Below are 56,133 nucleotides of genomic sequence, written 5' to 3'. Positions count from 1 at the left end.
GACGCGCGGAAGACGTACTCAACGACCGCGCGCTTCGTTTGACGAGGGCAAGACGCACGCGTTCGCGCATTGGCGCGTCGGCATCGCCGAAAACATGCGTCTTGCCCGCGATCACCGCGCCGACCGGCACACCATCCAGATAGAGCACGCGGTTGCCCGCCAGCGCCGGCACTTTGTCGCCCGGAAGCAGCGTTCCGGCGAGGTTCAGCGGATCTACCGCGCTCAACGCGACGAACGCGCCCTCCTTCGGCCGCCTGCGCATCTCGCGCAAAAGCGGCACGGCCTCGGGCAGCGCGAACTGCTCGCCCGCGAGTCCCGCCACGAAACGCCCGCCACGTATTTCGCCGCGCGCTTCCAGCCGGTGATAGACGCGCAGCAGCTCGCGCCACGGCGGCAGCCATTGCGCCTCGCGTTCGAGCAGCCGCCAGAACACGACGCCGTAGCGCCGAAGCAGCGCCAGCGCGACGTGCTCCGCATCGCCGCCGTCATGATCGCGGCTCGCGCGACGCAGCAGCGCCCAGCGGCCTGCATCGTCCATTCCGCCGATGAAAAGCCCGCCGCCCGGCCTGCGCGTTCGCCGCGATATCGCGTTGCGCTTGGCGGCGGGCGTGAGCAGCGCGCGCAGGCCCGCGAAGCTGTCGGCGTTTACGAGGCCGAGCGCGACGAGTTCGCCGAGCGCGTCCTCCAGTTCGGTGCGCAGCATGCGCGTGTCGGCGAGCAGTTCGTCGAAGAACATCGCGCCGTGCGCCGACAGAGCATCGAAGACTCGCTCGGCACGCGACGACAGCGCGGGCGCTTCGTCCGGGCGCATCAGCGCATTCCACGCCGCGAGCGCGCGTCGCGGCAGCAGCACGATCGGCGTGCCGCGCACGGGACCGCCCGCTGCGCGCATGCGTCCCGCCGGACGCGACCACGTGATCTTCCCGGCGCGGCAGATTTCGTCGAGCCAGATGCCGGAATAATCCGCGATGCGCGCGGGCAGAATCTCGTCCTCCCACGCGACGGCAGGCGCCTCGAAGCCTTCGAGTTGTTCGAGCACGGCGAGCAACGCGTCGCGACCCTCGCCACGCGCATCGGGCGCGACGCGCTGCCACTCGAACAGGAAGCGCATGAAGTCCTGCCGCTCGACCGGCTCGATTTCGCGACGCAGCCGCCGCACCGTATAGCGATGAATGCGCGCGAGCAGATGGCGCTCGCACCACTGTTCATCGATGCCGGATGTGCCCGATGCATTCGGCATGAAGTGGCCGCGCATCACATAGCCTTCCGATTCGAGGCGCGTCAACGCGACCGCGACGGACGACGCCGGCAGCGCCAGCGGCCGCGCGATCTCCGCCAAGGTCAGCGGGCCGAAGCCCGACAGCCGCGCGCGCACGATCTCCACGAGCGCGTCGTCGGCGGTCCACGCCGCGTCGAAGCCGGGCGGCGGCGTCAGGCGCGGGTGCATCGGCGCGCGTTCGTAGACGGCGCGCAGCAACGACAGGCGCTCGACGGGCGTCCACAAGCCGTCGTGCTCGGCAATCTGCAGGCGCGTCGCGCGGCCGGCGCGGGCCAGCGCGTCGAGCCATGCAGGCCAGCCGTCGCTCGCGGCCGCTTCGGCGTCCGTCACCGCGGCGAGGCTCGTCAGCGCCTCGTGCATTTCGTCGGCGCTCGTCACGGTGGGCCACGCTTCTGCCCGCACGCTCGCGATGGCGTCGGCATCGAGCGCGCCGAGATCGTCCGTCGAGTGCGGATCGGTCCAGCGACGCGCGAGCACTGCCTGCGTGCGGCGTTCTTCGAGCGGGGCGTCGTCGAGGAAGGCATACGGCCGCGCTGACAGAATCTCGGCGGCGAGCGGCGATGGCGCAGGCAAGTCGCGCGTGACGAGCCGCACGTCGCCCGCCTCCATGCGTCGCAGGAGCGCGAGCCACGCGTCGCTGTCCATTGCATCGTGCATACAATCGTCGATGGTCTGCTGGACGAGCGGATGCGCCGGCACGTCGCGCTCGCCGACGACGTTTTCCGCGCACGCGACCTGATCCGGAAACACGGCCGCGAGCAGATCCTCGCTTTTCATCCGCTGCAATTGCGGCGCGACCTTGCGCCCGCCCGCGTAACGCGGCAGCGCGAGCGCGTTGGTCGCGTTCCACCGCCAGCGCACGCCGAAAAGCGGCGCGTCGAGCAGCGCCTGAATCAGCACATGCTCGGCGGTGGCCGATTTCAGATAGCGCCACACGTCGTCGAGCATGAAGCTATGGCTGCCGGTCAGCGACAGCACGATCGCGTCCTCGGTCGCCGCCGCCTGAAGCTCGAAGTTGAACGTGCGGCAGAACCGCTTGCGCAGGGCGAGTCCCCACGCGCGATTCACGCGGCTGCCGAACGGCGCGTGAATGACGAGTTGCGTGCCACCGGATTCGTCGAAGAACCGCTCCATGACGAGCGTGTCCTGCGTCGGCAGAACGGAAAGCGCCGCGCGCGAGCGGGCCAGATACTCGACGATTTGCCGCGCCGCTTCCGTGCCGATGCCCGTTTCGTCGGCAAGCCAGCGGAGCGTGGCATCGACGCGCGTCTCGGCATCTTGCATCTTGCATGCTGCATCCGGCGTGCAAGAGACCGCGCGCGCGTTCTCGCCGGATGCAAGGCGCGCATCGACGTCCGCGCGCAATCGCGAGATGGCGAACGAAAGCTCATCGCTGCGGCCCGGCGCTTCACCGAGCCAGAACGGAATGTTCGGCGGTTGGCCGTTCGCGTTCTCGACGCGCACGCGCCCGCCTTCGACGCGCAAGATGCGGTACGACGTATTGCCGAGCTGGAAGATGTCGCCGGCAAGGCTTTCGACGGCGAAGTCCTCGTTGACCGTGCCGACCTGCAAGCCTTGCGGCTCGAGCAACACGGCGAAATCCGCGTTATCGGGAATCGCCCCGCCCGACGTCACGGCGGTGAGCTTGCCGCCGCGCCGCGCGCGCAGCGTGCGGCTGACCGCATCGCGGTGCACGTAAGCGGCGCGCACGCCTTGGCGCCCCGTGTAGCCTTCGGCCAGCGTGCGCAGAACGGCGTCGTAGCGCGAGCGGTCCAGCGTCGCGTACGGATACGCGCGGCGGATACGATCGAAGAGCGCATCCTCGCCCCACTCGCGGCACGCGACCTCGGCGGTGATCTGCTGCGCGAGCACGTCGAGCGGCGCGCGAGGAACCGTGAGGGCGTCGAGCTCGCCGCGCCGCACGCAGTCGACGAGCGCGGCGCATTCGATGAGGTCATCGCGCGAAGTCGGAAAAAGCCGTCCTTTCGGCACGCCGCCGACATGGTGCCCCGAGCGCCCGACGCGCTGCAGAAATGCGCCGATGGAGCCGGGCGAACCGATTTGGCATACAAGATCCACATCGCCGATATCGATGCCCAGTTCCAGCGAAGCGGTGGCGATCAGCACGCGCAATTCACCGCGCTTCAGACGCTGTTCCGCGTCGAGCCGATGCTCCCGCGCAAGGCTGCCGTGATGCGCCGCGACGGCCTCCTTGCCGAGCCGGTCCGTCAGATGCCGCGCCGCGCGCTCGGCCATGCGCCGCGTATTCACGAAAACGAGCGTCGTGCGATGCTGCGCCGACAGTTCCGCGAGCCGGTCGTAGACGCGCTCCCACATGTCGTTGGACATGATTGCTTCGAGCGGCATCGGCGGCAGTTCCAGCGCGAGATCGCGTGCGCGCGCGTGCCCCACGTCGACGATGTCGCATAAACGGCCTTCCCCCGCGAGAAACTTCGCGACGAGCTCGATGGGCTTCTGAGTCGCCGAGAGCCCGACGCGCACGGGCGGCGCCGCGCCGCGCTCCTCGCACAGCGCGTCGAGCCGCTCCAGGCTCAGGCTCAGATGCGATCCGCGCTTGCCGCCCGCCACGGCGTGTATTTCGTCGACAATCACGGTGCGCGTGGTCGACAACATGCCGCGACCGGAGTCGGAGGAAAGGAGCACGTAGAGCGATTCCGGCGTCGTCACGAGGATATGCGGCGGGCGCTTCTTCACCGCGTTCCGCTCCTGCTGCGTCGTGTCGCCCGTGCGCACGGCAGCGCGGATCTCCGGCGCGGCCGCGCCCATCTCCCGCAACTCGCGCGCGATGCCGGCGAGCGGCTCTTCGAGGTTCACCCGGATGTCGTTCGACAGAGCCTTCAGCGGCGAGACATAGACGACGCGCGTCTCGTCCGGCAACACGCCGCCGCCCGCGATGCCGTCGCGCACGAGCTCATCGAGCGCGGCGAGAAAGGCGGTGAGCGTCTTTCCCGAACCGGTGGGCGCCGCGACGAGCGTGGAGCGGCGGGCATGAATGAGCGGCCACGCGCGCGCCTGCGCGGCGGTGGGCGCCGCGAAGTGCGCGCGGAACCAGTTGACGACAGCGGGATGAAAGCCCGCAAGGGCGTCGTCGGGCGATGTGGAGTCGGCGGTCATCGAGACATTTTAGGGGTGGTTCCGAAACCGCGTTTTTTGCATCCTGCATGCCGTTTTCGGACAGATCCCATGCGACCGGGCGTCAATTGCGACCATCCTACGGCCGTCCCGGCTCGCCTCCCGCCGCTTCTCCTTCTTTTGCATATTGCATTCATGATCGTCATCAGCCTGCTTTCCGACCACGCGCCCGGCGCGCTCGCCAATCATCGCCGGTATGCTCGCACCCACGGTTACCGGCACGTTGAGATCGACATGTCGGAACTGTCCGGCAGCAGCGCGCATGTGCTGTGGATGTTCAAGTACGAAACGCTGCTGCAATGGCTGAACCAGGCCGAACCCGGCGCCATCATCATGCTGTTGACGCAGAACGCCGCGATCATCGGCGCACTGCCGTTGGCCGAGTTGCTCGAAGGCCGCGACTGGCTTCTCACCTGCGAGGACGCGCCGCATCCGCAGACCGATATTCAGATATGGCGCAACACCGAAGACGTTCGCCGCAAGCTCTACAGGCTCGTGACGCACTGCCGGTTCAGCGTCGAGCTTCCCGCGGAAGAAGGCATGCTGCTGCAAGCTTTCGAGTCAGTGCACGGCCGAAGCATGATCGGTGGAGTCCATGTGACCTTGCCCGCTGCGGCGTCGCTTCAAAGCGTGTGGGCGACATGGCCCGCTTTCTCGCTATGCATCCGCGAAGAGCCGCAGCATCGGCGGTTTCGCACGGCGCTGTTCGCGCATATCAATGCATGCATGGCGCGGGGCCTGCCGTTCCTGTCCTTCCTGGGCGGCGAAACGGACGAAACGTGCGCACAGAGCGTTTATCAGCCCGGCCAGCCGATTGCCGTGGTCACGCTCTATACGCCGAATGTCGCTCGCTATGGGCGCATGGCAGAGGCTAATTTCAGGCGCTACTGCGCGCGTCATGGCTATACGCTGTATGTTCACCGTGAGATTCCGGCGCATCTGAACGACGGCAAGACAGCCGGCAACTGGCTCAAGCCCGCTCTCTTGCGCGAATATCTGCCGCATCACGAATGGGTCTTCTGGGTCGATGCCGACGTGCTGTTCAACGACATGAATCGCACGCTCGAATCCATCATGCAAGGACAGGACGCGCTATTCGCCCGCGACGTCGGCATCTGGAGGTTCAACTCGGGCATCATGGGCTTTCGTCGCACGCAAGCCAACTACGACGCGTTCCATCACATTCTGCACGACTGCTCGCAACTCGACGACAAATCGAGTGTCTATGCGAATAAGGGCGATCAGTACTTCTTCATTCGCGAATACGAACGGCATGCGGACTTCGACGCGACGCGCATTGCGTCGTTCATCTCGTGGAATACGCCGTGGATCTACCGGCGTCCCGACAGCTTCATGGTGCATTACATCGGCATGTGGGAAGACAACAAAGCCTTGCTGATGGATTACGATCTCGCGCAGTCCGCCATGTAATGAGCCGCGTCTGCGGTTCTGTCAAAACTTCGTCGCGAGAACACAAGTATGATGTTGCGCGACGCTTCCACATTCTTTTCGCTTCTCAGGGGCGCGCTCTCGATACGCCCCTGAAATCCACTGCGTTCCCTCACAGGACCCCGACCTAGCCGAATCACTCGCATCAAGCCGCAAGCCGACGCTCGACCCGAACTTTCACCGCAAGGAGAAGCAATTGAACGACGACGTCCAAGGCAAGACCGCGACGCACACCCCGCTCGCTCCCGACGTGCTGCGTAATATCGACGCCTATTGGCGCGCCTGCAATTACCTCTCGGTCGGCATGATCTACCTGCGCGCCAATCCGTTGCTGCGCGAACCGCTCAAGCCCGAACACATCAAGCGACGTCTGCTCGGCCATTGGGGCTCCGACCCCGGCCAATCATTCGTATGGGTGCATCTGAACCGCCTCATCAAGCGCGACGATCTCAACGTCATGTTCGTCTCCGGACCCGGCCACGGCGCGCCCGCGACGCTCGCGAACTCGTATCTCGAAGGACATTACTCGGAGATCTATCCGGACCGAAGCCCTGACGAGCGCGGCATGTTGCGGCTTTTCCGCGCCTTCTCGTCGCCGGGCGGCATCGGCTCGCATTGCACGCCCGAAACGCCGGGCTCTATTCACGAAGGCGGCGAACTCGGCTACAGCCTGTCGCATTCTTTCGGCGCGGCCTTCGACAATCCCGACTTGATCGTTGCGACGATGGTGGGCGATGGCGAAGCGGAAACCGGTCCGCTCGCGACCTCGTGGCATTCGAACAAGTTTCTCAATCCCGCGACCGACGGCGCGGTGCTGCCGATTCTCCATTTGAACGGCTATAAGATCGCCAATCCGACCATCCTCGCGCGCATACCGCACGACGAACTGGAAGCATTGTTCAAGGGCTATGGCTATGCGCCGTATTTCGTCGAAGGCGATGAACCCGAGACGATGCATCAGTTGATGGCCGCGACGCTGGAACGCTGCATCGACGACATTCGCGCGATACAGCAGCGCGCCCGCGAAAATCCTGCCGATGTGACGCGTCCCCGCTGGCCGATGATCGTGCTGCGCTCGCCGAAAGGCTGGACAGGTCCGAAGGAGGTGAATGGTCACAAGGTCGAAGGCTTCTGGCGTTCGCATCAGGTGCCCGTGCTCGACCCGGCGACGAACTACAAGAGTCTTTCTGTGCTCGAAGACTGGATGCGAAGCTACAAGCCGGAAGAACTCTTTGATGAAGACGGACGCCTTGTCGAGTGCCTGCGCGAACTCGCGCCGGTGGGCGGCCGGCGTATCAGCGCAAATCCGCACGCAAACGGCGGCTTGCTGCGGCAAGCGCTCGATATGCCGGATATCCGCGATTACGCCTTCGAAGTCGAGAGCGCCGCGAGCGTCTATCATTCGCCGACGATGGTCCTCGCAACCTTTCTGCGCGATGTGATCCGTCGCAACATGCAGAGCTTCCGTCTCTTCGGCCCCGATGAAACGGCAAGCAACAAGCTCGACGGCGTGTATGAAGCATCCGGCAAACGCTGGCTCGCGCAGATCAAGCCCGAAGACGCCGACGGCAGCGCGCTCGCGACAGATGGCCGCGTGATGGAGATGCTTTCCGAGCACACGCTTGAAGGCTGGTTCGAAGGCTACGTATTGACGGGCCGTCACGGCCTTTTCGCGACGTACGAAGCGTTCGTGCATGTCATCGATTCGATGTTCAATCAGCACGCGAAATGGCTGGAGAAGGCAAAGAAGGAGCTCTCGTGGCGCGCGCCTGTGCCGTCCATCAATCTGCTCATCACGTCGCTCGTCTGGCGTCAGGACCATAACGGCTTCACGCATCAAGACCCGGGCTTTCTCGACGTCGTCACCAACAAGAGCCCGGAGGTCGTGCGTATCTATCTGCCGCCGGATGCGAACTGCCTCTTGAGCGTGGCGGATCATTGCCTGCGATCGCACGACTATGTGAACGTGATCGTCGCGGACAAGCAGCCGCACTTGCAGTACCTGAACATGCAGGACGCGATGGTGCATTGCGCGAAAGGCATCGGCATATGGGACTGGGCATCGACCGATCAGAATCACGAGCCGGATGTGGTCGTTGCATCAGCAGGCGATATCGCGACCATGGAAGCCCTCGCCGCCGTCGAGATTCTCAAGACGCAATGCCCTGATTTGAAGATCCGCTTCGTCAATGTGGTGGATCTGTTCAGGCTCATGCCCGACACCGATCATCCGCACGGCCTGTCCAATCGCGATTTCGATTCGCTCTTTACTCGCGACAAGCCGGTGATCTTCAACTTCCATTCGTATGCGTCGCTCGTGCACAAGCTCACGTACAACCGCACGAATCACGACAACATGCACGTGCACGGGTACCGCGAACGCGGCAACATCAATACGCCGTTCGAGCTCGCCATCATCAACGGTGTCGATCGCTACAGCCTCGCTATCGATGTGATCGACCGCGTGCCGGGTCTTTCGAGCACGGCGGCGCATACGAAGGAAATGCTCAAGAATCAGATCATCGAGAGCATTCGCTATGCGCATGAGGAAGGCATCGATCGGGACGAGATCCGCGAATGGACGTGGAAGGGTTGATGCGATGACACAAGGCATCGTGGTGTTGAATAGCGGCTCGTCGTCGCTGAAGTTCGGCGTCTTCGTGCCACGCGGTAACGACGAACAGGCATGGCTCACGGGCAGCGCGAGAGGCATCGGGCGCGAGGATGGGTCGCTTTCCATGCGCTCGGCGGATGGCAGCATCGATATCTCGCAGGATCACCTGATGGAGTCGCAGCACGACGCGTTGCAACGCGTCGCCGATGCCCTTCGCGAGCACTTGCACGAGCCGCTTGCGGCAGTGGGGCATCGCGTCGTGCACGGCGGCCCGCGTGTGCTCGCGCATTGCGAACTGACGCCGGAGGTGAAGAAGCGCCTCAGCGAAGCGGTTGCGTTCGCGCCGCTGCATCTGCCGCAGTCGCTCGCATTGATCGACGAAGCGCAACGCATCTTCTCCGGCATGCCGCATTTTGCATGCTTCGATACGGTGTTCCATCGCACTATGCCGGAACGCGCGACGCGCTTCGCGTTACCGCATGATTATGCGCAACGCGGCGTCGTGCGTTATGGCTTTCACGGGCTGTCGTATGAATACATCGTGAACGCGCTGGGCGACGCCGTGCCCTCGCGCGTCGTGATCGCTCATCTCGGGTCCGGCGCGAGTCTCTGCGCGCTGAAAGACGGCCGTTCCGTCGATACGTCGATGGGCATGACGCCGACAGGCGGCATCCCGATGGCGACGCGCAGCGGCGATCTCGACCCGGGCGTGCTGATTCATCTGCTGCGCAACGAATCGCTCGACGCCGACGCGCTGGAAGCGCTCGTCAATCGTTCGAGCGGCCTCAAGGCGCTGTCGAATTCCGACGACGACATGCAGACCCTTCTCGCCCGCCGCGATCAGGGCGATGCAGACGCGACGCTCGCGATCGACGTGTTCTGTGACGCCATCCGCAAGACGATCGGCGCGTATGCGGCCGTGCTCGGCGGGCTCGATCTGATCGTGTTCAGCGGCGGCATTGGCGAGCATAGCGAGGCGATCCGCGCGCAGATACTCGAAGGGCTGGCGTTCCTGAATGCGCCGCATCGCGTCGTGCCTACCGATGAGGAAACGCAGATCGCCCGCCATTGCCGACGCTTGCTTGCCGGCTGACTCGGTGCTGATCGCATGCTGCGCGCTGCATCTTGCATGCAGCATGCAAGACGCAAAACGCCCGGCGGCAGTGATGCTCGCCGGGCGCTCGCCGTATCGATCGAGCCTTAACGCGAACTTGCAGCAGCATGGTCTCGCTGCCGCAAGGCCTCCGGCAAGCCGAACAGCAACAACAGCGCACAGACGACGCTCATCGCGCCGATTGCATACAGCGCGGGCGTCGTGCTGCCGGTGACATCGCGAATACGGCCGACCATCACCGGGCTCACGATTCCGCCCAGCTGCCCGAGCGTGTTGATGAGCGCGATGCCGCCCGCCGCGCCGGCGCCCGTCAGCAGCTTCGGCGGCAATGCCCAGAATGCGGGAATCGAAGCGATGACGCCCGCGCCCATCACGCCGAGCGCGACGATCAAGAACGTCGTCTGCTTGTCGAATGCGCCTGCCGCGAAGAAACCCGCCGCCGCCATCAAGAGCAGCGCGCAGACGAACTTGCGGCGCTCGCCGGATGTGTCGGACATGCGCCCCACGACGACCATGCACACCGCTCCGCAGATATAGGGAACCGCCGTCAACAGGCCGATGATCGTCGGATTATGCGTACCCGCCGCGCGGATCAGATGCGGCGCCCAGAAGTTGAGGCCGTATGACGCGATCTGGATCAGAAAGTAGATGAGGCCGAGCATTAGAAAGCCAGGTGTCCGGATTGCGCCGAAGAGCGAATGACCGGTCGTCGTTGCCTGACTTTGCGTCGCGATCTGGCTCTTGAGCGTGCTCTTCTCCGCGCTGGTGAGCCACGCGGCATCGTCTATGCGGTCCTTCAGCACCTTGAGCACCAGCACGCCCAGCAGGACGCAAGGCAAGCCGCCTAGCAGGAAGAGCCAATGCCATCCCGCGATGCCGAGCACGCCGTTCACATGCCCGAGCACGAGGCCCGACAACGGCGCGCCGACGAGCCCCGAGAACGCGGATGCGAGAAACAGCAAGGACGTGATACGCCCGCGATAGCTCGCCGGAAACCACAAGGTCAGGTAGTACAGCACGCCGGGCGCGAAGCCGGCTTCCATTGCGCCGATGACGAAGCGCAGCGCATAGAACTGCCATTCAGTCTGCACGAAGACCATGAGCGCGGTCGCGATGCCCCACGAAATCATGATGCGCGCGATCCAGCGCCTCGCCCCGACCTTGTACAGCAGCAAATTGCTCGGCACCTCGAACAGGACGTAACCGATCACAAAGAGGCTTGCGCCGAGACCGTAGGCGGTATCGGAAAAGCCGAGCGTGCTTTGCAGCTGAAACTTCGCGAAGCTGATGTTGATGCGGTCGAAGAACGCGAACAGATAACACAGCATGATGAGCGGCATGAGCCGCCATGCCACTTTGCGAACGATGTCGCTCGTATTCTGCAATGCCTGCGGCTTGTCCGCGGCGGATACGCTTAGGTCGCTCATGATTGTCTCCTTGTTTGTCCGTCCGTGATCGGAATTGTTATCGGACAGGCTGCTTCAAATGGCTCGCACGTGATGGGGTACTCAATCGGGCACGGGATGCAGGTCGCAATTGCGCCCCGCCTTCGCCACTTGCCCCGGCACCTCATGGCCGACGAGCGCAGGCAGCGTGCGAGACAGCGCGATGAGTCTCTCCAGATCGATGCCCGTCGGAATGCCCATCTCGTCGCACATGTTCACGAGGTCTTCGGTGCAAATGTTGCCGGATGCGCCGGGCGCGAACGGGCAACCGCCCAGCCCGCCTAACGCGGCATCGAAGCGTCGCGCGCCGGCGTCGTATGCGGCCAGCACGTTGGCGAGGCCCAGACCGCGCGTGTTATGGAAGTGCAGCGTCAACGCGGCAGCCGGAACATGTTCGAGCACGCGCGATACGACGCGCTCGACCTGACGAGGATTCGCCATCCCCGTCGTATCCGCCAGCGTGATTCCCTCGATGCCCATCTCGCGATAGCTGCGGACAATGGACACGACGCGGTCTTCATCGATGCGGCCTTCGAAAGGACAGCCGAAAGCCGTGGCCACCGTGCCATTCAGACTTATATTCGTTGTCCCAACTATCTCCGCGAAGCCATCGAGCGATGCTTCGCAACTCATGCGCATGTTCGCGCGATTGTGCGTCTGGCTTGCCGACATCACGAGGTTCAGTTCATCGGCTCCTGCCGCGACCGCGCGCTGTGCGCCCTTCACGTTCGGCACCAGCGCGACGTACACCACGCCCGGGGCGCGTCGGATGCCGTGGAAGACCGCATCGCCGTCGCGCAGTGCGGGAATCGCCTTGGGCGAGACGAACGAGCCCGCCTCGATGCGCGTGAAGCCGCACGCGGACAGCCCGTCGATCAGCGCGATCTTGTCTGCGGTCTCGACCCATTTCGCTTCGATTTGCAAGCCGTCGCGCGGCGCGACTTCCTGCACGATCAACCGTTCGCTGTAATCGCGCGTCATTGGACGGCTCCTTTCGCGCGCAGCCGTTGCACGTCGCTTTCGTCGAAGCCGAGGGAAGCGAGCACGCTTTGCGTGTGCTCGCCGAGAGCCGGGCCCTGCCAGCGCACTTCGCCCGGTGAGTCGGAGAGCTTCGGCACGATGCCCGGCATCTTCACCGATACGCCGCCCGGCAAGCTCGCCTGCAACAGCATGTCGCGCGCCTGATAATGCGCGTCGCCGATGATGTCAGCGACCGAATAGATGCGGCCGGACGGCACGTCCGCGTCTTCGAGCGCGGCCAGCACGTCGTTCATCGCGTGATGCTGTGTCCACGCGCCGATCGCTTCATCGAGCATCGCGCTCTGGCGCACGCGGCCATCGTTATGAGCGAGCGCGGGATCGTCGGCGAGATCGGGGCGGCCGATGACGTTCATCAGGCGCTTGTAAATGGGATCGCTGTTGCCCGCGATCACCACGAAGCCACCGTCTTCCGTGCGGTACGTGTTCGACGGCGCGATGCCCGGCAGCGCACCGCCGCTTCGCTCGCGCACGTGTCCGAGCAAGTCGTATTCGGGAACCAGGCTTTCCATCAGGTTGAACACGCTTTCGACGAGCGATACATCGACGACCTGTCCGTCGCCCTGCCCCGTCTTCACGCGCAGCAGCGACATCAACGCGCCGATCACGCCATGAAGCGACGCGAGCGAATCGCCCAGGCTGATGCCGACGCGCGACGGCGTGCCGTCCGCGTCGCCGGTTGTATACCGAATGCCACCCATTGCCTCGCCGATCGCGCCGAAGCCCGGACGATCGCGGTATGGACCGGTTTGTCCATAGCCAGAGATGCGAACCATCGTGAGTTTCGGGTTTATTGCATGCAAAACGTCCCAGCCGAGCCCGAGTTTTTCGAGCGCGCCCGGCCGCATGTTTTCGATGACGATGTCCGCATCGGCTGCCAGACGCTTGATGACGTCCGCCCCGTCGGGCGACTTGAGATTCACGCAAACGGACTTCTTGTTGCGCGACTGGAGATACCACCAGAGCGACGTGCCCTCGTGAAGTTTTCGCCATTTGCGAAGAGGATCCCCGCCATTCGGCGCCTCGATTTTGATGACTTCCGCGCCGAACTCGGCCAGCATGCGTGCGGCAAACGGTGCGGCAATCAGCGTGCCGATCTCGATGACGCGAATGCCCGTAAGCGGTCCGCTCATGTTGCTTGTCTCCGTGAATGTATCGTTGAAGACAAGCTTATGGGCGGCGCACGCACCGCGTCCAACCGCATTTCGGCAAGCACCGTTCGTCAAACGCGAACGCTCGGCGCTCAGCGCTCAGCGATAAGCGATCAGCGCTGCGCGGCTTCTATCGAACGAAGATGGTCGTATAGCAGCCGGCTTACCGGGGAGAGCGCCGTCGCATCCCGCACGACGATGATGAGACTGCGCGCGGCCCACGCTTCGTCCAGCGGAACGGCGGCGAGTCCGAGTTGCCGCCCCATCGCCTCGAACACTGCGAGCGGCAAGACGCCGACGCCCATGCCCGCCTGCACCATACGGCACACGGCATCGAAGCCGGGCACGTGAATGCGCAGCCGCAGCGGCTTGCCCGCCTGCCGCGCGGCGAGGTGCGTGCGCGCGTTGATGGAACTGGCCGAATGCAGGCCGATGTGATCGAAGTCGAGCGTATCGGCGAAGGACACGCATTCGCGCATGGCGAGCGGATGATCGCCGGGCGTGACGATAATCAGCCGGTCATGTCGATAATGCGTGCTTTCGAGGCCGCGCGTATCGGCATCGCCCGAACAGATGCCGAGATCCACGAGGCTGTCCAGCACGCCATCCACGATGCCGCCGCTCGGCCGTTCTTCGAGATCGATCTTGATCTGTCCGTGCGCGGCGGAGAAGGCGCGCAAGTCTTCCGGCAAGAACTCCACGATGGCCGAGAGGTTCGCCATCATGCGCACGTAGCCGCGCACGCCGCTCGCGTGCTCGGCCAGTTCGATGCCGATGTTCTCGACATCGCGCAGCACGCGGCGGGCGTGATGCAGCAGCGTCTCGCCGGCGGGCGTCAGCGCCATGCCGCGCGCCTTGCGTTCGAAAAGCGCGGCGCCGACGGCCTGCTCCAGTTCCAGAAGCCGCTTGCTGGCCGCCGACACTGCGATGGCCTCGCGATCCGCCGCACGGGTGAGCGTGCCTTCCTCGAAGACCGCAACAAAGAGCTGGAGCGTCGTGAGGTCGAGACGCCGCAGCAGGTTCTTGAGCGCCATGACCGTTCAGCGCGCGTATTTGAAGGTTCCCTGCGCGCTCGCGATCATCACGCGATCGTCGACCCACGCCTCGCCGCGCGCAAAGTACACGGAGCGTCCCTTGCGCTCGAGAAAGCCTTTGGCCACGACCTTATCGCCGATGCCGCGATCGAGGTAATTGACCGTGAGCGAGAGCGTGAAGCCGTGAATGGGCGCGGATGCCGTCGTGAAGAGACCCGTGTAGCCGCAGGCGGCATCCAGCAGCGTGGCAATTGCGCCGCCCTGCAAGATGCGCTGGCGGTTGAGATGGCCCGCATGTATCGGCATCGTGAATTCCGCGTAGCCGTCGCGCCACGCGGTCAGTGTCGCGCCGAGTGCTTCGAGGAAAGGATTGTCGAGATCCAGATTCGCCAACTGTGCGCCTCCCTGCGTCAGAGCTTCTTCGTCGCGTCGACTCTTGAGCTTGGGAGGATTGTGCCATCGCAGGGCCGCGCCTGCGCGCGCCGGCCCCGGCAAGGACGACGCAGGTTCAGCGCAGACGAGGTTTGAGGTGAAGCGCGATGAGCGTCAGCGTGGCGAGCTTCGTCAGGCATTCGACGGTCGAAAGAATAGCGAGCCACGGCGCATGCCCGAACTCGCCGGGCAGTTCGGGCGCGATGGCGAGCACGCTCGTGACGCACACGAACAACAGCAGATAGCGCGCGAAGCGCCGCCCGCGCAGCGCAAGCCCCGCGATCAGCATCAGGAGCGCCTTGGCCGTCAGCACGGCGGCGATCTGTTGACCGCGGCTGTCGGCGTCGATTTCCCACGGCACTTCGAAGAGCGACCACGCGACCATCACGCACGTCGAGGCCGCGAGTGCCCGGCGCAGGCGGTCCGCGTCATTGCGCGCGTCGATGAACGAGCGTCCGCGCGCAGGCGAGTCGATGCGATGCGCACGGTCGTCGATTTCCGACGAAACAGTGGACAGGGAAGGCGGCAATCGTGGCTCGACTGCCGCGTGTTCATCGACGTGCATCATACGGCGCTCCAGTCGATACGCGTAGCAGACGCGCAAAGGCGCGGTCAGGCGTTTCATGCGGACAGATCCGCATGCGCCAGCGTAGGCGTTCAGAAAGAAAACGGATTCGAGCGACGCACTGTTTTCTTCTTGCGTCGGCGCAATGCTTTGTAACGATGGAATGTGGCGAACCGACCGCGACGACTGCGCGTCTTTTACGATACGCAAATCCGCCGTTCGGTGCGAATTGCCTTTGGCTATCGATATTCGCTGCGCGCCCATTCTCGAATGCCGAATTGCCGCGCAACGAATCGTAGTGCAAAACGCTTAGTTATATCCGCGAACCACGCAGGACTTTTGTTCCTCTTCTGTTTTTTCTCCCGCGAAACGGCCGCATACGTCGGCAACATATTCCGGTTCGGCGCACACCTGACTAGACCGGTGAGAAGCCGTTGCAGTCGAGTCGCCCGGTGCCTGCTGGTCGTCCATCCATTCTGCAAAATGCGCGTGTTGCGTATTGGATCGAGCATCCATCTTTTGCCTCCTGTTTACACTCGAATAATCGAGACATATTCAGCATGCGCTTCCTCGGGCCAACTGGCCCTAGTGGATTTCATCGATAGACGCGAGGAAAGACGGTGTCGATCATTTAAAGAGTGTCCGCTTAAAGCGTATTCGCGACGTACAAAACAACATTCCCTATACGACGTTTTTCTCCACGATCGGCCGGCCTTCCATGACACGCGCCCAACCGAGCGGCGCTAGATCGAGTGTCGTATAGCGGCCATTCAGGATTAGTTCGCTGACGCCGCGACCGGTTGCCGGGCCGTGCTGCAGGCCGTGTCCGCTAAAGCCGCTTGCAAAGATGCAATTGTCGATGGCCGGATGAGAGCCGATTATCGCGTTCTGATCCAGCACGTTGTATTCGTAATAGCCGGACCAGCAGCGCTCGACCCGCAACGCCTCGAACTGCGGCACGCGATGCGCGAGCGTCGGCCAGATCACGTCGTCGAAAAGGGCGTGGTCCACTTCGTCGAGCGGAAGGTCGTCGGGGTCGTTATCCGCCGATGGCGACGTCCCGCAGATATACGTGCGCCCTTCCGGACGGAAATAGACGCCGGTCGGGTCGATCAGAAGCGGACACGCGTCGAGCTTCGCCGGCGACGACACATTGAAGATGCTGCGCCGCCGCGCGTGTACCGGAAGGTCGATGCCGAGCATCGCCGCAATGGCACGCGACCAAGCGCCGGCCGCATTCACGACCATATCGCATGAGTACCCTTCGCCGTTCGATGCGCGCACGCGCGTCGCTCGCCGCCCTTCCCGTTCGATGCCGGTCACGTCCGCCGTCACGTAACGGGCGCCCAACGACTGCGCCTTGCGTCGCAACGCCTGCACGAGGCCGTAGCCATCGAACCAGCCCTCGCCACGCTCGCCGAATGCGCCCGCCGCCAAGTCGTCCGTATTGAGCCACGGAAAGCGCGCCCGCAATGCGGCGGGATCGAGCAGCGTGATGTCGGCGCCGAGCGCGCGTTGCATCGCGTGATTCTCGCGCAACGTGTCTTCGCCGCGCGGCGTCGCGAGAAAGAGATAACCGCCTTCGTGCAAATCGATGGACGGCCGCTCGCCGTTCACTTCGAGCCGCTCGCCGATGTCGCGCAGGAACTCGATGCCGAACAGCGACATGCGCACCGAAAGCGGCGTCGAGAACTGCTGGCGGATCGATGCCGCCGACAACGCAGAGGACGAGCGCGCGTAGGTCGGATCGCGCTCGATCACCGTGACCTGCACGCCCGGGTCCGATGCCCGCAAGAAATACGCGACCGAACTCCCGATCACGCCGCCACCGACGATCACTATCTGTTGAGCCACGCCGCCCCCGTCGCAGTCGTTTGCGTTGAATGCTTCAGCCGAGATTGAAGTCGATGCCCTGCGCGAGCGGCAATTCGGACGAGTAGTTGATCGTGTTGGTCGCGCGGCGCATGTAGGCCTTCCACGCGTCCGAGCCCGATTCGCGTCCGCCGCCCGTTTCCTTTTCGCCGCCGAACGCACCGCCGATTTCCGCGCCGCTCGGCCCGATGTTCACGTTCGCGATGCCGCAGTCGCTGCCCGACGCGGACAGGAAACGCTCGGCTTCGCGCAGGTCCGTGGTGAACGCGCACGACGACAAGCCGTGCACGGCCGCGTTGTTCAGCGCGATGGCTTCGTCGAAATCGCGGTAGCGCATCACGTACAAAATCGGCGCGAACGTTTCCTTTAGGACGACTTCGGTTTGCGCGGGCATCTCGACGAGCGCGGGACGCACGTAGTAGCCGTTCTCGCAGCCTTCGACCGTCACGCGCTCGCCGCCGAAGACCTTGCCGCCCTCGCCCTTCGCCTGTTCCAGCGCGTCCTGCATGCGCGCGAACGACTGCACGTCGATGAGCGGTCCCATCAACACGCCGTCGTTCAACGGATTGCCGATCGGCACTTTCGCGTACAGGTCTTTGAGACGCGCGACGGTTTCATCGTAGATGCTGTCATGCACGAAGAGACGCCGCAGCGACGTGCACCGCTGGCCCGCCGTGCCGACCGCCGAGAAGAGGATGCCGCGCAGCGCGAGATCGCGATTGGCCGTCTGCGAGACGATGCCCGCGTTATTGCCGCCGAGTTCGAGAATGGAGCGGCCGAAGCGGCGCGCGACTTCGACGCCCACCGCGCGGCCCATCTCCGTGCTGCCCGTCGCGCTGACGATATCCGAGCGCTTGTCCGCGACGAGCTGCGTGCCGATGTCACGGTCGCCGATCACGACTGCTGCGAGTCCCGGCGGCGCGCTGCCGAATTCGTCGAGCGCTTCGCGAAAGATGCGATCCACGGCGAGCGCGGTCAGCGGCGTTTTCTCCGACGGCTTCCACACGACCGCATTGCCGCACACGAGCGCGAGCGCCGCGTTCCACGACCAGACCGCGACCGGAAAATTGAACGCGGAAATGATGGTGCACACGCCGAACGGATGCCACGTCTCCGCCATGCGATGCCCCGGTCTTTCCGATGCGATCGTCAGGCCGTAAAGCTGCCGCGACAGGCCGACGGCGAAATCGCAGATATCGATCATCTCCTGCACTTCGCCGAGTCCTTCCTGCAGGATCTTGCCCGCTTCCAGCGAGACGAGCCGCCCGAGCGCGGTCTTCTTCTCGCGCAAGCGATTGCCGAGCAGCCGCACGAGTTCGCCGCGCCGCGGCGCGGGCACGTTGCGCCAGTGAGCGAACGCAGTGCGCGCCTGGGCGAGCGTGGCGTCGACCTCGGCGGCGGTGTGGCGCTTCACGCGCCCGATGACCTGCCCCGTGATCGGCGACGTGACGGCGAGATCGCCGTCCTCGACGAGCCCTGCGATGCCGAGGTCGGAAAGAATCGATTGAGCGTCCACGGTGGAATCCTCTCGTACTGCTGCGTTGAACGGTGCGCCGACGTGTTTCTGATCAGAAACTTCGCGCGGTTGCGAGAGACTATACGCGCGGATGCCTCGCGTCACAATGCCGCCAATATACGGGTTCTCCCGAGGCGCGCAGGCTCGACGGCGGCGCCGTCGACGATCGCGTCGATGTTATTATCGGAAACAAAATTTCCTCGCATCGTGATGACGACCCTACCGACCCGCCAAGCCCCCGAGCAGTCCGCAGCCGATCTCGGCCGCCGCGTCAGACAGGCGCGCGTGGCGCAGGACATGACGCTGGAGACGGCGAGCCGCTTGTGCGGCGTGTCGCGCTCGGCGCTTTCCAAGATCGAGAACGGGCTGATGTCGCCCACTTTCGACGTGCTCCAGAAGATCGTGCGCGGCTTGCGCATCGATCTGGGCGAACTGTTCGGCAACACGAGCGCGCCGAGCGCGAGCGGAAGGCGCGCGCTCACGCGCCGCAATCAGGGCCAGCGCCACGCGTATCGCGGCTATCAGATGGAACTGCTCGCCACCGAGCTCGCGCACAAGGCGATGCTGCCGTTTCGCATCCGCATCTCCGCGCACACGCTCGACGCCTTCGACGATTGGGGCCGTCACGAAGGCGAAGAGTTTCTGTATGTGATCAGCGGCAGCGTCTGCCTGTACTCGGAACTCTACGCGCCTACGCATCTGAACGCCGGCGACAGCATCTACTTCGACAGCCGTACCGGGCACGCGGCAATCTCCACGAGCGAAGAGGACGCCGAAGTACTGTGGATGGCCACCGGAGGCGGCGTGCCCGCGGTCCCGGCGTCCGCACCGGACGCTCAGTGAGACGCGACAGGCTTATCTCGCAGTTGAAGCCGCATCGGCATGGCGCTCGGCACCATCGTGAAGGCGCAGACTTCGTGGATGTTCGCCGGATCGGTCGCGAGCCGCGCGACGAAGTTCGCCATCAGCATCGACGCGACGAGCCGCATTTCCACCGACGCCAGATGCCGCCCCGGACACACGCGCGGCCCCGCGCCGAATTGCATCCAGGCGCGGGGTTCATGCGTCGGCGCGTCCGAGTCTCCATCTCGCCGACGATCGCGCAGCCACCGCTGCGGGTCGTAGCGCGCGGCGTCGGCGAAATGGCGCGCGTCCAGCATGGCCGGGCGATTCAGCATGAACATCTTGGTGCCCGCCGGCAAGCGCACGCCGGACAACTGCACGTCCTCCAGCGGTTCGAACGACAAATACGGCGCGACCGGATGCAGGCGGCTCGCCTCGGTGCAGACGGCTTCGCACGAATCGAGCGCGCGCATCGCGTCGTAGGTCGGGCACACGGGCGCGTCCCCGAGCGCGTGACGAGCATCGGCGGCCACGCGCGCCTGGAGCGCATCGTCGGTTCCGAGAAACAGCAGCGCCCAGGCAATCGACGTCGCCGTCGTGTCTTCGCCCGCCACCAGTAGCGTCATCACGTTGGCTGCAACGTCGTCGTCGGTGATGTCGGCGCCCGGCGCGTCGCGCAGGACCAGCATCGCTTCGAGCAGATTGCGCGGCTCCTCCTGTGGCTGCATGCGTTCGCGCGCACGGGCCATGAGCGCGCGAATATAGCGATGCACTTCGGCCATCGCGTGTTCGAAGCGGCGGTCGCGCGGCATCTTCAGATAGCGCCAAAACTTAGCGGAGGCGCAGCGGCTCAACCGTTAGTTGCTTCTAAAGGTGGACTTCATTGAAGCCGTTTTCAATCTCCACTACAGTTCGCCATCCACGCTTTTTTACATCGGCCCGCGCGCTCCCCCGCGCGTCCAACGGAGAGACCCGACGCATGGCGCCCGACACATCCTTTTCCGCATCGCTCGATGCGGGCCTGAGCGGCGCGACCCGCGTGTATTTCATCGTCGGCGATCCGATCGCGCAGGTGCGCTCGCCCTCCGGCGTCACGGCGGCGATGCGCGCGGCCGGCCGCGACGCGATCGTCGTTCCCGCGCACGTCGCGCCGGCCGATCTCGACGCCTTCTTCGCCGGCGTGACGCCGATGCAGAACGTCGACGGCATCATCATCACGGTGCCGCACAAGTTCAGCGCCGCGCGGTACTGCCGCACGCTCACCGACGAGTCGACGTTCCTGGGCGCGACCAACATGCTCCGACGCAATGCCGACGGTACGTGGCACGGCGGCATGTCCGACGGCGTCGGCATGGTTGCCGCGCTCGCGGACGCAGGCTGCGAGCCGGCTGGCAAGCGCGCGTTGTTGATCGGCGCGGGCGGCGCAGGCTCGGCCATCGGTCACGCGCTGATCGAGGCCGGCGTGGCGTCGCTCGCCATCCGAGATTTCGATGCCGAGCGCACCGGCGCGCTCGTCTCGCGGCTCGCATCGCTGGGACGCGGCGCGGTGAGCATCGCCGATGACGGCGACGCGCCGACACACGACATCGTCGTGAACGCGTCGCCAGCCGGCATGCGGGCAGGCGATCCGCTGCCCTTCGACGTATCGCGCCTCCCCGCGACGACATTCGTCGGCGATGTCGTCACCAAGCCGCCCATCACGCCGTTCATCGAAGCCGCCCGAGCTCGCGGCTGTCCGACCGTCACGGGCACGCAGATGTTCGGCCGCGTCTGCGACGCCATCGTGGACTTCCTGCTGCGCGATTGAATCGGCGGCTGGCGGAATCGGAGGAGTCTGGTTCAAATAGGCACGGCGCTGCTGCACCATACCGCGGCGCGCGCGCCTCCCTCAGCCGCGCATGCCGGCTGCCGTCGATACATCGGCTCGCCGCCCTTTTCGGGCGGCATTTTTTTGTCCGATGCTTCGCGGCTCTTGCGGCACAGACGCTCGACGTCGAACCGGGGGTTTTCAGAAGCTCAATGAAGGCTGCAATGAAATCGTATCAACGCATCGTCAAATGCCCGGCGCTGGCTGGCGTCGTCGTCGCATGCGCGCTGCTTGCGGCGTGCGCAAGCGGTCCGGGCGCATCCGGCGCCCTTCCCGCCGACGCCCGGCTCGCCAACGGACGCATCGCGGACAAGCAGTACCTGACCACGGTCGCCACCGGCGCGGCGGCGTCTTCGGGGCCGGCGGTGAGCGTCGGCGGCGGCGGCGTGGGCGGCAGCGGCTGGAGCGGCATCGGCGCGGGCGCTGGACTGAGCTTCGATCTGACGAGCCTCTTCGACAAGGCGCCGGAGCAGACCGCGAAGGTGTATCGCTACGGCGTGCAGACCCGCGACGGCGCGAAGCGGGAAATCGACAGCACGCTCGACGTGCAACCGGGCGCATGCGTCACGACGATCGATTCGGCGCAGCCCGGCTATCCGCGTCTGATGCCGTCGAATGAGTGCTGATTCGCTTCGAACGCATCCGGCTTCGGCGACGGACACCGCTAGAACAGCGCGGATCGCGATAATCCCGCCAACGCGAAACGCAGTGCTTCGAAATGCCGGTTGAGTCGGCCATGCGGCCTTGCGATACTCACCTGCATCCCGTTGTCTCCTCACGCGTCCGTTCCCCCGTTCGGGACAGTCTCGCAACGGACGCGCTCTCGCCGCCTACCCCGGGCGGCTTTTTTTGCCCGGCGCAATGAAAACGGGCGGCGTTCACCGAACGCCGCCCGCTTGTGTCGACGCCGTTTCCGGCGACGCTTATTGCTTATTGAGTACTCGCGTCTTGCCACGAGTACGTGGGAAGCGCGCTGACCGGCGAGCCGATCTGGAAAGTGATATCGCGATGCGAGGTCAGCACGATATCGCGCGGATCGCCCAGATAACGCCGCGAGTCGCCGTTGTCGTTGATATAGACCACGACGTTGCCCTGAATACCCGCAACGTTCGTCGTCGTGAGCGGCTGGCCCCAGATGTCGAACAACTGCCCGAGCGTGTAGGTCTTCACGTTCGGCGTTTCGATATGGACGATGCCGGTCTGGTCATGCGTGTGCATCTCGTAGTTGCAGCTTCCCGGAATGCCGATCTGCTTCGGGAATCGCAGCCACTGACCATCCTTGATGATGGCGACGTGCGCGTGGACGTGGAACGTCTCCGCCATGCCCGCGGCGCAAGTGATGCCATCGATGGTCGTGCCCGTCGCCGTGCCGCCGATCCCCCACGCATCCGTATCGCCGACGACGCCGCCATAAACCAGCGTGACCGGATTGTTGTTGAACGCCGGCGGATCGATCCACGTGTAGGTCGGAATCTGCGCGGGCGGCGTGCCGATGGCAAGCGTCACTTCCCCGTGCTGCGGCAGGACGAGACCGGCGAGATCGCCCGTGTACTGTTGAAGCGCGCCGCCCGTGTTCACCCATGCGGTGACCGGCCCGGTGATGCCCGCCACGTTCGTCGAGGAAAGCGGCTGCCCCCACACGGCGAAGAACTGGCCGAGCGTGTACGACGCATTGCTCGTTTCATCCATGCGGATCTTGCCGGTGTTGTCGTCGGTATGCACCGGATAGACGCAGCCGGTCTGCAACGCCATGGTCGGCGCGACGGTGCCGATATTCGCGGGCAACGCCAGCTGTTTGCCGTTCTGATAGATGGACAGGTGCGAGTAGCTGTACGTATTGCCCGCGACCGTGCAGTTGAGGCTGCTCACCTGCTGGCCCGTGCCGCCGCTCGCGGTCGAGCCGCTCGCCCATTGCGCCGCGCCGAGCGCCGTGCCATCAAGGACTTGCGTCGCGGCGGCGAGCGTCGGGGTGGTGCTGGTCGAACCGCCGCCCGACGATGAGGTTCCGCCCGAACTCGTCGTCGTGGTCGTGCCCGCTCCGTTCGAAGTCGTTTCGCCGCCACCGCCGCCGCCGCAACCGGCAAGTAAAACCAACGCGGCCGCCGAAGCGAGGGCGCTAATCCAATGAGTATGTTTTCCTTCCATGTCTCAACTCCGCCTATCGTTAAATGAATTCGTTGCGGCATGCGTTTTCAGGCGCACAACGCTCCGCGATGACATGCGCATGCATGCCTTCTGCGTGAATCGAGCAAACAAAACGTCGCGCACGACATAAGACCGGGCGAAACGGGTGTTTCGCTCGGAGGCGCTGGTCTCATGCGCGCAAGTTTTGCCTATATGGCTTTTGCATGCGGTCGAATTAGCCCGACGCAAGCACTGGCCACAGAATCACGCCCTGACGGGCGCTGTTTTGTAATGGCTCAAAGATTCTGAGCAATGGAGAAACGTGCACCTGCGAATGGATAAATCGCTGGTGGAACGAAGCGTAACGTTCAAGGCTAATTGCCGCAAGTGTATTTGTCGGGCTATTAAACGTTCGTGGTTTATCGCGCGGCTATTAGTCATTCAAATGACGAGACAAAACGAATCCGGAAGACAAAACAAAGTATTAATCCGCAATGTCGCGGACAACGCTAATTGACACTCACTGGCGCCGCGTGAAAGCATCCACGCGCATTGCCTCATGCAACCGCGCCGCTCTCTACCGGAGTGCTCACATGATCTTTCACGCGTCCATTCCCGCCCGCGACCCGAAGCACGTCGCGCACGTGCTCGCCGAACTATGGGACGGCTTCGCCGCGCCCTTCTCGCCGTTTCCCGATGCATGGATGGCCGTTGCGGGCGACGAGCGCGGCAGCATCATCGAGGTCTATCCGAGCGATCGCGTGATCACGCCCGGCGGCGGACACGAAACCAGCGTGAGCTACGGCGCGGGCACGGTCGAGCGGCCGCAGTACAGCGCGTTCCATATGGCTATCGCGACGCAGCGCAGCGCCGCCGACGTGCTGGCGATCGGCGAGCGCGAGGGCTGGCGCGCCGTGCGTTGCACGCGCGGCGACCATTTCTTCGACGTGATCGAGTTATGGATCGAGAACGCCACGATGCTCGAATTCCTCACGCCCGAGATGCAGGCCGAGTACCTGGCGTTCGCTACGCCCGAGAACTTCAGGGCGATGGCGGCAGCGGCTGCCGCCTGATCTTCAGCGGGCAGCGGCGGGCGCGTTACCGGTCACGCGAATGGCGGGAAAGCGGTCGGTCGGTTTCGCGATTTCGTCTTGCGACGCCACGATCTCCAGTTCGTAGCGGCCCGCCTCGTAGGTGGCCTTCACCACGGCGTTGACGGCCGCGAGCGTGTGTTCGAGCGCGTTGCGCAGCGAATCGCCGAGCAGCGTGCGCGCGACGAACACCGCGCTCGTGAGATCGCCCACGCCGACCGGCTGCCGCGCGAACGGATACAGCGGCCGCTGGGCGAACCATGCCTCGTTCGCGCTGACGGCGAGCATGTTGAACGTATCGGCGCGGCTGTTGCGATCCAGCAGATGCTTGACGAGCACGACGCGCGGCCCCCGCGCGATGACTTCGCGGCAGGCATCGACGGCTTCCTCGACGGTCTCGATGGTCCGCCCGGTGAGCTTCTGAAGCTCGTTGTGATTGGGCATGATCGCATCGGCGACTTCGGGCATCGTCGTGACGAGGAAATCCTCGATGCCGGGCGCGACCGTGCAGCCGCCCTCCACGCCCATCACCGGATCGCAGAAGTAGAGCGCGCGCGGATTCACGGCCTTCACCATCTTGACGATCTCGACGACCGCGCGGCCCTGCTCCGTCGCGCCGAGATAGCCGGAGAGCACCGCGTTGCAGCGCGCGAGCACGCCGATCGCGCCGATGCCTTCGATCACGCTTTGCAATTCCTCGGCATCCACCACGCCGCCGGTCCAGCGGCCGTATTGCGTGTGATTGGAGAACTGCACCGTGTTGAGCGGCCAGACGTTGACGCCGAGCCGCCGCATGGGAAACACCGCCGCGCTGTTGCCCGCATGCCCGAACACGACGTGCGACTGGATACTCAGGACATTGTTCATGTTGTCATTTCCGGGCTTGCAAGGAGGCTGTGAGACGGCGGTGAAAGTCGATCCGGCGGGCCATTGTGTATTGTGCCGCGCCAACGCCCCGCGCGGCATCGCGTGCTCGTTATAAATTGCGGCGCCGCATTTTGTCCAGTCGCGCGCATGCAACAGCGCCGCCGCGTCACACCCCGCACTTCGCGATACGCGCTCTGGCATATGCCTTGCTCAGTGCGCTCGACGACCAATGCCTGCCGGCAACAAAAATTCGAACGCCAGCCCCGCAGGATTCGAACGCGCGCCGATAATGCTACGAACATCAACGCGCGCACCGTCCGACGCAGCGGCCGCCAACCCTCGAGGATCGAAGCACCGCCTAGCATCCACACGACATCAACAGACGCAGGTCAAAATCAGGAGCCGACATGGAGACGCCGTCAAAGAATCGCACCGACTTGCAGAAGTCCACGCTCGCAATCGTCCTCGCCGGCGGTCGCGGCACGCGTCTCGGGCCGCTCACGGACAAGCGGGTCAAACCCGCCGTCCACTTCGGCGGCAAATACCGCATCATCGACTTCGCGCTGTCCAATTGCCTCAATTCGGGCATTCGCCGCATCGCGGTGGTCACGCAGTACAAGGCGCATTCGCTGTTGCGCCATCTTCAGCGCGGCTGGGGTTTCCTGCGCGGCGAGTTCAACGAATTCATCGACATCTGGCCGGCGCAGCAGCGCGTCGATTCGAGCTGGTATCGCGGCACGGCCGACGCCGTGTTCCAGAACCTCGACATCATCCGGTCGATCGCGCCGGAATTCATCATCGTGCTCGCGGGCGATCACGTCTACAAGATGGACTACACGCGCATGGTGCTCGACCACGTCGAGAGCGGCGCGGACTGCACGGTCGGCTGCATCGAAGTGCCGCGCATGGAAGCGACGGCCTTCGGCGTGATGCACGTCGACGAGAACCGCCGCGTCACTGCGTTCCTGGAGAAGCCCGCCGATCCGCCCGCCATGCCGGGCAAGCCCGACATCGCGCTCGCGAGCATGGGCATCTATGTGTTCAGCGCGAAGTATCTGTATCAACTGCTCGAAGAGAACATCGCCGCGTCGAGCACGGACCACGATTTCGGCAAGGACATCATTCCGCGCGTCGTGACGAGCGGCCGGGCGATTGCGCATCCGTTCGGCATGTCCTGCGTCACCTCCGACAACGATCCGAACGCGCCCGCCTACTGGCGCGATGTCGGCACCGTCGACGCCTACTGGGCCGCGAATCTCGATCTCGCGTCGACGATTCCGCAACTCGATCTCTACGATCGCAAGTGGCCGATCTGGACCAATCAGGAGCAGCTGCCGCCCGGCAAGTTCGTGCGCGACCTGAACGGCCAGCAAGGCGCGATCACGAATTTGCTGGTCTGCGGCGGCTGCGTGATTTCCGGCTCGCAGGTGTCGAAGTCGGTGTTTTCGTCGGCAGTGCGCGTGCACTCGTTCTGTAACATCAATGAGGCAGTCTTGTTGCCTCAGGTGACGGTAGGCCCGAGTTGCCGCTTGCAGCGCGTGGTGATCGACCGCGGCTGCACGGTGCCCGAGGGTCTCGTGATCGGCGAGGATCCCGAAGAAGACGCCGCGCGGTTCTTCCGCACCGAGTCGGGCGTCACGCTCGTCACGCGCGACGCGCTCGCGCGGCTCGCCGAGCGCTGATCGCAAGTCCAGGCCGGACCGGGGGCGGGCGCGCCGCTCGCCCGATAACGCAGTCAACCATAATCGACGGGAGCGCCGATGACCGTATGCGTGCTGCATGTCGCAGCAGAGATGTTTCCGCTTCTGAAAACCGGCGGCCTCGCCGATGTGGTCGGCGCGCTTCCGCCCGCGCAATCGCAACTCGGCGCGGACGTGCGCGTCGTGCTGCCCGGCTTTCCGGCCGTGATCGCCGGGCTCTCCGATATCCAGCCGGTGACGAGTCTCGGCGCGGCGTTCGGCGTCGGCGACGTGCGCCTCGAACGCGGCGTGTTGCAGCCGCACGGCGTCGTGGTGTATGTGGTGCGCGCCGATCAGTTTTATGATCGGCCGGGCAATCCGTATCTGGACGCGTCGCACAAGCCGTACGCCGACAGCGACCGCCGCTTCTCGCTGCTCGGCTGGAGCGCCGCGCGTATCGCGACGGGTGCCGATCCCGCGTGGCGGCCGCATATCGTCCATGCGCACGACTGGCACGCGGGCCTCGCGCCCGCGTATCTGCGCGCGCTCGAGCGTGGCGGCGCGCCGCGCGTCCCGACCGTCATGACTGTGCACAACCTGGCGTATCAGGGCGTCTTTCCCGCGTCGCAGTTCGGCGCGCTGCAATTGCCGGCCGATTTCTTCGCGGTGGAAGGCGTCGAGTTCTACGGCCAGACTTCGTTCCTCAAAGCCGGCCTGTACTACGCGGATCGCATCACGACTGTCAGCCCGACCTACGCCCGCGAAATCCAGACGCAAGCGCAGGGCGCGGGCCTGCACGGCCTGCTGCAAACGCGCACGCACGACATCAGCGGCATTCTGAACGGCGTCGACTATGCGATCTGGAGCCCCGCTATCGACGACGCGATCGCCACCCGCTATACCGCCGCCAAGCCCGCCGGCAAGAGCAAGTGCAAGACGGCGCTACAGGAGCGCATGGGACTGAAACGCGACGACGACGCCCTGCTCTTCGGCGTCGTCAGCCGGCTCACCGAGCAGAAAGGCATCGATCTGCTGCTGTCGGCGGTGCCCGAGATCGTGCAGCGCGGCGGGCAGCTCGTCGTGCTCGGCACCGGCGACCCGGCGCTCGAAACCGGCCTCAAGAACGCCGCGGCCGCGCATCCGGGCGCGGTGGCGGTCGAGCTGGGCTTCGACGAAACGCTCTCGCATTCGATCATCGCGGGCAGCGACGTCGTGATGGTGCCGTCGCGCTTCGAACCTTGCGGGCTCACGCAGTTGTACGCGCTCGCCTACGGCTCGTTGCCGCTTGTGCATTGCGTGGGCGGCCTCGCGGATACGGTCGTCGATTGCTCGCTCGAAAATCTCGCCGACGACACGGCCACCGGCTTCGTCTTCGACCGATTCCAGCGCGCGGGCATGGTCGCGTCGATTCGCCGTGCATTTGCGCTGAAGGCGCGGCGCACCGAGTGGAAGACGGTCGTCAAGCGCGCGATGACGCAGAACTTCGGCTGGGAGACGGCGGCGCAACGTTACGCCGAGGTCTACCGGCAACTGCTCGGCGCGTGAGAATGCGTCGCATGTCGGGCGCGCACCTTGCTGCGGCTTCACATCGGATCAACCGACATCAGGAAGCCTCATGCAAAAAGCCCTCGCAGGCCAGATCGCACTCGTGACCGGCGGCAGCTCCGGCATCGGCGCGGGCGTCGCGAAGGCGCTGGCGGACGCCGGCGCGCACGTCGCCATCAACTATCACTCGCACGCGGAGCCGGCTGAAAAGCTGGCCGACGAGATCGCGGCGCTCGGCGGCGAGGCGTTCGCCGTCGGCGCGGACGTGTCAGACGAGAAAGCCGTCGACGAGATGTTCGACGCCGTCGTGAAGCGCTACGGCACGGTGGATATCGTCGTCGCGAATTCCGGATTGCAGCAGGACGCGAAATTCGTCGATATGACGCTCGACGAGTGGCGCAAGGTCATCGACACGAATCTGACGGGGCAATTCCTGACGGCGCAGCGCGCGGTGCGCGAGTTTCTGCGGCGCGGGCCGCGGCCGGTGTCGAAGGCGCTCGGCAAGATCATCTGCATGAGTTCGGTGCACGAAGTGATTCCGTGGGCGGGACATGTGAACTACGCTTCGTCCAAGGGCGGCATTCAGATGCTGATGAAGTCGCTCGCGCAGGAAGTCGCGCCGCAGCGCATTCGCGTCAATTCGATCGCGCCGGGCGCGATCCGCACGCCGATCAACCAGGACGCGTGGGATTCGAAGGAAGCGCTCGACCGCCTGCTGACGCTCGTGCCGTACGGACGGATCGGCGAGGTCGACGACATCGGCCGCGCCGCCGTGTGGCTCGCGTCCGATGACAGCGATTACGTCGTCGGCACGACGCTTTTCGTCGATGGCGGCATGACGCTGTATCCGGGTTTCGCCGACAACGGCTGATTCGCCTATGGACTCTGTGAAAGTGGACGTCGCCGTGATCGGCGCGGGCACGGCCGGCATGGCCGCGTTTCGCGCGGCGCGCGATGCGGGCGCGAAGGCGGTGCTGATCGAAAGCGGCGAACTCGGAACGACGTGCGCGCGCGTCGGCTGCATGCCGTCGAAGCTGCTGCTCGCCGCCGCGAACGGCCTGCACGACGCCCGCTCGCTCGCGGCGCGCGGCATCGAAGGCACGCATGCGCTCGATGCCGACTCGGCGCGCGTCATGGATTACGTGCGCCGGGAGCGCGATCATTTCGTGCGCGGCATCGTCGAGGAAATCGACGCGTTCCCGGACGGGTCACTGCTGCGCGGACAGGCGCGCTTCGAAGCGCCGGGGCGACTTCTCGTCGGCGACAGCACGCGGGTCGAGGCGAAAAGCATCGTCATCGCGACGGGCGCGGCGGCGAGCGTGCCCGACGAGCTCGAAGTCTTCGGCGACAAGCTCATCACGAGCGACGATCTCTTCGAACTGCGCACGCTCCCCAGACGCATGGCCGTGTTCGGCACCGGGCCGCTCTCGCTGGAACTGGGACAGGCGCTCGCGAGACTGTCGGTGGAAGTCTTCATGTTCGGCAACAACGGCAGCGTCGCGGCGCTGTCCGACACGCCGGTGCGCGACGCGCTCACGGCCGCGCTCGCCGACGAGTTCTATCTCGATCCGGACGGCGACATCGAACACATGTCGCTGGAAGACGGCCGCCCGACGCTGCGCTTCAAGTCACGCGACGGCGCCACGCGCACCGAGCAGTTCGACCTCGTGCTCGCCGCCACGGGCCGCGCGCCGAATCTGAAGCCGCTCGCGCTGGAACACGCCGGCATCGAACTGAACGAAAAGGGCGTGCCGCGCTTCGACGAATCCACGATGCAGTGCGGCGACAGCGCGATCTTCCTTGCCGGCGACTGCGACGGCACGCGTCCGTGGCTGCAGGACGCCGCCGACGAAGGCAAGCTCGCCGGCGAAAACGCCGCGCGTTTCCCCGACGTGCAGCCGGTCAAGCGCAAGATTCCGTTCTCGATCGTGTTCTGCGAGCCGCAGGTGGTTGTCGTCGGCGCGTCGTACGAATCGCTCGACAAGCAAATGACGGTCACGGGCGCGGTGTCGTTCGAAACGCAGGGACGCAGCCGCGTCATGCGCCAGAACCGCGGCCTGCTGCACGTCTACGCCGACGCGAAAACCGGCCAACTGCGCGGCGCGCAAGGCTGCGGCCCGGCGCTGGAGCACGTCGGCCATTTGCTCGCCTGGGCGATCCAGCTCGAACTGACGCTCGACGACGCGCTGAAGCTGCCGTTCTATCACCCGGTTGTCGAGGAAGGCTTGCGCACCGCGCTGCGCGACGCCAGCGAGAAGTGGTACGCCGAACGCGCCGCCAAGCCGCCGAACCTCGCGAGCGCGGCGGGCTGCTAGCACGTCGCGCTTCGGGAGAAGACAAAGGCCGGCTGTCGAAACAGCCGGCCTTTGCTTTGTGACGACTAAAACTGCGCCGCGAATCAGCTTCCGCTCAACCCATATTGCAGCGCAAGGTCGAAGCCGAGCACGACCATCGAGCAGAACAGCCCGAGCAGCAGATTCGCCAGCCGGTGGCCGACATCTTTATGCCGCGTCAGCACGGCCCCCGCGAGGAACGCGATTTCCACGATAACCTGCATGGCGAACACGGCGATCATCAACGCGAACTCGTAGCCCATCGCATTGAAGTTCATGAAGTTGAAGCCGTTCACCGCGACCCAGGATCCCACTCGCCAGGCTTCGTATGCCAAAAGCAGCAACGGAAAGAAATAGCTGGCTACGTAAGTCGGCATCGTGGCATGCCGGAGTTCCATATTCAAATGACGTGTAACTTGCATCGCGTGCTCCTCATCTGATCGCCCGAAAGACCGGGCTCGTCGCCTGCATCGGAGGCGCGCGCGACACCGTTTCTCCTGGTGTGGAACTGAACGGCACACGCGCGTCGTGCTTTCAGAATAGGACATTTTTTTGGAAAGCGAATCATCGTAATCCCGATGACTCCGCCCAGTAAGCCAGAGCGCGATGTATTGTGCAGTGCAACTTAATAAAGCAGTTATTCCGGCGATCGGATTCGGCACGCACGTGCGTGCCGAATCCTCTCACTCATGCTTGCCGTATAGCTTGATAATGCCTGAAAAATCGAGTCCGCCGAGCCCTTGCTGACTCATCGATTGATAGAGTTGCTGCGCGATTGCGCCCATGAAAACAGGCTGCTTTGCGCCGCGCGCAGCATCCACCGCGAGGCCGAGATCCTTGAGCATCAGGTCCGCGCCGAAGCCGCCGCTATAACCGCGCGATGCCGGCGCTGTCTCGACAATACCCGGATAGGGATTACACGTATCCGAACTCCAGCAGCGCCCCGTCGAGGTGTTGATGATCGCAGCCAGCTTCGAAGGATCGATGCCCAGCGTTTCGCCGAGCTTCATCGCTTCGGCGACGCCAATCATCGAAATGCCGAGCAAGAGGTTGTTGCAGATCTTCGCGATCTGTCCGGTGCCCGTCTCGCCGCAGCGCACCATGTTCTTGCCCATGCCCGAGAGTACCGGCCGCAGCGTTTCGAAGAGCGCCTCGTCCGCGCCGACCATGAAGGTGAGCGTGCCCGCCTGTGCGCCGACCACGCCGCCCGAGACCGGCGCATCCGCGAACGGATTGCCGTGCGCGGCCGCGGCCTCTCCGATGAGCTTCGCGGTGGCCGGATCGATCGTGCTGCTGTCGATGAGCGGCACGCCCGCGCTCACGCCCGCCAGCACGCCGTCGTCGTTCAGATAGACGGCTTTGACGTGCGGCGCGGCGGGCAGCATCGTGATGACGACTTCCGCGCCTTCGGACGCAGCGCGCGGGGAATCCGCGAGCGTTGCGCCCGCCGCCTTGGCCGCGTCGAGCGCGGGCGGCGAGAGATCGAAAGCCGTCACCGCGTGACCCGCCTTCAGCAGATTCGCGGCCATCGGGCCACCCATGTGGCCTAGTCCGATAAAACCGATTCGCATCGCGTGTCTCCTTGTCGTTGTTATCGGAGCGAGATGGTCGTGTTGACGCCGTCGTTCACGGTGGCGTCGTCGAACCAGCGCGCCGTGACCGTCTTCGTCTGCGTGTAGAACTGCACGACCTGCTTGCCGTACGGCCCCAGATCACCGAGCTTCGAGCCGCGCGAACCAGTGAAGCTGAACGACGGCACCGGCACCGGAATCGGAATGTTGATGCCGACCTGTCCGATGTCGATCTCGCTCTGAAACTTGCGCGCCGCCGCCCCGCTCTGCGTGAAGAGACCGACGCCGTTGCCCATCGGATTGCGGTTGACGAGCGCGATGGCGTCGTCGAGCGTGGCCGCTTCCAGCACGCACAGCACCGGCCCGAAAATCTCCGTCTGGTAGATGGCCATGTCGGTGGTCACGTCCGAGAAAATGGTCGGGCCGATGAAGTTGCCGTTCTCGTAGCCGGTCACGGTGATATCGCGGCCGTCGAGCGCGAGCGTCGCGCCCTCTTCCACGCCTTTCGCGATCAAGCCGAGAATCCGCTCCTTCGCCGCGCGCGACACGACCGGCCCGAGGTCCGCGCCCGGCTCCGTGCCCGCGTTCACCTTCAGCGAGCGCGCGCGTTCGACGAGATCCGGCAGCCAGTCCTTCGACGCGCCCACGAGCACGACCACCGACGTCGCCATGCAACGCTGCCCCGCCGCGCCGAAGCCCGCGCCGGCCAGCGCGTTGAGCGTCTGCTCCTTGTTCGCGTCCGGGAGCACGACGGCGTGGTTCTTCGCGCCCATCATCGACTGGACGCGCTTGCCGTGCTGGCACGCGAGGTTGTAGACGTGCGTGCCGACCGCCGTCGAGCCGACGAACGACACCGCCTTGATATCCGGATGCGTGCAGAGCGCATCGACCACCTCTTTGCCGCCATGCACGACGTTGAGCACGCCCGGCGGCACGCCCGCTTCCATCGCCAGTTCGACCAGCTCCATCGTCGAGAGCGGGTCTTGTTCGGACGGCTTCAGCACGAAGGTGTTGCCGCAGACGATCGCCATCGGGAACATCCAGAGCGGGATCATCGCGGGGAAATTGAAGGGCGTGATGCCGGCGCAGACGCCAATCGGCTGGCGCAGCGTGTACGTGTCGACGCCGCCCGCGACGTTCTCCGCGAATTCGCCCATTTGCAGCGTGCCGATGCCGCACGCGTGTTCCACCACTTCGAGGCCGCGGAAGATATCGCCTTCCGCGTCCGCGAGCGTCTTGCCCTGCTCGGCCGTCAGCGTCTGCGCGATGCGCTTCATGTTCTGGCGAATCAGGTCCTGAAAGCGGAGCATGAGCCGCATGCGCGTGCCGAGCGGCGTCGTGCGCCACGTCTCGAACGCGTTCTGCGCGGCGGCGACGGCGGCGTTCACCTCGTCCGTCGTCGCGAACGGCACGCGGCCGACGACTTCCTGCGTCGCCGGATTGACGATGTCCCGCCATTCGCCCGTTTTCGATTCGACGAACTCGCCGTCGATCAGCAATTTGGCGGTACGCACGGACGCGCCGGGGCGCACACCCTGCGCCGGATGTTCAGCAACGATATTCACGGATGACTCCTCGATGGGAACGGTGCGAAGAAAGGAGCGAAGACGCGCGGGCGTGACGCGGACAGAGCGTCGAGGGGAAAGACATGTCGTCTCCGTTATAGGTCTCGGCCCGCTAATCGGCACTATTCGGCAGGCTCGTGCCTTTGAGTATAGTTATGCAAAAGTCCGCCCTGGCACTAGAAAAACACCCGACCGATATGCAAAAAGGCCCGAAGTTCGACGCCGCGAAACTGAACTGGGACGACCTGCGCTATTTCCTCGAAGTGGCGCGCACGCAGCGCGCGAGCGGCGCGGCCAAGCGCCTGGGCGTCGATTACACGACGGTCGCGCGGCGCGTGCGCGCGCTCGAAGACGCGCTCGGCACGCTGCTCTTCGACAAATCGCGCAGTGGCGGCTTTGTGCTGACCGCCGAGGGCCAGCGCCTGCTCGGTTTCGTCGACGCGATGGAAACCACGGTGCAGTCCGCCGCCGAGCAGATCGCCAACACGGGGCACGCGCTGTCGGGCCACGTGCGCGTCGGGTCGACGGAAGGCTTCGGCTGCTTCTTTCTCGCGCCGCATCTCGCGCGGTTTCAGGACGCGCATCCGAACATCTCCATCGACCTTCTGCCGGTGCCGCATTTCGTGAGCCTCTCGAAGCGAGAGGCGGATATCGCGGTGACGCTCGAACGCCCCGAGCAAGGCCAATACGTCTACACCAAGCTCTGCGACTATCGCCTGAAGCTCTACGCGACGCCCGGCTATCTCGACGCCCACGCGCCGATTCGCGCGAAAGACGATCTGCGCGCGCATCGCTTCGCAAGCTATATCGACGACCTCGCGTTCAGTCACGAACTGCTGTATCTGGAGCGCGCGGTGCCGGGCGCGGTGTCGCGCTGGCGCAGCACGAGCGCGATCGCGCAGTATCACGCCGCGTTGCAGGGACGCGCGCTCGCCATTCTGCCGTGCTTCATGGCGTCGCCGGACGCGCGGCTCGTGCCCGTGCTGCCGGAAGAGATCGTCGTGACGCGCGCGTTCTTCCTGTCGTGTCGCGAAGACTTGCGCCGGCTGAGGCGCATCACCGCCGTCTGGGACTACCTGCGCGCGGCCGCCGAGCTAAACCACGCGTTCCTCATGGGCGACGCGCCCGAGATCGGCTGGGTGGACATCAAGTCGTCCTGAACATACTTTCGAGATAGGTTCAACCTTTTTGACGTTGTTCGCGCGCCCAAGTGGTTTAATGGCCGCTTTCCGCCGATGCGTTCACGCATCGGCAATCGGCATCATCCGCCGGATTCGTATTAATTTGATTCGCCATCCCGACGAACTGTCGGCGCGCCGGGCACCATGCGGCATAATCGCCGGCCCGCTTTATCGCGTCGTCCGTCGCGGCGTTGCTATCTCCGTGAATCGATTGAGCCTTCTCCTAATTCAACCCCGTCCGGACGCGCGCGCCGGCTCACTGCACGCCGTTCGCTGATGTCGTTCGTCATCTGGTCAAGACGCTCCGTGTCGAGCCAGCGCGTGCGCTTCGTCGAAGCGCGCACGGCTCGCACCATCGCCGTCATCGGACTGATTGCGCTTCTGATCGCCGCGCTCGCGCTCGGCATCGCCATCGGCGCGACGTTCGCGCGTAGTCATCTCGGCGAAGAGCAGGCGTTCGTGTCGCGCCGTTCCTATGAAATCGAGCAGCTCGGGCGCATCGACGCCGACATCGGCGCGCTCGTGCCGCGCGTCGCGGCGCTCGCGGCTCAGGTCGGCGAGTTGCGCGATTTCGATAACCGGCTGAAGACCGCGCCCGGCGCGGGCACGGCCGCCGGCGTGCACGACGTGCCGCCGCTGCCCGACAGCGAAGGCGCCGCCAGCGCGCTCGACGGCGCGGGCGGTCCGGAACTGCCGCCGCGTCTTTGCAACGCCGAGCGCGCGCAGGACGGGACGCCTTCGCAGCGCCTCAAGAGCGCGCAGAAGGTCATCGGCTGCCTGAGCGACACGCTCTCGCAGTTGCAAGGCCAGGCGATTGCGCACTACACCGCGTACATGGCGTTTCCCGGCCGCGATCCCGCGCCCGGCTCGCACTTCGGCTCGCCTTACGGCAACCGCATCGATCCGTTCACCGGACACGTGAGCTTCCATCCGGGGCTCGATCTCGTCGCGCCGACCGGCACGCCGATTCTCGCGAGCGCGGGCGGGCGCGTCATTCAGGCGGGCGAGCGCAACGGCTACGGCAACGCGGTGGATATCCGCCACGGCAACGGCACGGTGACGCGCTACGGCCACGCGTCGCGCATTCTCGTGACCGAAGGCCAGTACGTGATGCCGGGCGACGAGATCGCCGAAGTCGGCTCGACGGGCCGCTCGACCGGGCCGCACCTGCACTTCGAAGTGATCGTGGGCGGCGCGCAGCTCAATCCGAAGCCTTATCTCATGCTCTTCAGGCAGAAACCCAATGCGCAAGGCTGATTCGAAGCGGGTCTCGCTGAAGCTGACCCAACATTCCTATGCGCTCACGCCCAAGCGCAGCACCGCGTATATCCCCGGCGTGATCGCGGCCATCTGCGCGATCGGCGCGCTCGTCGCGGCCGGCTACGCGCTCAAGACCTCGCACGAACAGGCGCGCAAGCTCGACGTGTTGTGCGCGCCGCCCGTGTCCGAGCAAAAGCTGCGCGAAGAACTGGCCCACGCGCAGTTCGCGCTGCAACAGCAGACGGCAGCGCGCGCCGCGCTCGAACAGCGCGCGATGCAAAGCGCCGCGCAGATAGAGCGGCTACAAACCGACCTCGCCTTTTTGAAGAAGCAACGCTGATTCATCCGGCCGACCGAGCACGCAATGGCGCGTGTTCGTCGGAAGCCACCCTTTACCGCATCGCAAGGAACCGCCATGTTCTCATCGAAGAAAGATTCGCAAGGCGTCAAGCCGGCCAAACTCTCCACCCTGATCGCGCAGAATGTCCACATCTCGGGCGACCTCGAATTCAGCGAAGGCCTGCGCATGGACGGTCAGGTGACCGGCAACGTGACCGGCCGCGCCGGCGACGAATCGCTGCTCGTCGTGAGCGATCAGGGCGCGATTCACGGCAACGTCAGCGCCTACGACGTCATCATCAACGGCCGCGTGGTCGGCGACGTGATGGTCGCGCATTTCGTCGAGCTCCAGTCGAACGCGCATGTGCACGGCAACATCTACTATCAGAAGCTGCGCATGGACGTCGGCGCGACGGTCGAAGGCAAGCTGACCAAGCTCGACGCGATGCAGTCGAACGTGGCCGCGCTGCCCGCCACCGAAGTCGTGCCGCAGCTCGACTACACGGCAAGCTGAACGCCGCGCGCGCGTGCAAATACAGGGCGCGTGGCGCGTCGCGATCCGCTAAGATTTCCACGAGGAAGTCCGCGCGCCCGCGCCTGTCTTGCATCCTGTGCATCTTGTGCACTTACAAAAGGCGGCGCGCGGCTGATTACATCCAGATAACAAGGGCGCCCCATGCTGGTCAATTGCGCGGCTTATCAGAACGGCCGAAAGCTCGCAGACGTACAGATCGACGACATCAATGCGTACCGGGACCTGCCCGACTCGTTCATCTGGGTCGCGTTGAAGGAGCCCGGTCCGGGCGAGCTCGCGCACATGGCGCATCAGTTCGGCCTGCATGAACTGGCCGTCGAGGACGCGCAACACGGGCATCAGCGGCCGAAGATCGAGGAGTACGGCGATTCGCTTTTCGCAGTGTTCCATACCGTCGAGTTCGACGAGGAAGGCGAACTGCTCGTCGGCGAGATCAACGTCTTTGTCGGGCGCAACTACGTGATCTCCGTGCGCAACCGCACCACGCAAGGGTTCCAGGAAGTGCGCAAACGCTGCGAGCGCGAGCCGCAGTTGCTCAAGCACGGCCCGGCGTTCGTGATGTACGCGCTGCTCGATGCCGTCGTCGATCGCTATTTCCCCGTGCTGGAATCACTCGGCAACGCGCTCGACGAAGTGGAGGAGCGCATCTTCGAGCGCAACGGTTCGGCTGCGTCGCGCGAGATCATCGAAGACCTGTACTCGCTCAAGCGCCGCATGACGCTCATGCAGCATCACACGGCGCCGCTGCTCGAAGCCGTAAGCAAGCTCTACGGCGGGCGGCCGCCCGGCGTATGCGCGGGCATGCAGGAATATTTCCGCGATGTCTACGACCACCTGCTGCGCATCGTGAAGACGATCGAAGGCCGCCGGGAAATGATCGTGACGGCCATTCAGGTGAACCTCGGCCTGATCGCGCTGGCGGAAAGCGAAGTCACGAAGCGCCTCGGCTCGTTCGCCGCCCTTTTCGCGGTCCCGACGATGATTGCCGGCATCTACGGCATGAACTTCCACCGGATACCGGAACTGGACTGGACGTATGGCTATCCGGCATGCATCGGCGCGATGTTGCTGGTCGATATCGTGCTCTTCTGGCGCTTCAAGAAGGCAGGTTGGTTATAATACGGGGTCGATGCGAAGTCATCGCAAGAACACAGCATCACTCGCCGGGTATCGCGCAAGGAACTTTTGCGCGGTTTCCTCTGTCTAAACGGATTCTGTCGCGACGCAGACTCAGTGCTTGGTCAGCAGCTTGTCTCAGTAGCTTGCTCAGTAGCTTGTATTTTCGCTTTCTGACCGCACCTGCCAGTCACAGCAGACCCATTCACCGCATCACACCGCACGTCGGCACTCGCGGCATCGCCCTGAATCTCGGTCGAAGCCTCGCAGGGAGCCGGCGTCGCCGTCCCGGTCATGCCGGCCAGGGCTTGCCGCTCGAAGGCGAGTTCCGTCGTTCCGGCCTATGCCGTCAAGCTCGCCACGAGCCTGAAAGCAAGACGCGGCGCGTTCGTCTTCGAGCGCGCCGGATCACGCCCGACTTCGCTTCCGACGCGTTGCAGCGGCGATGCGCTCTGCGCACCGTCGCCCGCCGACACTCGCGAAGGCCGTTGCGTGGCGTCGAGCGGCGCGGCACCCACTATTACTTGAACAGGAGCTCAAATGGCGAAAGAAGAACTGATCGAACTCGACGGTATCGTTGACGAAGTGCTTCCCGACAGCCGCTATCGCGTGACGCTGGACAATGGCGTCGTCGTCGGCGCGTATGCCTCGGGCCGCATGCGCAAGAACCACATCCGCATTCTGGCCGGCGACCGCGTGACGCTGGAGATGTCGGTGTATGACATGACGAAGGGCCGCATCAACTTCCGTCACAAAGACGAACGCGCAAGCGGCGGCGGTGCAGCCCGCGCGCCGATGCGCCGCCGTTAAACCAGCCATATCACGCTACACGCTACAACCCACGCGCCGACAAGAGCGCGTTGATTCCCACCGCGAAGCCGTCCTCGTCGTTCGTCGACGAGACGAGGCTCGCGCGTCGTTGCACCGCCTCCGACGCCTGTCCCATCGCAATCGACGTCCCCGCAATCTCGAACATCGCGATATCGTTGGTCATGTCGCCGAGCACGGCCACGCGCTCGAGCGGCACGTTCCGGCGCTTCGCCAGTTCGCGCACCGCGTCGCCCTTATTGGCGAGCAGATGCGTGATGTCGAGGTAATAGCTCTGCGAGCGCGCCGCGTTCGCGCGCCCTTCGAGTTGAGTCTGCAACTGCGCTTCCACGCGTTCGAGCAGCGGCGCGTCCGCCGTCGAACCGACGATCTTGTCGACGGCATCCAGATCCACATCGTCGAAACGCTGCACGAGCACGCCGTCATAGCCGACCGTGCGCCGTTCGCGCGGCACATACGCGCCGTCGGGATTGGTCAGATACCACACGTCGCCGACGAACACCCACGCATCCACGCCCGCCGACGCGAGCGCCTCCAGCGACGTCTGCACGGCATCGCGCGGCAGCTTGTGCGCGGCGAGCACTTCCCATGTGCCCGGCTGAACGAGATTGCCGCCGTTATACGACGCATACGGCATGTCTACGCCGAGCGTCTCCACGATATAGCGCATGCCCGCGCCCGGCCGGCTGCTCGCGACGGTGAACTCGACGCCCGCTTGCCGCAGCCGCCGCACCGCATCCTTCGCGGGCTCGCTGATCGACTTGTCGGTGTGAAGCAGCGTGCCGTCGCAGTCCGAGACGACGAGTTGGACGTGCGCGAGCGCCTCGAACGCGGCGGCGGCGTCGCCGCTTATGCTGTGCAAACCGAATTGGCCATTGGCATTCATGAAGGCGCTCCTTCGCGCTGGTTGAAGTCGGAGAGTTGGCGAGTCTCGCGAACCGAGCGCGGATGCCACAGCTTCGCGCCGCCCTCGATGCCCGCCGCGTTCGATACGACCGCCACGTTCGGCGGCAACTCGAAGTTCAGATGCGTGGCGTTGCCTCCGCCGATCCAGAGCTTGTCGAAATTGACGAGCGTGTCGAGAATGCCGAGCACCTTCTCGACGCGGCGGTTCCAGCGCTTGTTGCCGACCTTCTCGCGCGCGGCGTTGCCGATGTATTCGTCGTAGGTTCGGCTTTTCGACACCGGATGATGCGCCAGTTCCAGATGCGGCATCAGTTCGCCATCGCGAAAGAGCGCGGTCCCCGCGCCCGTGCCGAGCGTCAGCACGAACTCCAGACCACGACCTTCGATAGCCGCGAGTCCCTGCATTTCGGCATCGTTGATCATGCGCGCCGGCATGCCGCCGAGACGCTGGGCGATCATGTCCGCGAGCGGCACGCGCTGCCAGTATTCGTTGCCAAGATTCGGCGCGGTCAGCACGACGTTATCGCGCACCACGCCAGGAAAGCCGATCGAAATGTGCGTCGGCGGCTCCGCGAGAATCGGCTGTACCAGCGCGACAAGCGTATCGACGACCACGTCGGGCATCGCGGGCTTCGGCGTCGGCACGCGCACGCGCTCGCTCTTCATCTCGCCGTCTTCGGACAGCACCGCGGCCTTCAGCCCCGTCCCGCCGATGTCGATGGCGAGAATGCGGTCCGCCTTCGCCGCGCCCTTCGCGGTGCTCGCGCGCTTTCTTTGCTTCGTTCGAGTGTCCGTGCTCACGCTGGTCATCGTTGTTATCCAGATTTCAGTTCTTCTTGCGGTTGTCGGTCAGCGGCCGCCACGCGCGGCCGTCTTCGGCGAGCAGACGGTCCGCCTCCTCCGGGCCGGCGCTGCCCGCCGCGTAGCCATGCACCGGCAGTTCGCTCTCGGGATGCAGCACGCGATCCACCGCCGCCCACGCCGTCTCGATGCTGTCCGCGCGCTGAAACAGCGTTTCATCGCCGAGCATGCAGTCGTAGAGCAGCGTCTCATAGCCCACGTTCGCGCGCTCGGCGAAGAAGTCGCCGTAATCGAACGACGAGCGCACCGCGCCCATCTGCATGACCGGGCCCGGCACCTTGACGTTGAAGTCGAAGGTCGTGCCGTGCGCCGGGTCGATACGCAGCGTGTAGACGTTCGGCGTCAGCTCGTCGACGGGCGTGTCGCGGAACAGCCGGAACGGAACCGCCTTCAGTTGCACCGATATCTCCGTGCGGCGCTCCGTCAGCCGCTTGCCGGTGCGCAGATAGAACGGCACGCCGGCCCAGCGCCAGTTCTCGATGAACACGCGCGCCGCCGCATACGTTTCGGTGCGGCTGTCCTTCGCGACGCCCGGCTCTTCGCGATAACCCGGTCCCGCCGCGCCGGCTTCATATTGCCCGAACACCACGTCCCGCGCCGAAAGCGGCTTCATCGCGTCGAAGACCTCGGCCTTCTTGTCGCGCACGGCTTCGGCGTCGAAGGAATTGGGCGGTTCCATCGCCACCATGCCGAGTAGCTGAAAGAGATGGTTGGGCACCATGTCGCGGAACGCGCCCGTCTGCTCGTAAAAGCTGCCGCGCCCTTCCACGCCGATGGTCTCCGACGCCGTGATCTGCACGTGATCGATGTATTCGCGCCGCCAGACCGGCTCGAACATGGCGTTCGCGAAGCGCACGGCCAGAATACTCTGCACCGTGTCCTTGCCGAGAAAATGGTCGATGCGATAAATCTGCGATTCCTTCGCATACGCGAGGATGCAGCGGTTGAGCGCCTGCGCCGAAGCCAGGTCGGTGCCGAACGGCTTCTCGATGACGAGCCGCCTGAACGCGCCGTCTTGCTCCGTAAGCAGTCCGGCACGCCCGAGATGTTCCGCGATCGGCGCAAAGAACCGCGCGCTCACGGCGAGATAGAACACGACATTGCGGCTCTTCATCTCGGTGAGACGCGCTTCGAGCCGCGCGAAGGTTTCCTCGTCGTCGAACTCGCCCGCGAAGTATTCGAGCTTGTTCGCGACGCGGTTCCACGCGTCTTCGTTCAGCTTCGACGTATGGAAGGTGCTGGCCTTGTCGGCGGCGAACTTGCGCAGCGACTCGGTGAGTTCTTCGCGCCACGCGGAGGTCTCGCGCTCGCCGTGATTCACGCCGATGATCTGCATGTCGTCGTCGAGCAGGCCGTCGGCGGACAGGTTGTAGAGGGCGGGCATCAGAAGCCGCCGCGTGAGATCGCCGCCCGCGCCGAAGATCACGAGCGTGCACGCAGGCGCGCGGCGCTTCGCTGCGGGCGACGCTGAAGACGGCTTCGAAGCACTTGCCTGACTGCTATTGTCTGCATCATTCGGCATGACGTGGGTGTCCTCATCCGTTGAGCGAAAATGGAAAGACCTTCGGCGACGCGGCACAGTTCAATCGCGCATCGCTTCTTACGGCGCCCGCTTCGTTGTAGGCTATCTGTAATTTTCAGCTTCGCGTGTCGTAGAATGCTTGCGCGACTTCGCAGCACGAGGCCAACATCGACATGACATCACCCGACACGCTCATCGACCTGCCCGCCTACTTCGCACGCATCGGCTTCGGCGGCGGCGACCGGCCCGCGCCCACGCTCGACACGCTGCGCGCGCTGCATCTGCTGCATCCGCAGGCGATACCGTTCGAGAATCTCGACGTGCTGCTCGGCCGTCCGATCCGAATCGATCTCGCCTCGATTCAACGCAAGCTCGTCATGAACCGGCGCGGCGGTTACTGCTACGAACACAATCTGCTTTTCCGCAGCGTACTCGAAGCACTCGGTTTTCGCGTGAAAAGCTACGCGGGCCGCGTGCTGTGGGGCCGCGATGCGTCGGCCATGCCGCCGCGCTCGCACATGCTGCTCGTCGTGGAACTGGACGAAGGCGCGTTCGTCGCGGATGTCGGCTTCGGCGGCATGACGCTTTCCGCGCCGCTCGCGCTGCAAGGCGGTCTGGAGCAGATCACGCCGCACGGCGCGTTCAGGCTGCAACGCATCGACTGGGATGCGGGACTGCCGAACTATCGGATGGAAGCGCTGATCGACGGAACGTGGACGGCCATCTACCGCTTCGACTTCGATCCGCAATACGACATCGACTATGAGATGTCGAACTACTTTGTCTCCACGTATCCGCAGTCGATCTTCGTGCATCACCTGCTGGCGGCGCGGCTCGCGCCGGGGCGCCGCTACGGTCTCTTCGACCAGCGACTGTCGCTGCACGACGAACGCGATGGCACCACGCATCGCGAACTGATCGGCGTAGAAGCGCTTCGGCGCGTGCTGAGCGAGGATCTCGGCATTCGTCTGCCCGATGCAGACGGCTCCATCGCTTCGTCCGATCTCGACGCCGCGCTCGCGCGCCTCGCGCAGTCCGATCCCGCCTGACGCATCGCGCCGATGTTCAAGAGCAATAAAACGCGCGGCCGCCGCGAATTCCATACGCATCATCGCAGCGCCATGCTCGCGCAGAGGCTGCCCGCGTGGCGCTCGACGTTCGTGCTCGCGGGCGTCACCGCCGCGTTCCTCGCGCTCGCCGGGCGCGCGCTGTGGGTGCAGGTGGTCGACCACGCGTTCTATATCGGCGAAGGACAGAAGCGCTACCAGCGAACGCTCGCGCTCGACGCCACCCGCGGGCGCATCGTCGACAGAAACGGCGCGATGCTCGCGGTCAGCCTCGCCACGTACGAGGTCTGGGCGAGCCCGAAGCGTTTCGACGCCGCCCGCGCCGACGACATCGCCAAGCTGCTCGACTTTCCGGCGAGCGAACTCAGCCGCCGCATCGGCACGGATCGCAGCTTCGTCCTGCTCAAGCGCCAGGTGGAGGCAGAGACGGCCGAGCGCATCGCGGAAATCGGTCGCGCGGGCATTACGCTCGTGCCGGACACCAAACGCTTCTATCCCGAAGGCGAATCGGCGGCGCATGTCGTCGGCTTCACGGACAACGAGGATCGCGGGCAGGAAGGCGTGGAGCTTGCCGCGGACGCGCGCCTCGCCGGTTCGGCCGGGCAGCGCGAAGTCATCCGCGACCGGCTCGGGCGCGTGGTGTCGCAGATCGGCGAAACGGAGATGCCGCAGAACGGCGAAACCATCCACCTGACGATCGACCGGCGCATCCAGCAACTCGCGCATTCGCAACTCAAGGCGGCCGTCGCGAAGCATCGGGCGCGCGCGGGCAGCGTCGTCGTGCTGGACGCGAAGAACGGCGAAGTGCTGGCGCTCGCCAATTACCCGAGCTTCGATCCGAACGACCGCCGCCGTCTCACGGGCGAGCAGCTTCGCAACCGCGCGCTTACGGATACCTTCGAGCCGGGGTCGACCATCAAGCCGCTCGTGGCCGCGCTCGCCATCGACCTGGGTCACGTGCGGCCGGACACGCGCATCGACACGAACCCCGGCACGCTGAAGATCGGGCCCAATGTGATTCACGACACGTCGAATCATGGCGTCATCACGGTGTCGGAAGCCGTGCAGATGTCGAGCAACGTGGCGCTGACGCAGCTCGCGCTGAAGATTCCCGCGCGGACCATCTGGGACAAGTACCGCGAATACGGCATCGGACAGGCGCCGGAACTGACGTTCCCCGGCGCGGCCACGGGACGGCTGCGCGCGCCTGAACGCTGGAAGCCGATCGAGCAGGCGACGATGGCCTACGGCTACGGCCTGTCGCTGTCGCTCCTGCAGATCGCGCAAATCTACACGGCGTATGCCGGCGACGGGCGCTTTCATGCCGCGACGCTCATCCACGGCGAAACCCGCCGCCCGGGCGCGCCGGTCGTGCAGCCCGCGACGGCCGCCGCCGTGCGCGACATGCTCGAAGCGGCCACAGGATCGGACGGCACCGGACGCGCCGCCGCGGTCGAAGGTTATCGCGTGGGCGGCAAGACGGGCACCGCGCGCAAGCAAGTCGGGCGGTCGTATGCGGCGAACAAATACCGCGCGTCGTTCGTCGGCATTGCGCCGATGAGCGATCCGCGCGTGATCGTCGCCGTGATGATCGACGAGCCATCGGGCGGCGCTTACTTCGGCGGGACCGTCGCGGGGCCGGTGTTCTCGGGCATCGTCGGGGGGACGTTGCCGCTTCTGGGCGTGCCGCCGGACGCGTGAGCGAGGCGCTGCGCTCAGCCATGTACAGCGCGTGCGGGCGCGGAGGTTGCTGCCATCGACACTGCGCCGAACTGTAAAGACGCTGTGCTCTAATGGAGCGTTCGAATCCACACCCTCATACCGGGAAGATCATGAAGAAACTCGCCGCGGCCCTCGCGCTGCCCCTTCTCATCGCCGCTTGCGGCCGCTTTCATAACGAAGACGCCGGCCAGCCGGAAGTCGAAGCCGCATCGACGCATAACGAAGTTGCGAGCATCGTCCAGTGCATCACCGACGAAGCGAAGAAACACAACGCCACCTACAAGCAGACGGCGATTCCGCAAGGCACCATGCTCGAATTCGGCGACTCGAACGTCGTCAAGGTCCGCTACGACAACGGCGAGACCACCTACCGCTTCTACCCCGGCGAGCGCCACGTGTCGAACATGTGGATCGAAGGCGCGGGCAAGAAGTGCGCGCCGTGAGCGGACGGGCCTAGCATCATGCGCTCGACACGAGCCATCAGCGCCGTCGAACGGCTGAAGACGCGCAGCGGCAATCCGCATTACGCGGCCGTGAGCATGCCGGGCGGCTACTTCTATCTCGTCGAACGCGCGGCCGAAGGCTCGAAGAAGCTGTGCGACCCATTGCCGATGGACGACTTCATCGCGTTCGTCAACGCGCGCGAGCCCGCCAAACCGCGCAAGGTCAGCAAGCTCGACGAAGCGCTCGAAGCGCAGATCGGACGCAGCGGCAAGCGCGCGGAAGAGCCTTCCTCCGACGACGCCGACTAAGCTCGCCGCCCGCCTCTGCATGCTCGGCGTGGCGCGGCGCAGCATCGAAAAAGGCGCCAGCCCCTTGATCAATGTGCGATGACAGACGGAGGCAACAGGCCCCCGTTGCGTACATTTTTGTCAACGGTCGTACCGTTGGCAGCCGCCGAGCAAGACTGCGGATCACGCCTGCCGGTCACGCCCGAACAATTTCAGAAAATGAGCAAGGGCCGCCCGCGACGTTTCAATAGAAAGCGCGTGGGTGAACGGGGTGCCCGTGCGATGGGAGACGCGAGACAGCGTCACGCCGCGCGGCTGAGAGGAAGACCAACAATGAAGAAGAAGAGCGAGACCAAGGGCAGCCTGCTGCCCTCGGCGATGGCGGACGTCGAGTTGCAGCATATCGAACGCGCCGTGGCGCAGCTTCGCGCGATGAAGAGCCAGTCGTCCGGAACGCTCAACGTCGAATACTGGCGCGAGCGACTCGCGGCCGTCGTCAGCGGCTATGCGCTCGTGCCCGCGCAGAAGCAGCGCATTCAGGCGCTGCGCGCCGCGCTCGACGCCGTCCACATTCATCCGCGCGACGGCGGCAGCCGCAAAAGGTCGACCAATAGGCTTTGGGCGAAAGCGGCCTGACCGCCGCTTTCGCCACTCGCGCCACGTGCGCGACGCTCATCGCCCGCACGGTCCGGCCGGCGGGCGCGCAGGCTCGCAGCGAGAGGCTTGAGCCGACACGGCGGAGACGCTTCTCAGGCATCGTTCGTGCTCGGCTCTTGGCTCACGAACTGCATGGAGACCTCATGTCCGCATCACGCAAACGAATCGCCGCCACGCTGCTCGCGGGCTTCGCCGCCGCAACCAGCGTGTGCGCCAGCGCGCAGATCACGAAACCGGAAGGCTCGGATCAGCAGGAGAACCGCACGTCCGATTCGACCGCGCGGGCCAATCCGTCCGGCGTCGCAGTGCATGAGACGCAGAAGCCGCAGTCGAAGGACGCGGCGGGCGCATCGCGCGGGCCGACCGTCGGCAAGGAACACTCGACGAACGGCGCGGGCGGCTTCAACAACGGGCTGTACGGCACCGGCGCGGGCAACAACAAGTAGCGCGCCGCGCCGTACGTCGGCTTAATCCGCGTTCTGCGCCGTGCCGTTGATTTCCGGCGCGATGGCGGCGTGATTCACAATCGCCACGAGCGACACGCCGCCGAGAATATTCCCGATGAGCGTCGGCACGAGGAACACGAGGAAGTAGTCGGAAAGGCTGGCCGCGCCCGACATCACCCCATAAGCCGCTTCGACGGACCCCGCGATCACGTGCGAGAGCTTCGCGACCGCGACCGTGTACGTGACGAGCAGAATCGTGAGCAGACGCGCCGATCTCGCGCTTGGCAGCAACCAGACCATCAACGCAATCAGCCAGCCCGCGAACAACGCCCGCGCCAAGGTCACGCCGAAGCTGCCGGCATACGGCGCCTTCGCCACCTTGGCGAGCGCCTCGGTCACTTCAGGCGAGAACACGCCGGGAAGTTGCAGCAGGCCCGCGAAGATCGCTGTGCCGATCAGATTGAACACCAGCACGATGATCCACAGGCGCAAGGTCTTGGCGACCGTCTTCATGTCGCGGCGCGTGAGGACGGGCAACACCGCCGTCAGCGTACTTTCCGTGAAAAGCTGCTGCCGCCCCAGAATGACGAACACGAAGCCGATGGTATAGCCGAGGCTCGTGACGAGGTGGCTCCACTGCGACTCGGGCACCGCGCTTTCCAGTATGGACTGCACGAGAAACGAGAAGCCCATCGACAGGCCGGCGGCGAGCGCGGACCACATCAACGCGGCGAAGGTGCGCTCCATCGCGGCCTCGCCTTCCTCCCGCACGATTTCGTGAATGACGAGCGCGTGTGGCGTGGAATGCTCGGCCGCCTGTTCGCGTTGTGCATCGTCGAGATTCGGTGATTCCGCGCCTGCTGAACCCTCGCGCGAGTTGTCCTGCGTATCTGCCATGGTTGTGTTCTCCCTGAGAGCCGTTCATGCCGAAGCCGACGAACGGCAGGCGCTCATCGACAGCAGAAACGATGCCCGCATCAGGAAAACGAAAGCTGGCGCGAAGGCGAACGTCGAAGCTAGCGCGCGATGCCCGAGTCGAGCGCGTCGTCGGCGGCATCGTAGCCCCGCCACTTGTAGAGCAGCGCGGAGGCCAGCCAGCATGCGGCGAAGAGGCCGATGACTGCATAGCCGAGCGCGCCGAAGTGATCCGAGAGACGCGCGGCGAAGTCCCACAGCCCGCCCTTGAGTTGCAGGCGATCCGCGAGCAGGCCGAGCGCCTCGACGCTGCCGACGAACACCGCGATCACGACCGAGGCCAGCGTCACCGTGAGGTTGTAGTAGAGCTTGCGCACCGGCTTCATGAAGGCCCAGCCGTACGCGCCGACCATCAGCAGGCTGTCGGCGGTATCGATCAGGGACATGCCGGCTGCGAACAGCACAGGGAACACGAGGATCGACCATACCGGCATGCCGCGCGCCGCTTCGGACGCGGCAATGCCCATCAGCCCGATCTCGGTCGCCGTATCGAAGCCGAGGCCGAACAGGAAGCCGAGCGGATACATGTGCCAGCTCTTGCCGATCAGCGCAAAGAGCGGTCGCGCGATGCGCGCGAGCGGGCCGCCTCCGACGACGAGCAGGTCGGCATCGTCGCCGTTCAGCGCGTCGCCGCGGCGCGCGCGCCGGAATGCGCGCCACACGCCGCGCAGCACCACCAGATTCATCGCGGCGATGGCGAACAGGAAAAACGCGGACACCGACGTGCCGATGAGCGCGCCGATCTCGCGGAACGCCGCGAAGCGCGCCTGCACGGCGAGCGCGGTCGCGGCGATGAGCGCGGTCGCAATCATCACGACGGTCGAATGTCCGAGCGAGAAGAACACGCCGACGGAGAGCGGGCGCTCGCCGTGCTGCATCAGCTTGCGCGTGACGTTGTCGATGGCGGCGATGTGATCGGCATCGACGGCATGGCGAAGCCCGAGCGAATACGCGAGCAGCGACGTGCCCATGAGCAGCGGATAGTGACGAAACGCGATGAGCGCCCAGAGCCACGCGAGCACGTTGAACGCGATGAGTCCGGCGAAAAGACGCGCGGAGCGGGCGGAATCGGTGGGTCGGGTCATAGGGCGCGTGGCGGCGAAGAACCGGGGACAGCGTCAGAGAATACCTTGCTTCGGCTCGCGGCCAATAATCGCTTGCGGGGCACCCGGCCGTGTCGCAGAGTACATTGATTCGGCATCCTATTCATTTCATGGGAAAAAGCGCGTGGAAAACCCGCTCCAATTCGCGCTGCGCGAAAAACATAGGCGTATTCGTTCGTTGGGCTTGCGGCGGCACACGGCTAACATGGCCCTTCGCCATTCAGAGCCCGCCATGCCACGCTATCTCGACGACGCCCAACGCGATGCAATCCAGGATCGGCGCGCGTCGTGGCGCTGGCGCAGCGAATGGCCGACGTGGCTCGTGATCATCGCGGTGTACGGCGGCTGGTTCGGCGTCGCGACGAGCGCGCGCACGCTCGGCATGCCGCTCGCGCTCGGGCTGCTGGCGGTGCTGTCGTGCTGGTACATGTCGCTGCAGCACGAGCTGCTGCACGGGCATCCGACGCGCTGGCCGCTCGTCAACATGCTCTTCGGACTAGCGCCGCTCGCCGTGTGGTTTCCCTATGCGGTCTATCGCGCGTCGCACCTGCGTCATCACGACGATGCGCATCTGACCGTCCCCGGCCGCGATCCCGAAAGCTACTACGTGACGCCCGAACAGTGGGCGAGCGCGGGCGTCGTATTGCGTGGCGCGATCGCCGCGCGCAACACGTTCGTGGGACGCGTGCTGATCGGGCCGTGGTTCGCGATCGCCGCGTCGTGGCGGGAAGCGGCTCAGGCCATTATCGATCGCGACTGGCGGATCGTCGCGAGCTGGGTCGCGCATCTCGCCGCGCTCGCGGCGCTCGCGTGGTGGCTCGACACTCGGTGCGGCGTGCCGTGGCGCGCCTTCGCGGGCGTGGGCTATGCGGCGCTCGCGCTTGCTTCGGTGCGATCGTTCCACGAGCATCGCGCGGCGGGCGCGGAACCTGAGCGGACGGTCATCAACGAGGCCGCGTGGCCGTGGCGGCTGCTTTTCCTGAACAACAACTTCCACGCAGTGCACCACGACCTGCCGGGCGTGCCGTGGTTTGCGCTGGCTGCCATCTATCGCGAGCGGCGGGACGCGTATCGGGCGAACAATGGCGGCTTCGTCGCGGAAGGATACGGCGAGTGGTTCCGGCGGTATGCGTTCGCGCGGGCGGTCGCGCCGGTGCATCCGTTCGCGGGCTCGGGCGAGGACGCAGCAGTGCGAACGTTCGGGCATGCGGAAAGCGCGGAGGCGGCTTCGGGCGGCTTGTGACGCGGAATCGGCCGGTTCGTTCGTCTGTTATGTCAGCCGAGACGCCGAGAAAGGCTTAGTCCTTCCATTGAAAGACGCATCGCTGCGAATACCGCTACGATGCGACATCCCCCGCCATTCCCCGACGATGCACTGGACCGCCGCCCTGCCGATGTACAACGTCACGCCCGCGCTCGCCGCCGACTGGCGCGCGTTGCTCGATGCCGTGCACGCCCGCCTCGCCGACACGCTGAGGGCCCGCGGCGATACACTCGGCATGACCGACTCTGTTTCCGATCTGACCGCCTTCTGGCTGCGCGACGACCTGCTGCTCTCCCAGACGTGCGGATATCCGCTGCTGCATGCGCTCGATGATCGCGTGCAGCTCGTCGCCACGCCCGATTTCGATGCGCCCGGCTGCGAAAGCGGCTACGAAAGCGGCGCCTATCGCAGCGTGCTCGTCGCGGGCGCGCATGTGAACGCGGCATCGCTCGCGGACTGCCGCGGGCTGCGCGCGGTCTATAACGACGAAGATTCGAATAGCGGCATGAACCTCTTCCGTCATGCCGTGGCGCCCTTCGCGCAGGGCTCGCGCTTCTTCGCTTCCGTGGCGAAGAGCGGCGGACATCTCGCGTCGCTGCAGGCGGTCGCGATCGATAAAAGCGCGGATATCGCCGCCATCGACTGCGTGACGCTCGCATTCGTGCGCACGCATCGGCCGGAACTGGCGGCCGGCGTGCGCGAACTCGGCGTGACGGCGAGCTCGCCCGCGCTGCCGTTCATTGCGTCCAAGCGCGTGCCTCGCGAAATCGTCGATGCGCTCGCCGCCGCGCTCGGCGATACGGTCGCGCAAGACCCGGCACTCGCGAGCCGGCTGCGGCTCAAAGGCTTCGTGCGCCTCACGCCAGCGGATTACGCGCCGATCCTTCGCTACGAACGCGAAGCGGCGGAGCAAGGATATCCGGTGCTGGCCTAGCGTCGGCGCAGACTCCGCTCAGAATCCTCGGCTCGCGACCGCTTCGGCAGACTTCGCAGACTTTCGGCACAATCGAATATCCAACGCGTGGCCGCGTCGAGGCCGCTCTGCCCATGCGCATGTCGCGCCGCCACGCCATCACGCTGTAGCACGCCAAACTCGCAATGATCCCCTTCTCGCTGCTGGACCTCTCGCCCATTCCGCTCGGCTCCACCGCCGCCGACGCTTTCGCCCATTCGCTCGATCTTGCGCAGCACGCCGAACGCTGGGGCTACCGGCGCTACTGGCTCGCCGAGCATCACAACATGACGGGCATCGCCAGCGCGGCCACGTCGGTGGTGATCGCGCACATCGCGGCAGGCACCAAGACCATTCGCGTCGGCTCGGGCGGCATCATGCTGCCGAATCACGCGCCGCTCGTGATCGCCGAGCAGTTCGGCACGCTCGCCTCGCTGTTTCCGGGCCGCATCGACCTCGGACTCGGGCGCGCGCCCGGCACCGACCAGACGACCGCCCGCGCGCTGCGCCGCGACCTGCAAGGCAGCGCCGATTCGTTCCCCGACGACGTCGTGGAGCTTCAGCGCTACTTCGCCGATCCCGTGGAGGGCCAGCGCGTGCGCGCGGTGCCCGGCGCGGGACTGCATGTGCCGATCTGGCTGCTCGGCTCGTCGCTCTTTTCCGCGCAGCTGGCGGCGGCGCTCGGCCTGCCGTTCGCCTTCGCGTCCCATTTCGCGCCGGATTATCTGATGACCGCGTTGCACGTCTATCGCTCGCAATTCCGGCCGTCCGCCACGCTGGACAAGCCTTACGCGATGGTCGGCGTGAACGTCTTCGCCGCCGACACCGCGGACGAAGCGCGCTTCGCGTTCACATCGCTGCAACAGCAGTTCATCAATCTTCGACGCGGCACGCCGGGACAACTGCCGCCGCCCGTCGAATCCATTGCGTGGACGCCGGCCGAGCGCGCGGGCGTCGAGCACTCGCTGTCGTGCTCGGTGATCGGCGATCGCAGTGACGTCGAAGCCGGGCTGCGCTCGGTCATCGACCAGACGCAGGCGGACGAACTCATCGTCACGGCGCAGATTTTCGATCACGCGGCGCGCCTGCGTTCGTTCGAAATCACGGCCGAGGTCCGCGACGCCATCGCCGCCAACGCCTGAGGGCGCAAACGGGCGCAAGCAGGCGCAAAAACTCGCGCGCTGGACGCCCGCGCATTTGACAGGCAATAATGAGATACCGGAGCGCGCTCGCGCAGGCGCCGCGCTTCGCGTCCGCCGTATCCGCCCTGTTTCGTCCCTGGAGCCCGCACGCCATTCGCTGCGCGCGGCTGGGCGATGCAGCGGAACAACAACAAATGCGTCGCAAGACGGGAGGAAGAATGTCGATGCCGAGAAGCGCAGCCACCGGAGCCATGACGCTCCTGACCGAATTTGACGACACCACCGGCCAGGAAGTGCGCTCGTTGAAGCTCGAACCCGCTGCTGACGGCAAGGCCGTGCTGCTGATCGAGATCGATGAACGCAAACCCGGCATTCATCGCGAAGTCCGTTATGAAATAACGCCGGCGGAACTCATTGCCGCGATTCGCGCGCACGGCGCGGAATTACCGGGAGAACAACATTCGCGTTAAAACTTTTTAAACGCTGCCAAGACCGGCATACAATACAAGTGGAGCGAGCCTTTCGGCCGCCGCCTCGTCGCGGCGGCGCGGCATGCCCCTCTGCGGATCGCGGTTTTCGGCGTGACTTCCCGCGCGCACTCTTGTCGTGCGTCCGTCGCGGTGATCCTCGAGCAAGTGAATGGACCGAACCGGCTCTATTCGGCGAATGCGTCAATGAGTCTGGCGGATTAAAACAGCCTCGCGGTAAATACACCAATTGACGAGCGGCACACACTGCGCCACGCTTGGTAATACATATATTTAAGTCATCGAACCGCCCCGGTCCGCGCGGGGCATGGGTTCGTCTTCTGCAAATCAAAAAGCTGAATCAGGAAAGCCGTGGACGAAAGAAAGCGAGATAGCATCATTGCGTACTTGCGCAGCCGAATGGCCGAATTCGGGATTACCGAAACTGCTCTGGCCGAAGCATTAGCCGAAGCGCAGGCCGCGCCCCCGCCACCGCCCACGTTCACCAGGACCAACGGGAACGCGGCGAATGGCGCGCCGAAACCGCATCGCGCGATGCCGAAATTGCCGTCCGTGCCGGTATCGAACGGCGCGGGTCCGGTTTTCCGAAACGCGAGCGGCGACACGTGGGACGGCGTCGGCGACATGCCCGAATGGTTGAAACGCGCGGTACATGCGGGTCAGGATATCGAGTTCTATCGCGTTTGACGTGTCTGCGAGTCGTGGTCCATGTCCACGACTGAGCAAATCAGTCGCACCATCGAAAACCGACACCCGCAGCGTTGCACGCCGCGCATCATGCGTAGGCCGAATACGCGCGCCGATCCGCCCATAGGCAATTCACGCCCAATATTCAAGCCGAAATATTTTCGGCCATGCGTGTCCATTGCGCCTTAAAACGTTTATTGGTAGCCCACAAGTAGCCGGCCTGGCTTTCGCGGCCGCGCATCCTTTCGCCGTTGAGCACGCCCGATCGAGTTCCGCAGTCTCCCGACAAGGAGCCACGCATGAACGCATACGGACGCCGTGACGCCGCGCCCCGTCTGAACGCGCCCTGCGCTTACCGAGCGCACTCCACGGCGCGCGGCTGCGCCGCCGGGCTGCGCGGCTGACCGGCCGCGCGAGAAAAGCCGCGGACCGCGACCGAGCGACCAGCGCGATGCCGTCCCGCCCCGCCACCCTTCCGAGCGTCGTCCGGCGCATGACCGCCGGGCGCAGACTGCTGGAAGGCGCATCGGTGGAGACGGTCGCGGACGAATTGCACCTCTCGGTGCAGACAGTGCGCCGCTACCGGGCCATCGTGTCGGACGGCGGGCTCGACGCGCTCGCGAAGATGGGCGTCGGTGGGCGCACGTCCGTGCTGGATCGCGCCGCGCTCGACTGGATCGCGGCCGCGTTGCAGAATTCGCCGCGCAAGCACGGCTTTCCGAGCGACGCGTGGACCAATGCGCGTCTGCGCGAACTGATCGAGCGGCGCTTCGGCGTGCGCTTCTCGCGCGTGTATGTCTGGCAGATCGCGACGAATCTTGGCCTCGCGCACCGGCTGTCAAAGTCGCGTCGATAGTTAGGGTTGCTTATCGTATGACGATGGCGGAGCGTGCAGCCGCTCCGCCGCGTCTTTCAAAAATTGAAACGATCGATATTGCTCGCGTCGAACGTGGTCGGCGGCCCGAGAATGACTTCGCCGCTCTTGCCCACGGTACGCTTGCCGAGCTTGCCGGCATCGAACGAATCGCCTTCCTTGCCCGTGATCGTGCCGGAGGCGAGGTTCGCCGCCGCGAACGCCGCGAGATAGCCCAACTGGCCCGGGTCCCACAATTGGAACGCCTGCACGGTGCCGTTCTTGATGAACGCGCGCATCTGGTTCGGCGTGCCGAGGCCCGTCACGACGACCTTGCCCTTGGCCGGCGAACTGGAGATATAGCGCGCCGCCGCGGCAATGCCCACCGATGTCGGCGCGACGATGCCCTTCAGGTTCGGATACGCCTGCAACAAGCCCTGCGTTTCGACGAACGATTTTTGGTCATCGTCGTTGCCGTACGCGATCTTCACGAGCTTCATCTTCGAATATTCGGGCTTCTTCAACTCCTCCTGCATCCATTTGATCCACGTGTTCTGGTTCGTCGCGTTGGGTGTGGCGGAAAGAATCGCGAATTCGCCTTCGCCGCCGATCAGCTTCGACAGCAATTGAATCTGCCCGCGCCCGATGGCCTCGGACTCGGCCTGATTCACGAAGATCTGCCGGCCTTCGGGTGCCGTGTCGGAGTCGAATGTCACGACCTTGATGCCCTGCGACATCGCTTTCTTGAGGTACGGCACGAGCGCGTTGGCATCGTTGGCCGCGATCACGATGGCGTTCTGGCGCTGCGTGATGAGCGTGTTGATATAGCTGACTTGCGACGACGCCCCCGCGTCCGACGGCCCGACGACCTTGCCATCGCCCTTCATCTCCTTGATCGCGGCCATGCCACCATCGTCGGCGATCACCTCATACGGGTTGTTGATCTGCTTCGGCACGAACGCGATCTTGAGGCCGCTTTTCACTTCGGCGGCGCTCGCGGTCAGCGCCACGGCGACGGCCAGGAAGGCCGCCGCGAGCATCGGGCCGCGTGCGAATCGATAGGGCTTTCTCATGTCGGTATGTCTCCTGTCATTGCGCGCAGCCCCTGAAAACAGGCTTCGGCGCGGGTTATCAACGCGGGGTATAACGGTTCGTCATAGGGTCTGCGTCATGAGGTCTGCGTCATGACGTCTGCGTCATCAGGCGTTTCTCGCGTACTGCCCGCCAGCGCGCGACGAGATTCGGTATCAGCACCGACGAAAGCAGCAACGCGCCGGTCACGATGGTGAGCGTTTCGCTCGAAACGTCCGCGAGCGTCAATGCATTGCGCAGCACGCCGATGATGACGAGC

At 65.0% G+C, this 56,133-nt stretch carries 52 protein-coding genes (2 of these 52 cut by a window edge); 28 read left to right on the top strand and 24 right to left on the bottom strand.

Annotation, left to right across the window (positions count from 1 at the left end):
- Positions 1-4,414, bottom strand: partial view of a DEAD/DEAH box helicase gene (locus LDZ24_RS16270; protein ID WP_248323226.1) — the 5' portion only. Its footprint begins 20 nt before the window's first position; only the first 4,414 of its 4,434 coding nucleotides appear in the window; the start codon lies at positions 4,412-4,414; its stop codon lies beyond the left edge, outside the window.
- Positions 4,415-4,567: 153 nt separating this feature from the next.
- Between LDZ24_RS16270 and LDZ24_RS16265 the strand changes: the two genes are divergently transcribed.
- From LDZ24_RS16265 to LDZ24_RS16255, 3 genes are all read left to right on the top strand, one after another.
- On the top strand, positions 4,568-5,863 hold the full coding sequence (locus tag LDZ24_RS16265) for a hypothetical protein (RefSeq protein WP_248323225.1): 1,296 nt from the start codon (positions 4,568-4,570) through the stop codon (positions 5,861-5,863).
- A 214-nt stretch (positions 5,864-6,077) separates the two neighbouring features.
- Positions 6,078-8,477 (top strand): phosphoketolase, encoded by a 2,400-nt coding sequence (locus LDZ24_RS16260; protein ID WP_248323224.1) that lies wholly within the window; start codon positions 6,078-6,080, stop codon positions 8,475-8,477.
- A 4-nt stretch (positions 8,478-8,481) separates the two neighbouring features.
- Positions 8,482-9,588, top strand: coding sequence for an acetate/propionate family kinase (locus LDZ24_RS16255; protein WP_248323223.1), 1,107 nt, complete (start codon positions 8,482-8,484; stop codon positions 9,586-9,588).
- A gap of 107 nt (positions 9,589-9,695) precedes the next feature.
- Here the strand turns inward: LDZ24_RS16255 and LDZ24_RS16250 are convergent, their stop codons facing one another.
- The 9 genes from LDZ24_RS16250 to LDZ24_RS16210 all read right to left on the bottom strand — a co-directional run bounded on the left by LDZ24_RS16250 (position 9,696) and on the right by LDZ24_RS16210 (position 18,662).
- Positions 9,696-11,036, bottom strand: coding sequence for an MFS transporter (locus LDZ24_RS16250; protein WP_248323222.1), 1,341 nt, complete (start codon positions 11,034-11,036; stop codon positions 9,696-9,698).
- A gap of 81 nt (positions 11,037-11,117) precedes the next feature.
- Positions 11,118-12,035 carry a hydroxymethylglutaryl-CoA lyase gene (locus tag LDZ24_RS16245; RefSeq protein WP_248323221.1) on the bottom strand — a complete coding sequence of 306 codons (918 nt, stop codon included), beginning with the start codon at positions 12,033-12,035 and terminating at the stop codon, positions 11,118-11,120.
- Positions 12,032-13,225 carry a CaiB/BaiF CoA-transferase family protein gene (locus tag LDZ24_RS16240; protein ID WP_248323220.1) on the bottom strand — a complete coding sequence of 398 codons (1,194 nt, stop codon included), beginning with the start codon at positions 13,223-13,225 and terminating at the stop codon, positions 12,032-12,034. Before LDZ24_RS16240 ends, LDZ24_RS16245 begins: the two co-directional genes overlap by 4 nt.
- Positions 13,226-13,356: 131 nt before the next feature.
- On the bottom strand, positions 13,357-14,277 hold the full coding sequence (locus LDZ24_RS16235; protein WP_248323219.1) for a LysR family transcriptional regulator: 921 nt from the start codon (positions 14,275-14,277) through the stop codon (positions 13,357-13,359).
- Between the two features lie 6 nt (positions 14,278-14,283).
- Entirely contained in the window at positions 14,284-14,670 is a 387-nt protein-coding gene (locus tag LDZ24_RS16230; protein ID WP_206468431.1) for a PaaI family thioesterase, read from the bottom strand.
- 115 nt (positions 14,671-14,785) lie between these two features.
- Positions 14,786-15,334 (bottom strand): hypothetical protein, encoded by a 549-nt coding sequence (locus tag LDZ24_RS16225; protein WP_248323218.1) that lies wholly within the window; start codon positions 15,332-15,334, stop codon positions 14,786-14,788.
- 249 nt (positions 15,335-15,583) lie between these two features.
- Positions 15,584-15,790 carry a hypothetical protein gene (locus tag LDZ24_RS16220; protein WP_175940671.1) on the bottom strand — a complete coding sequence of 69 codons (207 nt, stop codon included), beginning with the start codon at positions 15,788-15,790 and terminating at the stop codon, positions 15,584-15,586.
- A 165-nt stretch (positions 15,791-15,955) separates the two neighbouring features.
- A complete protein-coding gene (locus tag LDZ24_RS16215) occupies positions 15,956-17,128 on the bottom strand; it encodes an FAD-binding oxidoreductase (RefSeq protein WP_248323217.1) in 1,173 nt (390 codons plus the stop codon).
- A 34-nt stretch (positions 17,129-17,162) separates the two neighbouring features.
- A complete protein-coding gene (locus LDZ24_RS16210; protein WP_248323216.1) occupies positions 17,163-18,662 on the bottom strand; it encodes an aldehyde dehydrogenase family protein in 1,500 nt (499 codons plus the stop codon).
- A gap of 210 nt (positions 18,663-18,872) precedes the next feature.
- Between LDZ24_RS16210 and LDZ24_RS16205 the strand changes: the two genes are divergently transcribed.
- Positions 18,873-19,505, top strand: a complete 633-nt coding sequence (locus LDZ24_RS16205) for a helix-turn-helix domain-containing protein (RefSeq protein ID WP_248323215.1) — start codon at positions 18,873-18,875, stop codon at positions 19,503-19,505.
- Here the strand turns inward: LDZ24_RS16205 and LDZ24_RS16200 are convergent.
- Positions 19,499-20,317 (bottom strand): cytochrome P450, encoded by an 819-nt coding sequence (locus LDZ24_RS16200; protein WP_248323214.1) that lies wholly within the window; start codon positions 20,315-20,317, stop codon positions 19,499-19,501. The genes LDZ24_RS16205 and LDZ24_RS16200 overlap by 7 nt on opposite strands.
- 167 nt (positions 20,318-20,484) lie before the next feature.
- Here LDZ24_RS16200 and LDZ24_RS16195 point away from each other — a divergent pair, with 167 nt between their 5' ends.
- Positions 20,485-21,312, top strand: coding sequence for a shikimate dehydrogenase (locus LDZ24_RS16195; RefSeq protein ID WP_248323213.1), 828 nt, complete (start codon positions 20,485-20,487; stop codon positions 21,310-21,312).
- Positions 21,313-21,536: 224 nt separating this feature from the next.
- Positions 21,537-21,998, top strand: coding sequence for a hypothetical protein (locus tag LDZ24_RS16190; protein WP_248323212.1), 462 nt, complete (start codon positions 21,537-21,539; stop codon positions 21,996-21,998).
- Positions 21,999-22,302: 304 nt separating this feature from the next.
- Here the strand turns inward: LDZ24_RS16190 and LDZ24_RS16185 are convergent, their stop codons facing one another.
- Complete coding sequence (locus LDZ24_RS16185; protein ID WP_248323211.1) at positions 22,303-23,517, bottom strand: hypothetical protein; 1,215 nt, start codon at positions 23,515-23,517, stop codon at positions 22,303-22,305.
- A 572-nt stretch (positions 23,518-24,089) separates the two neighbouring features.
- Between LDZ24_RS16185 and LDZ24_RS16180 the strand changes: the two genes are divergently transcribed.
- Positions 24,090-24,569, top strand: a complete 480-nt coding sequence (locus LDZ24_RS16180) for a hypothetical protein (protein ID WP_248323210.1) — start codon at positions 24,090-24,092, stop codon at positions 24,567-24,569.
- Between the two features lie 3 nt (positions 24,570-24,572).
- Here the strand turns inward: LDZ24_RS16180 and pdxY are convergent, their stop codons facing one another.
- Positions 24,573-25,454, bottom strand: a complete 882-nt coding sequence (gene pdxY, locus LDZ24_RS16175) for a pyridoxal kinase PdxY (RefSeq protein ID WP_175941861.1) — start codon at positions 25,452-25,454, stop codon at positions 24,573-24,575.
- 407 nt (positions 25,455-25,861) lie between these two features.
- Here pdxY and glgC point away from each other — a divergent pair, with 407 nt between their 5' ends.
- From glgC to LDZ24_RS16155, 4 genes are all read left to right on the top strand, one after another.
- Entirely contained in the window at positions 25,862-27,136 is a 1,275-nt protein-coding gene (glgC, locus tag LDZ24_RS16170; protein WP_248323209.1) for a glucose-1-phosphate adenylyltransferase, read from the top strand.
- A 78-nt stretch (positions 27,137-27,214) separates the two neighbouring features.
- Positions 27,215-28,678 (top strand): glycogen synthase GlgA, encoded by a 1,464-nt coding sequence (gene glgA, locus LDZ24_RS16165; RefSeq protein WP_248323208.1) that lies wholly within the window; start codon positions 27,215-27,217, stop codon positions 28,676-28,678.
- A 70-nt stretch (positions 28,679-28,748) separates the two neighbouring features.
- The gene (locus LDZ24_RS16160) at positions 28,749-29,549 is read left to right on the top strand and encodes an SDR family oxidoreductase (protein ID WP_248323207.1); all 801 of its coding nucleotides are present in this window, start codon (positions 28,749-28,751) and stop codon (positions 29,547-29,549) included.
- A 7-nt stretch (positions 29,550-29,556) separates the two neighbouring features.
- Positions 29,557-30,993, top strand: a complete 1,437-nt coding sequence (locus tag LDZ24_RS16155) for a dihydrolipoyl dehydrogenase (RefSeq protein ID WP_248323206.1) — start codon at positions 29,557-29,559, stop codon at positions 30,991-30,993.
- Positions 30,994-31,076: 83 nt separating this feature from the next.
- Here LDZ24_RS16155 and LDZ24_RS16150 read toward each other — a convergent pair whose 3' ends face one another.
- The 3 genes from LDZ24_RS16150 to LDZ24_RS16140 form a co-directional block, all read right to left on the bottom strand.
- Positions 31,077-31,433: a hypothetical protein gene (locus tag LDZ24_RS16150; RefSeq protein ID WP_206468467.1), complete on the bottom strand. Its 357-nt coding sequence runs from the start codon at positions 31,431-31,433 to the stop codon at positions 31,077-31,079.
- A 261-nt stretch (positions 31,434-31,694) separates the two neighbouring features.
- A complete protein-coding gene (gene mmsB, locus LDZ24_RS16145) occupies positions 31,695-32,582 on the bottom strand; it encodes a 3-hydroxyisobutyrate dehydrogenase (RefSeq protein WP_248323205.1) in 888 nt (295 codons plus the stop codon).
- Positions 32,583-32,602: 20 nt separating this feature from the next.
- The gene (locus LDZ24_RS16140) at positions 32,603-34,147 is read right to left on the bottom strand and encodes a CoA-acylating methylmalonate-semialdehyde dehydrogenase (protein ID WP_371747452.1); all 1,545 of its coding nucleotides are present in this window, start codon (positions 34,145-34,147) and stop codon (positions 32,603-32,605) included.
- Between the two features lie 197 nt (positions 34,148-34,344).
- Here LDZ24_RS16140 and LDZ24_RS16135 point away from each other — a divergent pair, with 197 nt between their 5' ends.
- The 6 genes from LDZ24_RS16135 (at position 34,345) to infA (ending at position 39,388) form a co-directional block, all read left to right on the top strand.
- On the top strand, positions 34,345-35,307 hold the full coding sequence (locus tag LDZ24_RS16135; RefSeq protein ID WP_248323204.1) for a LysR family transcriptional regulator: 963 nt from the start codon (positions 34,345-34,347) through the stop codon (positions 35,305-35,307).
- 297 nt (positions 35,308-35,604) lie between these two features.
- A complete protein-coding gene (locus tag LDZ24_RS16130) occupies positions 35,605-36,585 on the top strand; it encodes a M23 family metallopeptidase (protein ID WP_248323203.1) in 981 nt (326 codons plus the stop codon).
- A complete protein-coding gene (locus tag LDZ24_RS16125) occupies positions 36,572-36,928 on the top strand; it encodes a hypothetical protein (protein WP_248323202.1) in 357 nt (118 codons plus the stop codon). The genes LDZ24_RS16130 and LDZ24_RS16125 overlap by 14 nt, the downstream gene beginning before the upstream one ends.
- A 75-nt stretch (positions 36,929-37,003) precedes the next feature.
- Positions 37,004-37,441 (top strand): polymer-forming cytoskeletal protein, encoded by a 438-nt coding sequence (locus LDZ24_RS16120; RefSeq protein ID WP_248323201.1) that lies wholly within the window; start codon positions 37,004-37,006, stop codon positions 37,439-37,441.
- A 162-nt stretch (positions 37,442-37,603) separates the two neighbouring features.
- Positions 37,604-38,581: a magnesium/cobalt transporter CorA gene (gene corA / locus LDZ24_RS16115; protein WP_248323200.1), complete on the top strand. Its 978-nt coding sequence runs from the start codon at positions 37,604-37,606 to the stop codon at positions 38,579-38,581.
- A gap of 537 nt (positions 38,582-39,118) precedes the next feature.
- Positions 39,119-39,388 (top strand): translation initiation factor IF-1, encoded by a 270-nt coding sequence (gene infA, locus LDZ24_RS16110; protein WP_175941889.1) that lies wholly within the window; start codon positions 39,119-39,121, stop codon positions 39,386-39,388.
- A 22-nt stretch (positions 39,389-39,410) separates the two neighbouring features.
- Here infA and LDZ24_RS16105 read toward each other — a convergent pair whose 3' ends face one another.
- Genes LDZ24_RS16105 through zwf form a run of 3 tightly spaced genes read right to left on the bottom strand, consistent with a single transcriptional unit; the run spans position 39,411 to position 42,695 of the window.
- Positions 39,411-40,292: an HAD family hydrolase gene (locus tag LDZ24_RS16105; protein ID WP_248323199.1), complete on the bottom strand. Its 882-nt coding sequence runs from the start codon at positions 40,290-40,292 to the stop codon at positions 39,411-39,413.
- Positions 40,289-41,113: an ROK family protein gene (locus LDZ24_RS16100; protein WP_248323198.1), complete on the bottom strand. Its 825-nt coding sequence runs from the start codon at positions 41,111-41,113 to the stop codon at positions 40,289-40,291. Before LDZ24_RS16100 ends, LDZ24_RS16105 begins: the two co-directional genes overlap by 4 nt.
- Before the next feature lie 25 nt (positions 41,114-41,138).
- Positions 41,139-42,695, bottom strand: coding sequence for a glucose-6-phosphate dehydrogenase (zwf, locus tag LDZ24_RS16095; protein ID WP_248323197.1), 1,557 nt, complete (start codon positions 42,693-42,695; stop codon positions 41,139-41,141).
- A gap of 173 nt (positions 42,696-42,868) precedes the next feature.
- On the opposite strand from zwf, the gene LDZ24_RS16090 reads away from it, so the two are divergent.
- The 6 genes from LDZ24_RS16090 to LDZ24_RS16065 all read left to right on the top strand — a co-directional run bounded on the left by LDZ24_RS16090 (position 42,869) and on the right by LDZ24_RS16065 (position 47,318).
- Positions 42,869-43,744, top strand: a complete 876-nt coding sequence (locus tag LDZ24_RS16090) for an arylamine N-acetyltransferase (RefSeq protein WP_248323196.1) — start codon at positions 42,869-42,871, stop codon at positions 43,742-43,744.
- A gap of 12 nt (positions 43,745-43,756) precedes the next feature.
- A complete protein-coding gene (locus tag LDZ24_RS16085) occupies positions 43,757-45,463 on the top strand; it encodes a penicillin-binding protein 2 (RefSeq protein ID WP_248323195.1) in 1,707 nt (568 codons plus the stop codon).
- Positions 45,464-45,594: 131 nt separating this feature from the next.
- Complete coding sequence (locus tag LDZ24_RS16080) at positions 45,595-45,927, top strand: hypothetical protein (protein WP_175941900.1); 333 nt, start codon at positions 45,595-45,597, stop codon at positions 45,925-45,927.
- Between the two features lie 18 nt (positions 45,928-45,945).
- The gene (locus tag LDZ24_RS16075) at positions 45,946-46,236 is read left to right on the top strand and encodes a hypothetical protein (RefSeq protein WP_248323194.1); all 291 of its coding nucleotides are present in this window, start codon (positions 45,946-45,948) and stop codon (positions 46,234-46,236) included.
- A 312-nt stretch (positions 46,237-46,548) separates the two neighbouring features.
- The gene (locus LDZ24_RS16070) at positions 46,549-46,851 is read left to right on the top strand and encodes a hypothetical protein (RefSeq protein ID WP_248323193.1); all 303 of its coding nucleotides are present in this window, start codon (positions 46,549-46,551) and stop codon (positions 46,849-46,851) included.
- A 164-nt stretch (positions 46,852-47,015) separates the two neighbouring features.
- Positions 47,016-47,318: a beta-xylosidase gene (locus LDZ24_RS16065; RefSeq protein ID WP_248323192.1), complete on the top strand. Its 303-nt coding sequence runs from the start codon at positions 47,016-47,018 to the stop codon at positions 47,316-47,318.
- 21 nt (positions 47,319-47,339) lie between these two features.
- Here the strand turns inward: LDZ24_RS16065 and LDZ24_RS16060 are convergent, their stop codons facing one another.
- Together LDZ24_RS16060 and LDZ24_RS16055 are read right to left on the bottom strand one after the other, a co-directional pair.
- Positions 47,340-48,215: a formate/nitrite transporter family protein gene (locus LDZ24_RS16060; RefSeq protein WP_248323191.1), complete on the bottom strand. Its 876-nt coding sequence runs from the start codon at positions 48,213-48,215 to the stop codon at positions 47,340-47,342.
- A gap of 119 nt (positions 48,216-48,334) precedes the next feature.
- Positions 48,335-49,378: a HoxN/HupN/NixA family nickel/cobalt transporter gene (locus LDZ24_RS16055; protein WP_248323190.1), complete on the bottom strand. Its 1,044-nt coding sequence runs from the start codon at positions 49,376-49,378 to the stop codon at positions 48,335-48,337.
- 250 nt (positions 49,379-49,628) lie between these two features.
- On the opposite strand from LDZ24_RS16055, the gene LDZ24_RS16050 reads away from it, so the two are divergent.
- The 4 genes from LDZ24_RS16050 (at position 49,629) to LDZ24_RS16035 (ending at position 53,224) form a co-directional block, all read left to right on the top strand.
- Positions 49,629-50,639 carry a fatty acid desaturase gene (locus tag LDZ24_RS16050; RefSeq protein WP_248323189.1) on the top strand — a complete coding sequence of 337 codons (1,011 nt, stop codon included), beginning with the start codon at positions 49,629-49,631 and terminating at the stop codon, positions 50,637-50,639.
- A 127-nt stretch (positions 50,640-50,766) separates the two neighbouring features.
- Positions 50,767-51,594 (top strand): phosphate/phosphite/phosphonate ABC transporter substrate-binding protein, encoded by an 828-nt coding sequence (locus LDZ24_RS16045; protein WP_248323188.1) that lies wholly within the window; start codon positions 50,767-50,769, stop codon positions 51,592-51,594.
- Between the two features lie 164 nt (positions 51,595-51,758).
- Positions 51,759-52,754: a luciferase-like monooxygenase gene (locus LDZ24_RS16040; RefSeq protein ID WP_248323187.1), complete on the top strand. Its 996-nt coding sequence runs from the start codon at positions 51,759-51,761 to the stop codon at positions 52,752-52,754.
- Positions 52,755-52,978: 224 nt separating this feature from the next.
- Entirely contained in the window at positions 52,979-53,224 is a 246-nt protein-coding gene (locus LDZ24_RS16035) for a hypothetical protein (RefSeq protein ID WP_175941917.1), read from the top strand.
- Between the two features lie 296 nt (positions 53,225-53,520).
- Here the strand turns inward: LDZ24_RS16035 and LDZ24_RS28140 are convergent, their stop codons facing one another.
- The gene (locus tag LDZ24_RS28140; RefSeq protein ID WP_371747451.1) at positions 53,521-53,868 is read right to left on the bottom strand and encodes a hypothetical protein; all 348 of its coding nucleotides are present in this window, start codon (positions 53,866-53,868) and stop codon (positions 53,521-53,523) included.
- Between the two features lie 512 nt (positions 53,869-54,380).
- Between LDZ24_RS28140 and LDZ24_RS16025 the strand changes: the two genes are divergently transcribed.
- Positions 54,381-54,785, top strand: a complete 405-nt coding sequence (locus LDZ24_RS16025; protein WP_175941921.1) for a helix-turn-helix domain-containing protein — start codon at positions 54,381-54,383, stop codon at positions 54,783-54,785.
- 56 nt (positions 54,786-54,841) lie between these two features.
- On the opposite strand, the gene rhaS is transcribed toward LDZ24_RS16025, so the two are convergent.
- Both rhaS and LDZ24_RS16015 read right to left on the bottom strand, forming a co-directional pair.
- Positions 54,842-55,855 carry a rhamnose ABC transporter substrate-binding protein gene (gene rhaS / locus LDZ24_RS16020; protein ID WP_248323186.1) on the bottom strand — a complete coding sequence of 338 codons (1,014 nt, stop codon included), beginning with the start codon at positions 55,853-55,855 and terminating at the stop codon, positions 54,842-54,844.
- A gap of 109 nt (positions 55,856-55,964) precedes the next feature.
- Positions 55,965-56,133, bottom strand: the end of a protein-coding gene (locus LDZ24_RS16015; RefSeq protein ID WP_248323185.1) for an ABC transporter permease. Its footprint extends 836 nt past the window's final position; the window shows 169 of its 1,005 coding nt (coding positions 837-1,005); its start codon lies beyond the right edge, outside the window — the gene reads right to left on this strand; its stop codon occupies positions 55,965-55,967.

This window comes from Caballeronia sp. Sq4a (genome assembly GCF_023170545.1).
Lineage (GTDB): Bacteria > Pseudomonadota > Gammaproteobacteria > Burkholderiales > Burkholderiaceae > Caballeronia.
The sequence above is the reverse complement of the archived record's forward strand: the minus strand, read 5'-3'. Positions and strand labels throughout refer to the sequence as shown.

What these genes read in the sequence shown, in the direction of transcription:
- LDZ24_RS16225 (WP_248323218.1), bottom strand. Translation starts at nt 15,334, where the DNA reads ATGAAACGCCTGACCGCGCCTTTGCGCGTCTGCTACGCGTATCGACTG.
- LDZ24_RS16085 (WP_248323195.1), top strand. Translation starts at nt 43,757, where the DNA reads ATGTTCAAGAGCAATAAAACGCGCGGCCGCCGCGAATTCCATACGCAT.
- pdxY (WP_175941861.1), bottom strand. Translation starts at nt 25,454, where the DNA reads ATGAACAATGTCCTGAGTATCCAGTCGCACGTCGTGTTCGGGCATGCG.
- mmsB (WP_248323205.1), bottom strand. Translation starts at nt 32,582, where the DNA reads ATGCGAATCGGTTTTATCGGACTAGGCCACATGGGTGGCCCGATGGCC.
- LDZ24_RS16025 (WP_175941921.1), top strand. Translation starts at nt 54,381, where the DNA reads ATGCCGTCCCGCCCCGCCACCCTTCCGAGCGTCGTCCGGCGCATGACC.
- LDZ24_RS16130 (WP_248323203.1), top strand. Translation starts at nt 35,605, where the DNA reads ATGTCGTTCGTCATCTGGTCAAGACGCTCCGTGTCGAGCCAGCGCGTG.
- glgC (WP_248323209.1), top strand. Translation starts at nt 25,862, where the DNA reads ATGGAGACGCCGTCAAAGAATCGCACCGACTTGCAGAAGTCCACGCTC.
- LDZ24_RS16105 (WP_248323199.1), bottom strand. Translation starts at nt 40,292, where the DNA reads ATGAATGCCAATGGCCAATTCGGTTTGCACAGCATAAGCGGCGACGCC.
- LDZ24_RS16250 (WP_248323222.1), bottom strand. Translation starts at nt 11,036, where the DNA reads ATGAGCGACCTAAGCGTATCCGCCGCGGACAAGCCGCAGGCATTGCAG.
- LDZ24_RS16265 (WP_248323225.1), top strand. Translation starts at nt 4,568, where the DNA reads ATGATCGTCATCAGCCTGCTTTCCGACCACGCGCCCGGCGCGCTCGCC.
- LDZ24_RS16255 (WP_248323223.1), top strand. Translation starts at nt 8,482, where the DNA reads ATGACACAAGGCATCGTGGTGTTGAATAGCGGCTCGTCGTCGCTGAAG.
- LDZ24_RS16080 (WP_175941900.1), top strand. Translation starts at nt 45,595, where the DNA reads ATGAAGAAACTCGCCGCGGCCCTCGCGCTGCCCCTTCTCATCGCCGCT.
- LDZ24_RS16245 (WP_248323221.1), bottom strand. Translation starts at nt 12,035, where the DNA reads ATGACGCGCGATTACAGCGAACGGTTGATCGTGCAGGAAGTCGCGCCG.
- LDZ24_RS16035 (WP_175941917.1), top strand. Translation starts at nt 52,979, where the DNA reads ATGCCGAGAAGCGCAGCCACCGGAGCCATGACGCTCCTGACCGAATTT.
- LDZ24_RS16240 (WP_248323220.1), bottom strand. Translation starts at nt 13,225, where the DNA reads ATGAGCGGACCGCTTACGGGCATTCGCGTCATCGAGATCGGCACGCTG.
- LDZ24_RS16155 (WP_248323206.1), top strand. Translation starts at nt 29,557, where the DNA reads ATGGACTCTGTGAAAGTGGACGTCGCCGTGATCGGCGCGGGCACGGCC.
- LDZ24_RS16045 (WP_248323188.1), top strand. Translation starts at nt 50,767, where the DNA reads ATGCACTGGACCGCCGCCCTGCCGATGTACAACGTCACGCCCGCGCTC.
- LDZ24_RS28140 (WP_371747451.1), bottom strand. Translation starts at nt 53,868, where the DNA reads ATGTCGCCGACGCCGTCCCACGTGTCGCCGCTCGCGTTTCGGAAAACC.
- LDZ24_RS16070 (WP_248323193.1), top strand. Translation starts at nt 46,549, where the DNA reads ATGAAGAAGAAGAGCGAGACCAAGGGCAGCCTGCTGCCCTCGGCGATG.
- LDZ24_RS16180 (WP_248323210.1), top strand. Translation starts at nt 24,090, where the DNA reads ATGATCTTTCACGCGTCCATTCCCGCCCGCGACCCGAAGCACGTCGCG.
- LDZ24_RS16040 (WP_248323187.1), top strand. Translation starts at nt 51,759, where the DNA reads ATGATCCCCTTCTCGCTGCTGGACCTCTCGCCCATTCCGCTCGGCTCC.
- LDZ24_RS16200 (WP_248323214.1), bottom strand. Translation starts at nt 20,317, where the DNA reads ATGCCGCGCGACCGCCGCTTCGAACACGCGATGGCCGAAGTGCATCGC.
- LDZ24_RS16190 (WP_248323212.1), top strand. Translation starts at nt 21,537, where the DNA reads ATGAAATCGTATCAACGCATCGTCAAATGCCCGGCGCTGGCTGGCGTC.
- LDZ24_RS16120 (WP_248323201.1), top strand. Translation starts at nt 37,004, where the DNA reads ATGTTCTCATCGAAGAAAGATTCGCAAGGCGTCAAGCCGGCCAAACTC.
- LDZ24_RS16235 (WP_248323219.1), bottom strand. Translation starts at nt 14,277, where the DNA reads ATGGCGCTCAAGAACCTGCTGCGGCGTCTCGACCTCACGACGCTCCAG.
- rhaS (WP_248323186.1), bottom strand. Translation starts at nt 55,855, where the DNA reads ATGAGAAAGCCCTATCGATTCGCACGCGGCCCGATGCTCGCGGCGGCC.
- glgA (WP_248323208.1), top strand. Translation starts at nt 27,215, where the DNA reads ATGACCGTATGCGTGCTGCATGTCGCAGCAGAGATGTTTCCGCTTCTG.
- LDZ24_RS16065 (WP_248323192.1), top strand. Translation starts at nt 47,016, where the DNA reads ATGTCCGCATCACGCAAACGAATCGCCGCCACGCTGCTCGCGGGCTTC.
- LDZ24_RS16150 (WP_206468467.1), bottom strand. Translation starts at nt 31,433, where the DNA reads ATGCAAGTTACACGTCATTTGAATATGGAACTCCGGCATGCCACGATG.
- zwf (WP_248323197.1), bottom strand. Translation starts at nt 42,695, where the DNA reads ATGCCGAATGATGCAGACAATAGCAGTCAGGCAAGTGCTTCGAAGCCG.
- LDZ24_RS16090 (WP_248323196.1), top strand. Translation starts at nt 42,869, where the DNA reads ATGACATCACCCGACACGCTCATCGACCTGCCCGCCTACTTCGCACGC.
- LDZ24_RS16205 (WP_248323215.1), top strand. Translation starts at nt 18,873, where the DNA reads ATGACGACCCTACCGACCCGCCAAGCCCCCGAGCAGTCCGCAGCCGAT.
- LDZ24_RS16195 (WP_248323213.1), top strand. Translation starts at nt 20,485, where the DNA reads ATGGCGCCCGACACATCCTTTTCCGCATCGCTCGATGCGGGCCTGAGC.
- LDZ24_RS16060 (WP_248323191.1), bottom strand. Translation starts at nt 48,215, where the DNA reads ATGGCAGATACGCAGGACAACTCGCGCGAGGGTTCAGCAGGCGCGGAA.
- LDZ24_RS16050 (WP_248323189.1), top strand. Translation starts at nt 49,629, where the DNA reads ATGCCACGCTATCTCGACGACGCCCAACGCGATGCAATCCAGGATCGG.
- corA (WP_248323200.1), top strand. Translation starts at nt 37,604, where the DNA reads ATGCTGGTCAATTGCGCGGCTTATCAGAACGGCCGAAAGCTCGCAGAC.
- LDZ24_RS16055 (WP_248323190.1), bottom strand. Translation starts at nt 49,378, where the DNA reads ATGACCCGACCCACCGATTCCGCCCGCTCCGCGCGTCTTTTCGCCGGA.
- LDZ24_RS16075 (WP_248323194.1), top strand. Translation starts at nt 45,946, where the DNA reads ATGCGCTCGACACGAGCCATCAGCGCCGTCGAACGGCTGAAGACGCGC.
- LDZ24_RS16135 (WP_248323204.1), top strand. Translation starts at nt 34,345, where the DNA reads ATGCAAAAAGGCCCGAAGTTCGACGCCGCGAAACTGAACTGGGACGAC.
- LDZ24_RS16160 (WP_248323207.1), top strand. Translation starts at nt 28,749, where the DNA reads ATGCAAAAAGCCCTCGCAGGCCAGATCGCACTCGTGACCGGCGGCAGC.
- infA (WP_175941889.1), top strand. Translation starts at nt 39,119, where the DNA reads ATGGCGAAAGAAGAACTGATCGAACTCGACGGTATCGTTGACGAAGTG.
- LDZ24_RS16220 (WP_175940671.1), bottom strand. Translation starts at nt 15,790, where the DNA reads ATGGATGCTCGATCCAATACGCAACACGCGCATTTTGCAGAATGGATG.
- LDZ24_RS16125 (WP_248323202.1), top strand. Translation starts at nt 36,572, where the DNA reads ATGCGCAAGGCTGATTCGAAGCGGGTCTCGCTGAAGCTGACCCAACAT.
- LDZ24_RS16185 (WP_248323211.1), bottom strand. Translation starts at nt 23,517, where the DNA reads ATGGAAGGAAAACATACTCATTGGATTAGCGCCCTCGCTTCGGCGGCC.